Source organism: beta proteobacterium MWH-UniP1 (assembly GCA_036362785.1).
Lineage (GTDB): Bacteria > Pseudomonadota > Gammaproteobacteria > Burkholderiales > Burkholderiaceae_A > Lacustribacter.
On the sequence record CP143625.1, the window covers coordinates 574,028 to 630,822 of the forward strand.

The window sequence follows — 56,795 nt, forward strand, 5'->3', positions numbered from 1 at the left end:
CCCATGGATGCCGGTCACCTGGCCATTTAAGTTGTCAATGCCTTTGATGGGGCTGTTGCTGGCGATACAAGGCGTATCAGAGCTAGCAAAGAGCATATACGCCGCCCGCTATAACCATTGGCCTGACGAGGAGATTCGCCATGAGTCATGAAGTCCTTGGGCTGGTTGGCCTTGCCTTGTTGTTCGTCGTGATCTTTATTGGATTCCCAATAGCGTTCACGCTGGGAGCCTTATCGTTAATCATTGGCTTAATTGCACTTGGGCCGGTGGTACTCGACTTGGCGGTGCTGCAGACATTTTCCGTGATGCAGGATGCGGTACTTGCGTCCATACCATTTTTCCTCTTCATGGGGTTTTTGCTTGAGCAGTCCGGTCTGATGGAACGGCTGTTTACCGGCATTCAGCAGTTGCTTGCTGGTTTGCGGGGCTCTCTGTATCTCGCTGTCTTAATAACAGCAACCATTTTTGCCGCTGCCACGGGCATCGTGGGCTCATCTGTAACCCTGCTGGGCGTGATGGCCGCTCCGTCCATGACTAAGAGTGGTTATGACATTCGTATGTCAGCCGGCGCAATCACAGCGGGGGGAACGCTGGGTATTTTGATTCCACCTTCGGTCATGCTGATTGTGATGGGTCCGGTGGTTGGGGTGCCTGCCACGGATCTTTTTGCAGCGGCGGTTATTCCGGGGCTCATGCTGTCGGGTCTGTTTATTGCCTGGTGTCTGGTACGGTGTTGGATTAACCCGGCGCTGGGTCCTGCACTTCCCATGGAGTTACGACCGAAGTCGAAGTGGCCGGTAATCAAAGATTTGGCCATTGGCGTATTTCCCGTGATCGTGGTGATTCTGTCTACCCTTGGCGTGATTCTCATGGGAATTGCGACTCCGACAGATGCTGGTGCAATTGGCTGTACGGCGACATTTGTACTGACGGTTCTTTCAGGCAAGCTGACCGTTGCAAAGATTCGCGCTTGCATGCGATCTACCTTGGAAATTTCGAGCATGATTTTGTTGCTCGTGGTGGCGTCTAATCTGTTTGGGGCGGTCTTCTCTAGGCTGGGTAGCGCAGACTTTATTGCAAACGCCTTGATGAGTCTGTCCTTGCCGCCTACAGTCATGCTGATTCTGATTTTGTTGTTGATTTTCTTGTTGGGATGGCCATTGGAGTGGGTACCGATCGTGCTGATTGTGTTGCCGATCACATTGCCAATTGTCCAGGCAGCTGGCATTGACCTGATCTGGTTTAGCACCTTGGTGGCAGTAACGCTGCAGACCGCATGGCTTTCGCCGCCTGTCGCTTTGTCGGCGTACTTTTTGCGGGGGGTGGTACCAAGCTGGCGATTGACGGATATCTACGCCGGTATGTTGCAGTTCTTGTTCCTACAAGTCGTTGGGGTCGGGCTCTTGCTGGCATTTCCGAAAATCGCGACTTGGCTACCGACAGTGAGTTAGCGTGGTGATGAATAGGACGGGATTTCCCGAAGCCACAAAGAAACTCGTTTCTGAGATTCTTTGTGGCTAACTATTCAAATAAGGAGACAAGATGTCCAAGCTCAATCGTCGGCAGTTTGTTCAGGGGGCCGTGGCTGCGGCTGCAGTGCCCTCTTTGGTGACCCAGGCCAGTGCCCAGGCGGCCTGGCCGACCAAGCCCATTAAGCTGTTGGTGGGATTTGCACCGGGTGGGGGTACCGATATTGTCGGCCGTGCTTTGGCCCCAAAAATGGGCGAGGTTCTGGGGCAATCTGTCGTGGTTGAGAACAAGGCGGGCGCAGCGGGCACCATCGCCGCCAATGAAATTGCCCGGGCACCTTCTGATGGTTATAGCTTGCTCATGGGCCACTCAAACTCCAATGCGATTGCGCCATTTGTACAAGCCAAGATTCCGTATAACCCCGCAACCGATTTCACTCCCATTACCTATCTTGGCTACGTGCCCAATGTCTTGGTGGTGCATCCGTCCTTGCCGGTGAACTCAGTGGCAGATCTCATTGCCTTGGCAAAGCAAAAGCCCAATCAACTGACCTATGGTTCTTCCGGTGTGGGGAGCACTCAGCATCTTGCAGGCGCACTTTTTTGCAAGATTGCCGGTATTCAGATGATTCACATTCCTTATAAGGGCAGTGGTCAGGCGGTGATCGATTTGGTCGCGGGCCAGATCAATATGAACTTCGACACCATGCCGCCAGTGCTGGAGCACATTCGTAGCGGAAAACTCAAGGCACTCGCCATTTCTACGCCAAAACGTTTGCCCCAACTGGCCAATGTCCCCACCTTTGGCGAAGTGGGCATCAATGGCTTTGACGTGACGAACTGGTATTCGGTGATGGGCCCCAAAAATATGTCGGCAGAAGTGGTCAATAAAATTGATCGTGCGGTGAAGGCGGCCATGGCTGATCCGAAAAACAAGGCATCCCTTGAGGCCCAGGGCCTGCAGACCAGTGGTGCTGCAACACCAGCCGAGTTTGCTGCATTCCTGTCGGCAGAACTTGAAAAGTACGCAAAGCTTGTCAAAGAGCTCAACGTGAAGATTGCCGGTTAAATCACTTTTCACCAAAAACAAAGCCCGCTTCAAGCGGGCTTTGTTTTGTTCGCTTGGCGAAGTTAGCCTTCGAGTCCCCCACCCAGGGCCTTATACAGCCTTGCAACCGCTGAAAGCAGGCTGCGTTGCGTTTGAATCAAGCTCTGTTGCGCAAAGAAAAGATCTCTTTGAGCATCCAGGACTTCAAGATAACTGGCCACGCCATGCTCATAACGGGCCTGAGCCAGGGTAAGACGTTGCTGCTGAGACTTTTCATATTCCTGCAGGGCTTTGCTTTGCTCCAGCAAATTGTCTCGAGCAACAAGGCCGTCTGCTACTTCACGAAAGGCCTGTTGAATGGCTTTTTCGTATTCCGCGACAGCAATGACTTTTCGTGCTTGTGCTAAATCCAGATTGGCCACATTGCGTCCGCCCGCAAAGATGGGCAGCGAAATGCTTGGCGTAAAAGTCCATGCGGTGGTTCCGGCATCAAATAAACCAGATAGCTGCGGGCTGGCACTGCCGTAAGACCCGACCAATGAAATGCGCGGGAAAAAGGCTGCACGGGCTGCACCGATATTGGCATTCGAGGCGATCAGTTTCTGCTCGGCCGACAAAATATCGGGTCGTCTGAGCAGCACTTCCGAAGGCACGTCGGCGGACAGATCCATTTGTAAACCTTGATCCGTCAGGCTCTTGCCTTGCGGCCAGTCGGGCTTTTCCATGCCCACCAAGACGCGTAATAGATTTTCGGCCAGGCCTTTTTGTCGCTGCAAAGCAGCCACGTCAGCCCGAGCGGATTCATAGGCCCCTTTGGCCAGCAGATAATCGTTATCGCTTGCCAGCCCCACATCGCGGCGCTTGGTCAGAAGAAATAAGCTTTCTTCCCGAGCTTTGACGGTGGCTTGGGCCAGGGCCAAACGTTCTTCTGCCTCTTTCAGGGAGAGATAGCCATCGGCGACATCTGCAATCAATGACAGGCGAAACGCGCGCTGGGCTGACTCAGAGGCGAGATAAGATGCCTTTGCGGCACTGCTTAGGCTAGCCACTCGGCCCCAAAAATCGAGCTCAAAAGCCAATAGTCCAAGATTGGCGTCAACACGACGGGTGGTCTGTTGGACATCGGTGGACGATAGGGCTGCTGGAACACGGCTTTCGGTGCCACTCACGCCAATATTGAAATTCGGCAGCTGATCGGCACGTTGCACACCATATAAAGAGCGGGCCTCTTCCACGCGAGCCACCGCAATTCTCATGTCGCGATTGTGTTCCAGAGCAGTTGCGATCATGGCCTGCAACCGTGGATCGGGGAAAAATACACGCCAGTCCTTGGGCGCAGGGACATTGTTCGCAGGCTGGGTTTGCGCACCACTTTGCTGCGGCCAGTTGCTTGGCACTGGGGCTACGGGCCGCTGATAGTCCGGCGCCATGTAGGCACAGCCACTTAATGCAACGGCTGTAACAGCACAGGCAAGCAGCGAGGCCGATGAATGATTAACCATGACTGGACTCCTCGTGATGATGCCGGGCATGACCGGGGAAGATCTTGCGAACGACCACGAAAAACACTGGCACCAAGATGATGGCCAAGAAGGTCGCCGCCAGCATGCCACCGATCACACCTGTTCCAATGGCATGGCGGCTATTGGCACCTGCACCCGTCGAGATCGCGAGTGGCAAGACCCCCAAAATAAATGCCATAGACGTCATGATAATCGGGCGAAAACGCAGTCGACAGGCTTCGAGTGTGGCCTCGTAGAGATCTTTACCTTGCTCTTGGAGTTCGCGGGCGTACTCAATGATCAGAATGGCGTTCTTACTGGACAAGCCAATGATGGCAATCAATCCGACTTTGAAATACACGTCATTGGGTAGCCCACGCAGGGTGACACCCAGCGTGGCGCCAAATATGCCCAGAGGCACCACCAGAATCACGGCAAACGGAATTGACCAACTCTCATAGAGCGCAGCCAGGGCTAAAAACACCACGAGTAATGACACCGCAAACAAAAACGGTGCCTGCGAGCCCGAGAGCTTTTCTTCAAACGACGTGCCGGACCACTCAAAGCCAAACCCTGGCGGCAACTGCTTGGCGATGTCTTCCATGGTCTGCATTGCCTCGCCGGTGCTTCGGCCGGGTGCCGGTCCGCCAGTAATCTTCATTGATGGCAGGCCGTTATAGCGGTCGAGTTTTGGAGCACCCACAATCCAATTGGTGGTCACAAGCTCGGAGAGCGGCACCATGCCACCCCGGTTGTTGCGCACCGACAGTGTCTTTAATTGTTCGGGTGAGGAGCGCAGATCGGCTTCTGCCTGCATCTGTACCCGCAGAATTCGACCCTGACGCTCGAAGTCATTGATATAGGCGACACCGAGCGTGGACTGTAGCGTCTCGTTAAGATCTCCAATGGATACACCAAGGGACTCTGCTTTGCGGCGGTCCACCACTAAGGAAAGCTGCGGTGCTGCTTCCTGGCCTTCGGGACGCACCCCTATGAGTGCTGGATTTTGTCCCCCCAGACCGAGTGCGATGTTGCGGGCTTCCATGAGTTTTTCACGGCCCAATCCTGATCGGTCCTGCAGCCGGAAATCAAAGCCCCCGGTTGCGGCGAGTTCTGGAATAGGCGGTGGGTTGACCGCAAAGATCATGGCCTGTTTGATTTGGAAAAATGCCATATTGGCGCGACGAATCAGCGCTGTGGCAGATTGATTCGCATCGGGCCGCTCATCCCATTCTTTCAGGCGCACAAACGTGAGCGCACCGTTTTGACCACGGCCAGCAAAGGAAAACCCCACTACGCCGATGACCTTGGCGACTTCGGGCTGACTCAGGTAATACTGCTCGACCTGCTCTAAGACTTCCACCGTGCGCTCTTGCGATGCACCGGGGGGCAGTTGAATCATGGAGATAAAGTATCCCTGATCCTCTTCAGGCAGAAAGCTTCCAGGCAGATTGATAAATAGCCATCCGGCTGCGCCAATAATCGCTGCATACAGAGCCAAATAACGGCCCGTTTTTTTGATGGCCTTCGCTACCCAACTCTCATAGCGGCGTGTCGAGCGATCAAAGACGCGATTAAACCAGCCCAAAATTCCTTTGGTCGGCAGGTGTTCCTGGCCAGGCGAATGTTTCAATAACGTGGCGCATAGCGCGGGGGTGAGGGTGAGCGCCATCAAGGCCGAAAACAGCATGGTCAGGATGAGTGTGACCGCAAACTGTCTGTAAATGACGCCCACGGAACCGCCAAAAAAGACCATTGGCGCAAACACAGCCGTTAACACGAGCGTCATGCCGACAATGGCGTTAAAAATCTGATCCATGGCCTTGCGGGTGGCATCCCGTGGCGATAGCCCCTCGGTGGTCATGATGCGTTCTGTCGCCTCAACCACCACAATGGCATCGTCCACCACGATACCAATGGCCAGCACCATGGCAAACAGCGTGAGCACGTTGATGGAATAACCCAAGAGATAAAGCCCAACGACTGCACCAGTCAGTGCCACTGGCACCACAATGGTGGGGATCACGGTGGCCCGGATGTTCCCCAAAAAGAGATACATGACCAGAAACACCAAGACCACTGCTTCGGCTAGCGTCTTGAGCACTTCATTAATCGAGATATCAACAAAGCGGGATGTGTCATAGGGCACGTCCCAGGAAATGCCTTCAGGGAAGTACTGGGAAAGCTCCGCCATGCGGGCGCGCACGGCCTTGACGACATCGAGCGCATTGCCGTCGGGTGAGACACGAACCGCGATTGCCGCGTTGGGTTGGCCGTTTAATCGGGCGTAAATGTTGTAGTCCTGGGAACCCAGTTCCACGCGCGCGACATCTTTCACACGGACCGCAGCGCCGTTGGGCAGTGTGCGAACCAAAATGTTGCCGAATTCTTCGGGTGTCTGCAGTCGGCTGCGGGTCACAATCACCGCATTCAGTTGCTGCCCCTTGGCGGCCGGTGCCTGTCCGATCTCTCCGGTGGCCAGCTCCACGTTTTGTGCGCGGACCGCGCGTGTGACATCAGCAGGCGATAAGGAATATGCATGGAGCTTTTCGGGCTTGAGCCACAGCCGCATGGAGTATTCGGTGCCGAATAAAATGGCTTCGCCAACCCCTTTAACGCGACGGATGGGGTCTAAGACGTTTGCGGCCGCATAACTTCCCAAGTCGACCGAAGACTTGCTTTTATCGGGCGAATACAAACTGACAAACATCACGTAGTTACGCGATGGTTTTGTGACTGGCACACCAAGCCGGCGCACATCATCGGGCAGACGGGCTTCAATCCGTTTGAATCGGTTTTGGGCCTCGACCGATGCCACGTCAATATTAGTGCCGGGGCGAAAGGTCAGTGTGACGGTGCCTGAACTCTGCTCTGATGCGGATTCCATATAGAGCAGGTTTTCAATACCGTTCATTTCCTGCTCAATGAGCGAGGTCACGGTGTCTTCAATGACTTTGGCAGATGCACCAGGGTAGGTGATATTGAATGCAATCGCGGGTGGTGCGACTGCAGGATATTGCGACAGTGGCAGGCCGCGCAGGGCCAAGACGCCCGCTAGCATGATCACCAGCGCAATCACCCAGGCAAAGACAGGGCGATCAATAAAGAATTTGGCAAACATGGCGTGGCCTTATTTTTTGTTAGAGGTGTTTTGATCGCCGGGTTTCGCCGGGGCCGGGGCTGCTGCAGAGGGTGCAGGTGCTGCCGAAGGTGCCGTTGATGGTTCGGCTGCTGGCGCTGCAACTGGCTTGCCATCTGGCCCGAGTAGCACCGGTTTGACGGTGGACCCTGGGCGTGCCTTTTGCACACCATTCACAACAATCTTTTCGCCACCCTTAAGCCCGTCAGACACGACAAAATTCGTGCCGCTCATGCCCGTTGTTTTGATCATCTGCGGGGCGACGAGGTTGTTGTCATTGACCACAAGAACAAACTGCCCTTGGGGGCCGGTCTGCACGGCACGTTGTGGCACTAAGATGACTTGGTCTGCAACGGCCTCGGGGAATCGAACGCGGACAAAGCTGCCCGGTAACAAGTCTCGCCGCGGGTTGGGAAACACCGCACGCATGGAAATACTGCCGGTGGTTGGGTCTGTGGCGAGATCAGAGAACAGCAATTTGCCTGTCAGTTTGTAAACGGAGCCGTCTTCCTGGATTAGCTCAATTTTGGTTTTGTCAGCGTTTTTAAGTTTTCCGGCAGCAATAGATTGTTTGAGACGAAGCACGTCTACGCCAGATTGTGTGAAATTGACGTAGATCGGATCAAGCTGCTCAATGATCGTGAGTGGGGTGGCCTCGTTTTTGCCGACGAGTGCGCCTTCGGTCACCAGCTCGCGGCCAATGCGGCCCGTGATCGGGGCGGGAACGGTGGTGTTTTCAAGATCAACGCGGGCGCGGGTTAAGGCCGCTTCAGCTTGCTTAAGCTTGGCTTCTGCGAGATCAAACTCTTGTTGGCTAATGGCTCTGATTTGCAAGAGTGGCCGATACCGATCTACCGTGATTTTGGCAACAGACACATCTGCTTTGGCAGAGTCGTATGCGGCCTGGTAGTTGCGCGGATCAATCCGAAAAAGTGGGGTGCCCTCTTTGACATCACTGCCCTCGGTGAAGAACCGTTTTTCGACAATGCCTTCAACTCGCGCACGAACCTGTGCTGTGCGGTAGGCTTGTAAACGTCCAGGCAGTTCCTGCGTGATGGTGGCAACGCCAGTGCTTGCCGTCATCACTTCGACTTCTGCTGGCGGCATGCCGGCCGAAGGCCCTCCTGGGCCCTTTCCGGGGGCGCCACCGGGCGATTGCGATCCGCCCTGACCACAGGCCGTTAGTAATGAAACGGCACAGGCCGTAATGAACAAAGCGGTGGGGTGCTTCATGGGGTTTCCTTCTCGGGGGCAAAGAGGCGCAAAAATCGATCGATGATCTGTGCAGTGTTTTCGGGACTGAGGGTTACGGGGTTTAGGGTGAACAAGGCCTGAATTCGCTCATACTCGACGAGCATGGCGATTAGGGTCTGGGCGGCAAAATCCGGGTCTTCTTGGCGCAAGAGATTCGATTGCATTGCTTGCGCCAGATAAGTCGACAAGCGATTGCGGGTGGACAGCGGGCCAATTTGAAACACCTGCTGCGATAGGTCTGGAAAATGTGGGGCTTCCGACACGATGGTCCGAAATATCGCGAGCCCATCAGGACTTAAGACCTTTTCACGGTAGGCCTGACCAAAGTCAATCAACGCGGTTCGCAGATCTCGCCCGGTATCCAGGGTGACAAGAATCGATCGGCTGGCCTGGCGAATCACTTCGGCAAATAGCGCATCTTTGCTGCCGAAATGGTTGTAGATGGTTTGTCGGGCGACCTGGGCGCGGGCTGCGATACGGTCAATGCTGGCCCGATAGCCCTCTTCGACAAAGGTCGCCAAAGCGGCATCGACAAGCCGGCCGCGAACATCAGGGCGGGGGTCTTGCGCGATCTTGTCTGGGCTAAGGAGGGTCTCAACCATGGTCTGGCCTTTGAATTAGACTGGCCAGTCTACTTGCTGGTGTTGGCCTTCGCAAGGGGTTTTAGGCTATTCCCTTATATGAAAGCGGGGGTAATCGGCGGGTGTGAAGCTGATAAAGTGGGACATATGTCGCGCACACTCGCACCACTACTTCCGTCGACAGAGGCGGCACTCAGCCTGCTTGAGACGCTGTTGAACCACAGCTATGACGCTGTGCTGGTGACGGACAGTTCAGCCGACCCCAAGATCATTTACGCCAACGCTGCGTTTGAAAAGTTGACTGGTTACGCGGCGGACGAGATCTTGGGCCAATCGCCCAGAGTGTTGCAGGGCCCTAGTACCGATCGCGATGAAACAGCCCGATTGGGCCGCTTGCTCAGAGAGGGAAAAGGGTTTGAGGGTCAGGCGGTGAACTACCGAAAGGATGGCCTGCCGTTCATGATGTCCTGGCGGGTTGAGCCTGTGAGCGTGAACCAGCAAATTGTGGCTTGGCTCGCCATTCAGCGGGAAGTTGTGATGCAGTGGCGGCCGGAGTGATTGGGGGGGGGTTGGAGCCGCCATTTAACAAAACGTGTATTGCGGGCTGGCGCGATGGTTGCCAACTCACAATCCGATCTCCGCTTTTGAATATGTACGCTTGACGGATATATACGCTTCGCGTTAATATTCAGCTTGTGTCAATAAAAACTTTTAAATGTGCCGATACTGAAAAGTTGTTTTCGGGCTATTCGGTTAAGCGCTGGGTGGCGTTCGAGCGCCAGGCGCTCAGAAAGCTTGAGCAACTCGAGTGGTCTGAAAGGCTTGAGGATTTGAAGGTACCGCCGGGCAATCGCCTTGAGGCACTAAAAGGCAAAAGAAAAGGCCAATACAGTATTCGAATCAATGATCAGTGGCGTTTGTGTTTTCGATGGACAACTGATGGTGCTTATGATGTTGAGATCGTGGACTATCACTGAAAGGAAAATGAATATGAGGCGAATTGATCCTATCCCCCCGGGCGAAATGCTGGAGGAAGAGTTTTTAAAGCCGCTCGGCATTACCAAGTATCGGCTAGCAAAAGATATCGGTGTTCCGGCGGGGCGCATCAGCGAGATCGTGGCCGGCCGTCGTGCAATTACAGCGGACACAGACCTGCGTCTTTGCAAGTATTTCGGCTTGAGCGAAGGTTGGTGGTTACGCGGGCAAGTCCGCTTTGATACCGAGGTGGCGAAACGAACCCTTCAAAAGGAACTCGCTCGAATCAAGCAGTGTTCATTAATTGCGGCCTAGAGATATAACAAAAAGTTCTTTCGGCCATTTAAAATTGGTGGCGATTCAGGGATTCGAACCCCGGACCTGCGGATTATGATGAAAATCGCTCCAATTTTCATCAATAGAATCAATGGGTTACAAGGCCAAAACCCCGCCGTGTAATAAAACGTGTAACGCAGGTTCGGTGCTCTTGGTGGGGACGGAACCGTTACTACAAGTAACGCTTTTTCCTTTAGATGCCCCAGGGCCCGATGGGGCTGCCGTACTACTAACTCTGGCCTCTGAGTCTCATGTCATGGTTATCGAAGCCCCAAGTTTTCCAACGCCCCTACATAACTCATCTGTGAATTGAATTAGAAGGGTAATCCAGACGCCAACATTAACGTTAGCAGGCTAGTCTTTCCGATACTGGTTGTCGACTATAAAATTTTTCACAGCTTCTCGAGCTTCGACCCGAAAATATGTTTCGTGCTCATGACCAGACAAAATTACATCTTTAATTGCGCGACCACCAGACCTTTCAGCGCAACGCATTCCAGAATTTTTTAACCAAGGGTCAGTCTCGTAATTTACAGCTAGTGCCGGGGTTCCATCTTTCCAGTTCGCCCAGTGACAGTTATATCCGGAAATAATTATTCCGCGAAATCCGCCAGCTCCATATTTGGTAACCGCATATCCCCCTTCACTATGCCCCATTAAAAATAAATTGTTTTCGTCTGCCCAAGGCATTTTGGACAACATATGTCTAGCCCAGATAATCTCTTCTTGACGCAGAATATGCGCCAGCGGGTAGTAACCAGTACTAAAATCACGGCCGTTACAATTAGATTGCCTACCCTTTCTCGCAAAGCTATCGGGCATGACGACTATAAAGCCCTGATCAGCTAAAAATCGCGCCCAGGGCCGATCATTAAAAGTCGTTATCCCTCCACATCCATGTAGATAAACAACGACCGTATGCGGTATGGTCACATCAACATTGCTTGGAGAAGTTGGCCATCGCTTATTTGGCAGATAAACCGATGCTCGATCCCAGCTTCTGCGAACGTCCGGATTTAGACGTTCATGCATTGGGCGTGGCATTTCGAGTTGTGAAGTGTTGTCGTCGCCCTCGAGTTCGCCTTCATTTAACATGGACTCTTCAGAAGAACTGAGCTCTTGTCTTTGTTCCTCTAAAATCTTGAACATAAGTTCGGTCTGTTTTTCGTCTGCGAAGACGATCCCCGAGAGAAAACTTAACAAACAAGCCAAAAAGGTTTTGGTATCAATTCCAATGTGTTTGACCATTCTACACAGCCTCTGTGCTATCTAAACTTCGACTCTAAATACCCATTATTGTTTGTTCTTTAATTGCTAAGCCTAACAATTTTGTTTCCGTTTTCTCTGTATAGAAAAATGTGATGTTCGGGGTATTCGGTCTGGATATCGCCAACAAAGAATCGCTCTCTTGCAGCCTTGAAGTGAGCTTGATTTAAAAGCTGCCATGGATGAGGTTTGCTGTTTATTTCAAGCCCATAATCCATCGAAATACCGCAATAATTTCCAAGTAGGTATCGATGGTGCAGGCGATCAGTCTGGTCATTGACAGCTATAAAACGAAATGTTCCGCTATAGCTGGAGGCCAGCAGAAATTTCTCTAATTCCTTGGTTTCTTCGCTCCAGCGTGAACTAAAAGGTCTTGGCTCATATTGGCTATCTAGCGATGAACGAATCACCGTAAAGTCATTTCCCCCTTGAGCCGCCCAATGCTTAAATACTGTTTGAAAAAGGTCACGCTCCTTAGCTGTTGCTTGAAGCCATTGATGGCGATTTACCAAAACTATTTTCTTATGTTTTTTTAGAAATGGATTCAGAAGTGGAATAAAGGAATCGGGAGTTGTTAGCTGAGATACATCTAAAAATCCGACTTTATTCTCTGATTCTTCAATGTATTCATCGATCTCGCTTGATGAGTACAAAGGGTCGTGCTCCACAGGCTCATCGCATATAAGCACATTGAAATGTGTCTTTGAGGTTTCAGCCTTGATAACTTCGACCCACGCCTTTTTCCGATCAAACGGCACATCTTTTGGCAATATTGCGCCGGATAAATCGAGCTGCTGCAAGACGCCTTTTAACCTTTTTTTTAAGATTTCATCTTCAATTTTGTTGATCTGCTGCAGAGCGAAATTATGCCAGTCTCTTGGAAGTCCAGCGATGATGCGTCCGTTCATCAGACCAAATTTATATTTTAACGTAAGGCAAACAAGCTGATCTCTCGTGAGCGCGGGATCAATTGCTACCGTATCAAAAAGTTGCGTTTGGGGCATCGTTAATTCCAAAGATCTTCGTCTCGTTCATCAAAAAAGCCCTCGGGCCAGCCGTCGATAAACTCTCCGGCCGAATTGACACGAACTAGAAATACTTGACTTCTGTCGCCCATCGGTCTTATATAAATCAGCGACAACTCATCGGGATAGAGGGTTAATGAGGTATGCAGTAACTCGTCTTTGTGGGAGTTTCGAATTCGCCTCAGCAGTCGGAGAATCAAGTGCTCGCTATGTGTTTCGATTATGATATTCCCAGAGTATTTAGATTTTCGGTCATTAGCTACACAATTGACGATACAGTCGGCTACCCTGGATTGCAGCTTTGGATGCAGATGGACTTCCGGTTGACGAATCACATAGTTGTTGGAGATTCCCAGAAACGTCAGAATTGGGAGAATTTGTGAAAAGCCTGTACCGACCTCTGAGAATCTTAGCTCTCGACCACTTAAATCAACGAGAAATATTCGGGCGAGGAATTCAACGTTTTTCTTGAGTTGGACTATATCCAACTGCTGATGTTCCTCGTTAGATACTTTGTTTTCCCGAATCTCAAACACATCCTTTATGTCAATCAAGCCGGAGTTTTTTAGCGTTGTATCTGTAAAAGGAATACAGGTTTTAAGATCGACTTTGATTTGATACCCAGAATCAAGAAAGGCTTTTCCACCGAGCCATTCGTTGATTTGTGTGAGCACACGAGATTTCGGGCGACTGGGGTCGCTCAATCGAGCAACATTTTGAAAAATAGCTTCTCGTGCAAGCACGTGTTTTCCTGAAGTGCCAGTTTGCTGATTGGGATCTGCAAACTGGTGCGTGGCTAGTTTTTCTGAGTCAGGGTGTGGGTTCAATTTGCAAAAGAACCAGTCAGAGTTGAGATCGCGCACTGGGTCTGAGTTGAAAGTCCATGCATATCGCTGTATGAGTGTCGCAAGAGGGTAGTGAAATATTGCCGTAATGAGCGCAAATGCCTCATCTGCGAGTCTTGGGTCGTTCGACTCGTAAGGGGTGAGCTGAAACATGAAATTCGCAACAGACCCGAAAGATGGCCAAGCCGGGCCAATTTCTGGAGCTTGACTCGACCAATCGCTGTAGTAAAAGTTGTATTGGAAATCTGCGTGTTCATCGAATAGATTTTTGAGTTCTACCGACTCAGGCATAAACAAAGAGAGTGCAAAGGATTTGACATTGATATGCTGATGTCCATCCTCCGCCGTCCAGGTTGCAGCGAGATTTCCATCTAGATACACACTTAGAGAAAGTGTCGAATAGCCGATGTTTTCAAATACTGCAGTGAAAACAGTGTCCGAGATGTGCGCTTGAAATTCTTTGCTTCGAAAAAAGTTGCCAAACACAGGGAATTCGCCTTTGACAGCAAGGTCTGCCAATAGGCTTTTCTCGCCGGAGGCGGTATGTATCCTTCGATCTAGTCGCTCTTCGGCAAAGCTCAGGTATTCCCAAAGATTCCCAAGGTCCGTTGGGTATTTGGCGGAGATGCCGTAAGCGGGAGCGATTTCCTGTGATCTAGCGGAATCTTTTATGGTCGCGAGTTCGGTAGAACCGCGTGACTGGGCGCGAGTCAAGAAAGACAATATTTCAAAAGCTTCGTAAATGCTGCTCTTGCCCGCGGAGTTAGGTCCTAAGATTGTTGTAATTTTGGACAGCGGAATTAGATTCCAATCCGCAAGAGATCGATGGTTGCCAATCAAGATGGCCACATCAAAAAAGGGCTCTAGGTAGGCTTTTTGTATTGCTAAATTTTTTGTAGGAAACGTCAGTAGCATATCGGCGATCGAGTTTTATATTTTTTAATTTAGCTTCAAAAGGGTCTTGCCCTGGTCATCAATATTTGATTGGTGTCAGGACTGAGACCGCCCGTAGCTCACTGCTTTAGCCCGATTCTCTGGATCATGACTGTTTAAAACTTTAGCTAAAGCAGTTTGCCATTTATATTACAGCCATATCTATCTTGCAGCGGAAAAACGATCCCCGCTGTGCAGTAATTCGCATATCTTGGGTCCGGCGCTCGAGGCTTGTATCAAACCGTTACTACGAGTCACGCTTTTCGCCGTGTTTGACCGCTGGCTATCGTTAGGTATGACGCACATTTGGTGCGCGCTCATATCGACTATACAAGGAGGACCATATGCCGCTTCCGCTAACTCGAGAGCAGCTCTATGACCTAGTCTGGGCCAAGCCAATGACCAAGGTCTCCGAGGAGCTGGGCATTTCAGACGTCATGCTTGCCAAAATTTGCAGACAAAAAGATGTGCCCAGGCCACCACGCGGCTATTGGGCCAGCCTGGGTTCGAGCAAGAAACGACGCAAGTATGTGAAACCCCCTTTGCCCGAGCTGCTCTCCGGTGTGTCGGACTTCAATCGGCTCGTCATCACGGAGTATGAGCAGCGGGAGGCTGCGAGAACGGATCGATTTGACTGGGAAAACTTAGCCGAGCCCATTCCAGATCCGCCTAAGCCGCCTGAGGAGTCGGTGGAGGAGTTTGTCGCAAGGCTAGCTGAGAAGCTTCCCGAGATCCCTGAGCCGGGCAGCTACAAGAAACTGCACCCGATTGCTCAAAAGATCTATGACCAGGACTGCCAAAAAGCCCGTTTAAGGGGCTATTCGATATTCGATCGACCCAGGTATCAAGACGGGGACGGAAAGAGACTTTTAGAGGCGTTTAATGGGGTGTTATGGGCCTTCCACAGGTTGGGATTTAAGCCTCGCGTTACTGGTAGGGTGCATTTTAAGACGCATATCACCTTTGCCGAGCGCCACAAAAGTTTTGCTCTGTTTTTATCAGAGGCCAGTGAGCGACGCAGCGGAAAAAACGCAGAGACTGTTGCAGCGCCACAAATCTGCTTTGCCTGGGAATCCGAAGAATGGGATGCTAGACGAGGGGGGAATTACCAGTGTTATCGCCATTTCACCTCAGGCGACATCCGAACGCTAGTGCTTGGGCTGCTGGCAAAAAAAGAAAGCGACTATCGAGACTGGCTGACAAGCGGTTACGAGTGGGACGTCTCCCGCCGCCAAGAGCTCATCGAAAAGAATGAAGAAAAGCGCCAGCGGGCTTTAAGGCGTGAGCGGGCCCGTATTGCTACGCTCCTAAATCGACGATTGGAGTTACTCGCAGATGCCGGTAAGCGAATCGAGGACTCTGATCGTATCCGTGAGCTCGTGACAGTGTTTGACGCAAAAGCGAGAGCCGCAGGTAAAGAGATAGTAGGATTTAACAAGTGGTCACGCTGGGCGCTACAGCGCGCAGATGACATTGACCCTCGACATATGAGCATTAAGCACTTTGAGAAATGGATTGCGGGTTTTGCCCTAGGCGTTCGCCAAAACACGCCGAGGAAAAAGACCGCTAGCCAAGAGCGACAAATAGGCAAACACTCCACTTGCTAGGCTTAAAATTGACAGATGAGAAAAACATCTGATTTTCGCTGGATTGCAGCGAGAGAATTTATGAAAGCGCAAGAACAAGAGTTCACTCTTGGAAAACTTGATCGCCTAAGCCGTGAGTTTCTAGATTGGATAGTCTTGCGCTGCCAATCAAATGAGCCGTTACACATCCAAGAGATCGTCATGGGCAGTGCAATTGCCTCACCGGCCACAGTCCATAAGTGCGTTGATACGCTTTACCATGAAAAGCTGATTGACCTCACCATCGACAAGTCTGATCACAGGCGACGCATTGTGCGCCCAACAGCCTTAGCCCTAAGAGAGCTCACAGCGCTGGATGCGGCATTTCAAGGGTGGCTCAAGAAGCAGGACTAACACGAGCTGGTCTATCGCGAGACTAATCCGAGTAGACGACGATTTCGATTGAAAACTTCTCGCCGATAGGCCGCAGCTCCGCATCATCTTCGGTGCAAACCGCAACGCTTTTTATCGAGCGGGGACTAAATCGCTTCATTAACTCAATCGACAAGATTGCTTGTCCTAGAAGGCTCATGCTAAGCCGAGTTGCTTTGGTCTGAATGACAACAATATCTTTGTCGGTAATTTTTTGACTTTTATCTTTCGATATTTCCGCTGGGCCGCCAAGGATGATGACTCCGTCAATCAAGCGTTGGGCATGATGTGGGCCTTTTGCGACTGCCTGAAACTCTTCAATGAGTGTGCCGCCTACTGACTCCCAATATCGTCGGGTTAAGGGTGTTTCACGCTTACTCAACAATCTCTCCACGAAAACCCACGTGAAGGCATAAACAGGGGGGTGGTGGCGGGTTTACTGTAAATCCGAACGAATTACCGTAAGGAATGTTTTCGATGCTCTGGTGCACGCCAATCATTTCTCCGTCTCCAAGATTATTTTTTACCGCATATTCCTTTAAATCTGGAGCTATGTATTCAAAACCATCATCGGTAGCGATGTAGAGTGTGTGCGCGCAAGGGTTGGTGTCGGGCGCCTTGTCTTCATCGACGACCTCTTCTCCGCAAAAAGGGCAGTGTAGTCGAGATGCGTATTGCTGGGACAGGTCGATAAGTTTCATTTCAAATCGCTGGATCGTAAAAGAATACTGGGCGTAGCCGGAGCCGCTCTTTATCTTCATCGGAAAGTTTTGGGTAAAACTCTTGCCAAAGGGCAATGAATCGATCGAGGTCAACTAACTCGACATGGACATGTGAGTTTCGGGCCTGGATTTTGGCATCGCTTGTGAATCCACCTGTGGAGACAAACATCCCTACATCCCCGTCTTTGCTAAGCAGTCCGATTAACTCTCGTATCTCTTGGACGCTTGCGCTACTGTCACGATGCTTGATCTGCACTTTGATGCGGGGGCTAACTGCGCCTAGGGGATCTTGATAGGCGATGATATCCACCCCACCATCTTTGCCTCTTGGGGCAATAAACGGCGTGTAGTATTTCATCCCGCGGAGGAGCGCTGCAACGAGGTCCTGGAACTCATAAGCATTAATACTATCGATACGCTGTCGTATGCCATCAGCAGCACGCTGTTCAACCTCTTGTAAGGTCGCCTCTTGCCCTTGCTCTCCTTGACTAACATCGACTTCTTCCAAGTCTTCATCAGATGACTTCTCGCGCTTTTCTCTTGGGTTCTCTTCGCGCCACTCTTTGTACTTTGCGAGTGCCGATTGCAGCATTCCAATCTCGCCGAGATCAAGCGCTGCAACACCTTCTTTTGTCAGGTACCAGACGCCTTTTCGTTTAAGCATGTACCCTGCTTTAATCATGTCAATACTGTAAAAATGCAGGATGCTGATCCAACGTGTATAGCCAGACTTTTCGTACGTGGAGCGAGCCCAATCATCAAGATCAAGCGTTTGTTCGATAGCGCTGATAACTTCGCGACCAGGAAGCTCGCCGCCTCGGTCTCTTAAAATTTGCATCGCAGCGAAAATTACCTTTGCACCTAGTGCTTTAGATCTAGAAAGTGGTTTACTCAAGTGGAATACCTCGCTGGCAGTGCACGACCGAAAATGGCTTTTAGCTTCAACGACTAAGTATAAAGACAACAATCAACGCGGTCCACCGCCAAAAGGCAATGACGCCGGTGTTCGGCTTATCTGTATGAGTAAAGAGAGGGGCAGCGTTCAGTGGCAATTAGTTCAGACTATCGGGGCGTGATTTTTCCGGGCGGTCCTTGCCCGCTCGATTTCCGCGATGACAATTGGCTCGCACTGGCAACATTTATTACAGATGCGCTCTTTGGCTCTCAACTCTTCAATAGACTCGCTAGGATATCGGGTTAGATCGTCTCGAAGATCTTCGTCCCAGACCCCATTACACACACAGACAATGTCAGCCATACGCCGCATTTTTACCCACATCACTCTGCTTTTGGCGCTAGCCAGTATTTCTTTGGGCCTTGCGGCCAAGGACATCACGGGCCGAGTGGTCACCGCCACAGGCGTGATCTTGATTGACAGTGGCGCAAGTTCTCATAGTGCAGCCATGCTTGAACAGGCGGTCAAAGCTGTGACAAGTAAACCCATTAAATGGGTGTTGAATACAGGCTCACAAGATCATCGCTGGCTCGGTAACGGTTACTTTGCAAAGCAGGGCGCAGAAATCCACGCTATGGCCGGCACGGTCAAGACTCAGCAGGCATCGGCTCAACAGCAGTTGAACAATTTAAAGCGGTTTGTCGGCGGGCAGCTGGCGGGTACTACGCCGTTTTATGCAACGAAAACACATCAGCTGCCAGAGCAGGTAGTCACAATTGATGGCGTTCGCATGCAGTGGATAGAGACCAATGCGCACTATCCCGGCGACACGATGATTTACTTTCCTGAAGCCTCTGTCGTATTCACAGGTGACCTGGTGTATGTTGATCGAATCTTGGGTGTGCTGCCCCAATCAAATGTTCGCAAAGCCCAAGCCGCCTTTCAGCGGCTGATGGCGTTAAACCCGAGACACCTTGTTCCCGGGCATGGTCGAGTTACTGACCTAGCCCAGGCGAAACGGGAGACGGGTGATTACTACGATTTCTTGATTGCCAATGTGGGCGCTGCCGCGCGCAATATGGATCCGATTGGCGAAACCTTGGATAAGTTCGCCAAGCCAGCTCAGTTCATGCACCTTGAAAACTTTGCGGAGCTGCACCGGGCAAATATGAACCGGGTGTTCGTGGATTTTGAGGCAAATCCCTAGAGTAACGATAATTTCACCCTGAATTTGCCATGGCATCCCAAGCGGCAAGAGCCTCGGCCGCGTACATGAGCGATGGGCCACCGCCCATGTATACACAAACTGCTAGCATTTCTTCAAGTTCGGCCCGTGTTGCGCCAAGTTTGATCAGTGCTTTGACATGGAATGCAATACAGCCGGAGCAGCGCTGGCTGATACCAATGCCCAGAGCAATAAGCTCTTTGTGCTTGGCGCTAATGGCGCCTTCAGCCATGGCGCCTTGCGCAAGCTTTGAAAATCCTTGCATGGGCTCGGCTTGTGATTTGCGAAAAGGACCCAGCGTGTCATTGATGCTTTTCATCAGTCCAGCGTGATCAAAACTGCTCATATAAATCTCCTTTTTTAACGCCATTGAAGGCCAAGTTGAATATAACCCGCGGATAAGCCGATCATGTGTAACGCAACCGCAACAAACGCAGCCCTTGGTTTCCAAAAGGCCAGTGCGGAAATCGGCAGCGACGCCATGCCCCACCACAGGTTTGCTGGCGCAATAAGAAAAAGAATCGATGCGGCAAGACTTGTATAGGCACTTGCTGACAGCACAAAAAGCAATTTTCGGGTTTTTGAAACCGCTGTTGCTGCGCCAAGCAAGGCCGGGCTTATTGCTACCACGGCTGGAATTAAAAACAACTCGCCACGTTGTACGAGATCAGCAAGATTGAAGATTAAATACAGCGTTGCCGCAAGCCAAATGGCACTGAGCCGCGGGCGAGCTTTATTTACAAGTGGCAAGGAATAGATCTGTGCCACCCCTAATCCGGAAAATGAGATCAGGAATACAGCTAGCCCATGCAGCCACTCAAAGCCGCAGCCGCACGAGGCGGCCGAGGCGGTACCCAGAACAGTTGCCAGGGCAAAGAGAACGATTACTTCTTGCAGGTGTTGATCCCGAGCAGCGAGTAAGCCGGGCAGTTGGCCATTAAGCCCGTAAGAATCGGCACCACGCCAATGTAGGCCCAGGCTCCGAGAGAGCCTGCCGCCGCCGCTGCAACCAGGCCAATGCCGACAATTACGCGAATACCACGATCAATTGTTCCCATATTTTTTTTAAACATTTGTAGGTCCTTCGAGGAGTTGAGAAAGAGGGAGTGAAATCAATATTTTCAAAAACATTCTATTATTTTATATACTGTAAGCGCCCGAGCAAGAGCAACTTCTTGATCTAAATCAGTTAGTCTTCAAGAAGGCTTCGCAACATCCAGGCGTTTTTCTCGTGAACGTCCAGCCGCTGGGTGAGCAGGTCGGCCGTCGGCTGGTCTTCTGCCCGGCTGACAAGGGTAAACAGCTTGCGCGCAGTGCGCGCAGTAGTCTCTTGGGCGACCACCAAATGACGAATCATGTCAGTAGCCTTAGGCACACCTTCAACCTGCTTTACGCTAGCAAGCCTGGCAAACTCGGCATAGGTGCCGGGGGCGGGGTGGCCAAGGGCACGAATTCGCTCTGCAATTTGGTCGAGTGCGCCCCACTGTTCGGTGTACTGACCCATGAACATCTGGTGCAGACTGTTAAATTGGGGCCCAGTAACGTTCCAGTGGAAATTGTGAGTCATCAAATACAAGGCGTAGCTGTCGGCCAAAAATGCCGAAAGCCCTTTGGCAATCTTTGCGCGATCCGTTGCGCTAATGCCGATATCTATCATTGGTGTCTTCGTCTTTTTCGTGGCCATATCAACTCTCCCTTACGCTAATGCAGTGTCGAGTACCATCATGACAGCAAACCCGCTCATCAAGCCCATGGTCGCTGCTGTTTGATGCCCGTTGCGATGAGTCTCGGGAATCACTTCATGCGACACCACAAAAATCATAGCCCCGGCTGCAAGCCCCATTGCCAACGGATAAGCAAACGCCATTCCGCTTGCAAGTGTCACGCCGAGCAATGCGCCCAACGGCTCCAAGGCGCCACTCACCCCGGCGACCATGACGGCCTTCATTGGAGACAGTCCGATTGCTCGCAAGGCGAGCGCTACTGCCAAGCCCTCGGGTATGTCTTGCAGGGCAATTGCGGTTGCCATTGGAATTCCCACCGAAAAATCAGCCTGTCCAAACGCAACACCAACAGCCATGCCTTCGGGCAGGTTATGAATGGCCATCGCCATTACAAAAAGCCACATTCGAGAGCAACACTCCGGTGCGGGGCCACACGGACCGGTGCTGTCATGTTCATGGGGTGCGAAGGCATCTAACCCGAGCATGAGCAAGACACCGAGCGCCATTCCGCCGACTACCAAGAAGGCACCCGAAAAACGCCCACCGGTAAGTTCGACCCCAGCCTCCAGGCCTGGAAGAATTAGTGAAAATGCTGCCGCGGCAAGCATCATTCCTGCAGCTAACCCGAGCAAGCTGTCTTCCAGTTTTTGTGGGATTTTTCGAATGCTAAGCGCTACGCTTGCACCAAGCGTAGTGGTGGCAAAGCCCGCCAGGCCGCCATAGACCGCGTACGCCAAACCCTCCGGAATTGCGCCACTGGCAATAACCGACAGACTCTGCCCTAAGAGCACGGCAACGGAGACTAGTCCCAAGCCAAGCCCGAAAGAGGCCCACCGATGCTCACGCGCATAAGTAAAAGCACTTGATAGATAAGTAACCGAGGCAATAACGGCGGTATTCATAAAAGCTAGTGTCGCCCGCGCTCTTCGTTTAGTCCAATTGATTGTCCTAAAGGCGACAATTAAAAAAAACGATAAGCCTGTCGTTTGGGCACAGCCGTTTTAGTTAGCCCAAGGCTTATTCCTCAAAACGCTCTGAATCTTGTGAAAGTCTTTGTCTTCCATCACGCCTGCGGCAGCCTGAAGCCGAGCCCAGCTTCGGGCGTGATTTGCCTGCTCAAGGATCAGCTGTTTTTCCGCATCGACAACCGCGGCTTCTGCGGCAAGCAGCTCAAGCGTTGATCGTGCGCCGTTGGCGTGGGCCTTTCGGGTTTCCAAAAGCCGCTGCCGAGCGCTCGTCAGTGCAGATTCAAGAGCGCTTATGCTGGCGGGAAAGCTGTTGAGCATCTGCCAGGCCGCACGTGCCTGTTGTTCAAGCGCAAGTGCCGCAAGTGCGCGGTCCGCCAAGGCTTTTTCTGCGATCGCCAACGCCTCTCGTTGTTTTGCAACATTCAACCCGCCAGTGGAAAGCGGCATTGTGATTTGAACTCCGACACGCTGATCCGCTCCAAGACGTCCGGCCGAGGAGCCATAGTCGCCGGGGCCACTTAAGACGTCCGCGGAAGCCTGGGCAATGAAGTCCACCTTTGCAGAACGGGTGCCTAAATAAAACTTCTGTGCTTCATATTGTGCGATCTGGTGTTGTAGGTCATAGGCTCTAAGCTCCGGGTGACCGAGCGCGAGATTGGCAACAATTTTTTGCAAGTTCAGGGGCGAAAGGACAGAAGCTGAACGCTGCATTCGGGGCGGAAGGCTGTCCACTCCAGAGAGGTCTTTTAACGCAAGGCGAGCAATTTCCAGTTCCGTTTGCAGGCGCACCTAGCCTCGCTCAGGTCAACAGGTTTTGAGCAGAAAGCGGTTTGAGCAGGGTTTTGGGGTTGTTTTCAGCCAGGCAAGGTCAACAGCCCAAAGCAAAAAGCCCGGCGTGGTGCGGGGCTCCGGGCATGCTCATGTGGCCATGAGCAAGTTAGTACAGGTAATTTTGGCGGAGTATTGGGGAGTCGAACACTCTCTATACATTGTATGAAATATTTTGGAATTTAGTGGTGATGATTTAGGCATTTGATATTCTGGCCAGTAAACTAGCGGAACGTTCTCACTCTAATCTTGTTTTAATTTAACTTCTTTGCCTTTTTCGTCTTGAAGCGTAATCGTCACTTGATAGCCCCCTTTATTAAAAGTCCACCAATCTTCCTTTTCGTCTTCATACTCCGAATTACTTACCCAGCTGAGTAGGTCGAACCAGATATCTACGTTCTTCGGCGCTTTTTTGGGAAACTCGTCGATTCGGTCGCCTAAATTGTACTGCGCAAGTTCTCTAAATTTTTCCCAGGCGTTCTGATCAGATGTGTCAAACGTTTGGCTTCGAATAATATCGACTTTGTGGTGCTCAATTTTACTAATTACATACTTTGCCACTATGACCACTCCTCGCCTGAAAGTATTAAGCTGTAAAAATATCGATACTCAATAGGTTTCGTGTTGACACTTTGTTATGCCAATTCGATAGTCGAACGGTCAATCATGGGTAGGTAGTTGTAGACAATCAACCCTGATAATTCTTTGTGAAGACTCTATACAGACGTTTCAATTGCATGCGTAGCAGCGAGCGGCGATCCCTTTTGGGTATGCACCTTTTAGATTTGAATAGCAATTCATGATTGATACAGCAGCGTAGATGTTACCAACCTTCCAAACTGCAAGCCGAAGCATCGCTCTTGAGCGCACATCGCAATGCAATGTAAGTACTGAGAGATAGTTTACAGGTCATACCGGAGACATTGTTTACATTTTTGGCACAGGGAGGGAACTCGCTATGCCATGGAAGGAATGTAACAAGATGGACGAGAAGCTTCGGTTTGTGGCCCGGTACTTAGACGGGGAGAAGATTGCGGGGTTGTGCCGGGAGTTCGGGATTTCTCGGGTTACGGGCCATAAGATCATTGATCGGTACAAAGACTGCGGGATGCAAGCATTTACTGACCGCAGCAAGCGTCCGTTTCGGCTGGCCAATCAGCTACCGTTTCAGATCGAGAACGTGATTTTGCAGGTCAAAAAGGAGTTCCCGCACTGGGGTGCCCCAAAGATCCGAGAGCGGCTGATGACGCACTTCCCGGACATCACTGCTCCGGCTAAAAGTACGGTGCATGCCGTTTTGGATCGACATGGACTTGTGCGTAAAAAGCGTAGACGGCACCCCAGGTTAAACGGCACTGCGCTATCGAACGTCACCGACCCCAATTACCTTTGGTGCACAGACTACAAGGGCGAGTTCATGCTGGGCAATAAGCGGTACTGCTATCCCTTGACCGTGACGGACTACAGCACCCGATACTTGATCTGTTGCGAGGGCTTAGAGAGCACTCAGGAGGCCATGGCATTTACTGTGTTTGAGCGGTTATTTAAGGAGTACGGTCTCCCCGTTGGGATACGGTCCGATAACGGCGTACCGTTTGCCAGCCCCATGGCCATTTACGGTTTAAGCAGACTGGCCGTATGGTGGCTGCGTCTTGGCATCCATATCGAGCGCATACAGCCGGGTAACCCTCAACAAAACGGCCGACATGAGCGCATGCACTTAACGCTGAAGCAGGCCACCACTAAACCGCCAGCACGCACCTTCTTGCAGCAGCAAGATAAGTTCGAGGACTTCATCTACGAGTACAACTACGAGCGTCCGCATCAGGCTTTAGACATGAAGCGCCCCGGCGACCTCTATCGGCCCTCTACCCGCCAGTATCAAGGACTACCGGACGTGGAGTATCCCTTCCACGATAGGACAATCACCGTGACAGCCTGTGGCCGCATCTGCATTGACACCAAAAAGATCCACCTGAGCACCGTCTTTGCCGGTCAAAATGTGGGGGTACGCCAGGTCGAAGACCGCGTCTGGTTGGTCAGTTTTATGGATTACGATTTGGGATACTTCGATTTAGATAGCTGCAAAGTTGAACCACTTGAGAACCCCTTTGGGCCAAAAGTGTTAACTATGTGATCGGTACGTTCTGTAAACCATCTATCCAGTACATACCCAAAGCATTATGGTGGCGATTCAGGGATTCGAACCCCGGACCTGCGGATTATGATTCCGTCGCTCTAACCGACTGAGCTAAATCGCCGAGAGCCGCAATTGTAGGGTATTCCGGGGCTATACTCAACTGGTTCCGCCCACAGGCTCCCGGGCTCTAAGCCCCGAGTGGACGCCGTTTAAGGGCTACAAATGACTTATCAGGACCCCATGGCTTCTTCCCATTTCGGCAGCATCACCCGCTGGCTCTCTGACTACCGGGTACTGACCCGATATAGTCGGCAGTGGCTCCTGGCCATTCTATTTTTATTGCTGGCAGCAGGCGCAACGCTGGCTGTACCCCTGGCCTTTCGCGATCTGGTGGATACGGGCCTGACCAGCGGAGCAATCAATCAGAAGTTTTTAAATCTCCTGGCCTTGGCCGTGGTGTTGGCCATCGTGACCGCCAGCCGGTTTTATCTCATGTCTTGGTTGGGCGAGCGGGTGGTGGCCGATATCCGGTCGCAGGTCTTTGGCAATGTGCTTCGCCAGAGCCCAAGTTACTTTGAAACATTGCAAACCGGCGAGGTCCTATCACGCCTGACCAGTGACACCACCCTGATTCAGGCCTTAGTGGGAACGAGCATCTCCATTGCGTTGCGAAGTGCCGTCATGTTTATTGGCGGCTTGATCATGATGCTGGCGACCAGTGCCTGGCTTGCGGGTGTGATGGTGGTGCTCTTGATGATTGTGGTGCTGCCGCTGTGGGCGCTGGGTCGAACGGTGAGAAAGATGTCACGCACGAGCCAAGATAAAGTCGCCGATACCAGTGCGATGGCAGGAGAAGTATTAAATGCCATGCCCACTGTGCAAGCATTTGTTCGCGAACCTTACGAGCGCGAGCGATTTGATCGGGCGGTCGAGAGCACGTTTTCCCAAGCCAAGAGGCGGATTCGGCTACGCTCCACACTGACTGCGGTCGCGATCATGCTGGCCTTTGCGGTGATTGTGTTTGTGCTGTGGATTGGTGCCCGGCAGGTCAGCTCGGGTGAGATGTCACTGGGTGAACTGACACAGTTTGTGATGTATGCCGTATTGATTGCCGGATCGATTGGTGCATTGTCTGAAGTCTGGGGTGATCTACAGCGGGCAGCCGGTGCCACGGAGCGGCTGGTGGAGCTGATGCAGGCCGAGCCCGCGATTGCGGCCGCATCGGGGGCGGGTGTTCAGTCAACGACTCAGCCGTTCGCCCAGTCGGAACATTGCGCATCGGTTCCTGCAATCCAATTTAAATCCTTGAATTTTTCTTATCCGTCTCGTCCGGATACGCGCGCACTTGCGGACTTTGATCTGAAAATTGCGCAGGGAGCAAGAGTCGCGCTGGTCGGGCCCTCTGGCGCGGGCAAGACGACCTTGTTTTCTTTGCTGCTGCGTTTTTACGAGTCCTCGGGCGGAGAATTAATGATTTTTGGTCGCGATATTCGTGATTGGCCGCTGGATCAGTTGCGCTCGCAGATGGGCATTGTTCCGCAAGACCCAGTGATTTTTGCAGCGAGCGCGATGGACAACATTCGTTATGGCCGACTGGATGCTACCGATGAAGAGGTAATCGCCGCAGCCAAGACGGCCCATGCGGATGGGTTTATTTCATCTTTACCAGATGGCTATCGGAGTTTCCTGGGGGAGCGTGGCGTGCGGCTCTCGGGTGGACAGAAACAGCGGATTTCAATTGCACGCGCTATTTTGAAAAACCCGCCTATTCTGTTGTTGGACGAAGCAACATCGGCTTTAGATGCCGAATCCGAACGGGAGGTTCAGCGTGCGCTGGATGAGGTGTTGCCGGGGCGAACCTCGCTCACGATCGCACACCGTCTGGCAACCGTATTGCGGGCCGATCAGATTGTGGTCATGGATGCTGGCCGCGTGGTGGAGCAGGGCACCCACACGGAATTGCTTGCCAAGCAGGGCCTCTATGCACGACTGGCCAAGCTTCAATTTGCTTAGACCAATGAGTATTGATCTTAAGTGTGATCGACGCCGAGGGCGGTGAGTAATTAAATAAACCCTCTTTCAAGAGGGTTGCATGCCACCAAAAATTAGTGAATTAATCCGGCGCTTAGAAGGCGTCGGCTATAAAAATCGGGGTGGAAAAGGAAGCCATCGAAATTTTTTGCACCCATCCGCTTCCAAACCGATTACGATTTCCGGTAAGTTGAGCGACGATGCTAAGCCTTACCAAATAAAAGCCGTTCAAGAGGCTATTCATGAGGTCACAAAATGAGCCCTGCAGCCCGTTATCCGAAAGTTGTCGAGTGGTCTGAAGCGGACCGCTGCTTCGTTGGAAGCGCCCCTGGTTTATTGCTTGGGGGTTGCCATGGTGACGACGAACAAAAAGTTTTTGCTGAACTTTGCCAAATTGTCGAGGAGACGGTTGATCTTTATTTGAAAGAGGGCCGCTCGTTACCTGATCCCGCATTCAGCGCATTGACCGCTTAGATTATTTTTGATTATTTTCGGTTTAGCCGCGAAGCTTCCAGCCAGACGCGATCAATTTCAGTGTGAGCAGGGTCAGCGCACCGGCGGCAGACGCAGAAATGCCAAGGCTGACCCAGGGTGACACATCGGCCACGCCATGAATGCCGAATCGAAAGCCATCAATCAGATAGAAAAACGGGTTCAGGTGGCTAATCGCCTGCCAGATGGGCGGTAGTTGGTTGACCGAATAAAACACACCGGCCAGCATGGTGAGTGGGTTGATTACGAAGTTCTGAAAGACCGAGACATGATCCCATTTCTCGGCCCATAGTCCTGCGATAAAACCGAGCGCTGCAAGAATCACACAGGCGAGCACTGCGAAGACGAGTGTCCAGATCACGGAGTGCGGCATCTCAGGTGCAACGAACACCCCCACTGCCCAGACACCAGCACCGCAAGCAAGCCCCCGCATGACGGCGCCGCCGATATAGCCGACAAACCACTCCCATGGCCGCATGGGAGACAGCAAGAGAAACACCAGGTTTCCGGTCATTTTGCTTTGCGTAAGACTGGAGCTGGTGTTCGCAAACGCGTTTTGCTGCAGGGTCATCATGACCAAGCCAGGCAGCAAAAATGCGGTGTAGCTAATGCCGGGGTGGGGCTCCACGCGGCCATTTAACAAATAGCCAAAAATGAGCAAGAACAATAGGCTTGAGACGACCGGTGCAAGAATGGTTTGTGCCGACACCTTTACAAACCGCATGGTTTCTTTGTGCAGCAGGGCCATGGCCCCAGAGCCGCTGGGCAAACGCGGCTGGGGCGCTGCCACAGTTCCGGTCTTAGAAAGCGGCATTGATGTCATCTTTGGTTTGGCGTGCGGCCTGGGCAGCAGCGTCTTGCCAGTGATCGTTGTGGCCTGCGTAAATGATTGCTCGGGAAGAATTGATCAGCATGCCGCCATTGGCGGTTTTGCCAGCATGCACCGTGGCGACTAAATCGCCACCCTGGGCACCGATGCCGGGAATGAGTAACGGCAATGTCTTGGCCATATACCGCACAGCCTCGATCTCTTTTGGATAGGTTGCACCCACCACCAGCCCAACCTGTTGATGTTGATTCCAACGCTCGGAGGCCTGTTTCGCTACTTCCATATACAGCGGGTGGTGGTTGGTGGACAGCATCTGAAAATCATCGCCACCTGCATTGGATGTTCGGCACAGCACAAAGATGCCCCGGCTCTCATACTGCAGATAGGGCATGAGACTGTCCGTGCCCATATAGGGGTTCACGGTGACGGCATCGGCCTGATAGCGGATATAGGCCTCTTTGGCGTAATGTTCAGCGGTGCTGCCAATGTCGCCGCGTTTGGCATCTAGGAGCCAAATATGGTGGGGATAGTGATCGCGCACAAAAACGGATAAACGTTCTAAGGCGGCCTCTGCGCGGCTAGACGCAAAGTAGGCGATTTGTGGTTTGAAAGCCGCGCAAAAGGGCGCTGTGGCTTCTATGATTCCCCGACAGAATGCCTCAATGGCCGCCACCGGATCTTGTTCGGCCAGTGCTTTAAGGGGGGGGGGAAACTTGGTGGGGTCGGGGTCAAGGCCCACGCAGAGCATGGACTGTTGGGTGTCCCAGGCGTGTTCAAGGCGCGATAGAAAGTTCATGCATGCATCATAAATAAAAAAGCCCCGCGTTGCCGCGGGGCGAAAGATGCGTGGAGACAACACGTGTGAGACGGGTGGTCCTTTGAAAAGTTCCACCCATACCCACAAGGGACGAGGAATTACATTCCCATGTCTCCCATACCACCCATACCGCCCATGCCACCCATACCGCCGGGCATACCGCCTGCCTTGTCGTCGGCAGGGGCCTCGGCCACCATGCAGTCGGTGGTGAGCATCAGGGCTGCAACGGAGGCAGCGTTTTGCAGGGCAGTGCGGGTCACTTTGGTGGGATCCACTACACCCATGGCCAGCATGTCGCCGTATTCGCCAGTGCCTGCGTTGTAGCCGGTGTTGCCTTTGCCTTCCAGAACCTTGTTGACCACAACACTGGGCTCTTCGCCACAGTTGGCCACGATCTGGCGCAGGGGCTCTTCAACGGCACGCATCACAATCTTGATGCCAGCGTCTTGGTCGGGGTTGCTGCCCTTGACGTTAACGGCAGCGCGGGCGCGCAGCAGAGCTACACCACCACCCGCCACGATGCCTTCTTCAACAGCAGCGCGAGTTGCGTGGAGTGCGTCTTCAACACGGGCCTTTTTCTCTTTCATTTCCACTTCGGTGGCAGCACCTACGCGGATCACGGCAACACCGCCAGCGAGTTTTGCAACACGCTCTTGGAGTTTTTCACGATCGTAGTCGCTGGTGGCTTCTTCGATTTGGATGCGAATCTGCTTGACACGTGCTTCGATGTTTTTGGCATCGCCTGCGCCGTCGATGATGGTGGTGTTTTCTTTACCGATTTCAACGCGCTTGGCACGGCCCAATTCCTGCAGGCCTGCTTTTTCCAGGGTCATGCCGGTCTCTTCCGAGATCACGGTGCCGCCGGTCAGGATGGCCATGTCTTCGAGCATGGCCTTGCGACGATCGCCAAAGCCAGGGGCCTTCACAGCAACGGTCTTCAGAATGCCGCGCATGTTGTTCACCACCAGAGTGGCCAAGGCTTCGCCTTCAACTTCTTCGGCAACGATCAAGAGCGGACGGCCAGCCTTTGCGACTTGCTCGAGCACGGGCAGTAGCTCGCGGATGTTGGAGATCTTCTTGTCATGCAGCAGCACGAACGGATCTTCCAAAACAGCGATCTGCTTTTCGGGGTTGTTGATGAAGTAGGGTGACAGATAACCGCGGTCAAACTGCATACCCTCAACGACGTCAAGCTCGTTGTTCAGCGACTTGCCGTCTTCGACGGTAATCACGCCTTCCTTGCCAACTTTTTCCATGGCTTGCGAAATGATGTCGCCGATTTCTTGATCGGAGTTGGCGGAAATCGCGCCCACCTGGGCGATTTCTTTGGAAGTGGTGCATGGCTTGCTGATTTTCTTGAGTTCTTCGGTGATGGCAGTCACGGCCTTGTCGATGCCGCGCTTCAGGTCCATCGGGTTCATGCCGGCGGCAACGAACTTCATGCCTTCGCGAACGATGGCTTGTGCTAATACGGTTGCGGTTGTGGTGCCGTCACCTGCGGTGTCAGAGGTCTTCGAAGCAACTTCTTTCACCATCTGTGCGCCCATGTTTTCGAACTTGTCTTTCAGTTCGATTTCCTTGGCAACGGACACACCGTCTTTGGTAACGGTGGGCGAGCCAAACGAGCGCTCGAGCACGACGTTACGGCCTTTGGGGCCCAGGGTGACTTTTACTGCGTTTGCCAAAATATTTACACCAGCCACCATCTTGTGGCGGGCATCATCACTAAACATCACTTGTTTAGCAGCCATTGTTTAACTCCGTTTAAAAAATTCGTTAAGAAAAAAATTTGATTCGTGTGGATGTTGGCGATACCGATTAGGCAATCACGGCCATCACATCATCTTCACGCAGCACCAGCAGCTCTTCGCCGTCGACCTTGACGGACTGGCCGGAGTACTTGCCAAAGAGAACCTTGTCGCCGACTTTGACATCAAGTGCGCGGACTTTGCCGTCTTCCAGGATTTTTCCGTTGCCAACGGCCAGCACTTCGCCCTGATCAGGCTTTTCGGCGGCGTTGTCGGGAATCACGATGCCCGAAGAGGTTTTGCGCTCGTTGTCGAGGCGTTTGACCACGAGGCGGTCGTGCAGGGGACGCAATTTCATATTCAAAAGCTCCATTCCAATAAAAGACAGGTTTAAACAGGGGTTTCGAGTGGCGGAGGCGGCCAGGGCAGAAGGGCTCTGGGCAGCTATTAGCACTCGCCACTCTTGAGTGCTAATAATAGGGGCGCAAAGCCCCCTTTTCAAGGCCAAGGCCAGGAAAACTAAGGGTTAACCCCCGAAAAACTTGGTTTTTTGCTCGCGCAGGGACTGGCAGTCGATACAGCGGATCTTCTGAAGCTTGAGCCGGGCGGCAGGGATCTTCTCCCCGCATTCAATGCAATGTTTGCCGTCAAAGTCGGGGCTGGTCTCAGGCGCAGTCTTACGGCGGGCCTCTTCCAGGGCGTCCTCGTTGAACTGAGCCTCGATGGCCGATGCGCGATCGCTGTCGTCGGTCAACTCGAAGTAGTTCTCGTTTTTCTCTAGTGCCATAGCCGGTGTCCCCATAATGCTCGGATTACTTTTCTTGCGTTGCTCGTTGATAATTTGAGGCAACGCTCCGAATTGAATCAGCAAAATATCTCACGAAGTGACAATAAACGCACGTCTTGGCCTTTTGGTGCTCCTGGGCCTTCTGCCCGGCTGGGTCTGGGCCCAGTTTTCCCCGAAGATCCAGCTCGCGCCTTTGCCAGCGGAGATTCGTAAAGAGCTGGCCATGGTGGGGCTGCCAGAGTCTGCATGGAGCGCGGTGGTCTTACCGCTTCCGGCCCGCGTGTTGATTGGGTCAGAGGTGCGCGGCTTCGGGTTAAACGCAGAACTGCCGATGAATCCGGCATCGGTCATGAAGCTGGTGACCACTCGCGCAGCACTTGGTGTATTGGGACCAGGCTTTCGCCACCGCACCCGCATTGCCACCACCGGCCGGCTAGAGGGGCACACCCTGAAGGGGGACTTGTTTTTTCAGGGGGGTGGGGACCCTAAGCTTGTTGTTGAAGATCTTGATGAGATCGTTCAGCGGCTGCGGGCCATTGGGGTGGAAAAAATTGAGGGCCACCTGGTCATTGACGGCACGCGATTTGCAGAGCCCGAGGTGGATCCAGGTGCTTTCGACCGTAAGCCCAACTCGACTTACAACGTTGGGCCGCATGCGGCCATGGTGAACTTCAAGTCGGTCAAGATTTCAGTCTGGCCAGAGTCGAATCTGCGGGTGCGGGTGGTGACCGAGCCCAAAATTCCCGACCCAGAATTAAAGACCAGGGTGCAGCTGGTCGATGGTGACTGTCGGCGGTCTCAGGTCTCTGCCCGCATGGAGGGAGATCAGAAAATTCTGGTCAGTGGGGTGATGGGCCGCCAGTGTCGCGGCCTGGACTTCTATGTCAGTCTGATGGATCACGCCCGGTTTGCTTACACGGCGTTTAAGTCGGCCTGGGAAACGGCTGGGGGCAGCATTAAGGCGGGCCTGCAGGTGGGGGCCACGCCAACGCACGCCAGAACACTGGTGGATTGGGAGTCGCCCAGGCCCTTGATTGAGTTGGTGGCCGACATCAATAAGATGAGCAACAACCCAATGACCCGCCAGCTTTTTCTTAATCTGTCGGCCAATGGGAGCGGCCCCGCCACCCGAGAGGCCTCGGGCCGGGTGGTGCGGCAGTACCTGGCATCCCGTGGCCTTGTTTTTCCAGAGCTGGTCATGGACAACGGGTCTGGGTTGAGTCGTGATGAGCGCATCTCGGCCGAGAGTCTGGCCAGACTTCTGACCGACGCCCTGATGGAGCCCAATGCCTCGGACTGGATTGCAACCCTGCCGATGGTGGGTATTGAGGGCACGGTTAAAAATCGGATGCGCAATAGTCTGTTGGAGGGCAAGGCCTGGGTGAAGACCGGAACTTTGAATAACGTCCGGGCTCTGGCAGGCTATGTCCGGTCGGCCGAGGAGCGATGGGTGATTTTGGTCGTGATGGTGAATCACCCCGAGGCGTCTCGGGCCCGCCCGGCCATGGACTCTTTGATTAAGTGGGCCTACACTTACTATTAAAAATAGTATAACTACTTGATTTAATTAGACTTTTTTCGGATTGCGGGCGGGGGTCTGGTGTGTTCCAATCCCGGAATGACTGATCCTAACCAGACGAGCCCCAGCATGATGCAGGGCTGGGAGTCCTTCAAACAGCGGACCGCAGCCTTTGTGGTGGTTGGGCTGCTTGCACTGTCGACATTGTTGACGCCCGCTGGCCGCGAACGCCTTGGCGCCTGGACGGCCCTGGCCTTAGAGGCCTTATCGCCCACTCAGATGACCTCGGTGTTTTCTGCCTTGCCCACCAATCTGACCGTAGAGCAACGCCGGGTTGCCAGATGGATCGCCAATCATCACCGGGTTTCGATGGACGCTATTGAGCAGTTGGTCGCCCGGAGTTTTGATGTGGCCCATGCCAACCGGCTGGATCCCTACCTTCTGTTAGCCGTGATATCGATCGAGTCAGGCTTTAACCCCTTGGCGGAGAGCCAGGTGGGGGCGGTTGGCCTGATGCAGATCATGCCCAAGGTCCATGCGGACAAGTTCAGGGCCCTGGGGGGCGAGAAGTTGGCCTTGGACCCCTGGATCAATATGCAGGTCGGCGCGCAGATCCTGCGGGAATACATCGATCGTTTTGGCTCAGAGGTCGCAGCCCTGCGGGCTTATGTTGGTGTGGCGCCGGATCAGGCGAGCGAGTACCCCGAGCGTATACAGCGGGTGCGCGACCGTATTTTGGCGGCGGCCCTGGGCCGTGTGCTGGCCTAACGCCAAATCATCAGGCCCGTGTTTTGGGCCTGATCGTCAAGCGTGTGTTAACAGTTCGACCAAGTTAGGCCTGTTGAATGACTTTCTCGGCGATCAGGGTTTGAATCTCATCGTCGCTAAACCCGAATTCCTTTAGAACCTCGCTGGAGTGCTGGCCAAGCTCTGGCGCGGCCTTGGGTTCGGGCCGCGGTAGCCCGCCAAATTTGATCGGGTGGCCCACTCCCTTGACTCGACCGGCAGTCGGGTGGTCAGTCTCGACCACCATCTCACGGGCAATCGCCTGCGGATGCGTAAACGCCTGCTCAATTGAATTGACGGGGCCTGCCGGAACACCTGCTGCATCAAATGCCGCAATCCAATGGTCGGTGGTTTGGTGGGCTAAGACTTTCTCAATCTCAGCTGCCAAGAGTTCATTGTTTTGTAGGCGTAACGAGTTGGTCTCAAAGCGTGGATCGGTTTTCCATTCGGGGTGGCCGAGTGTCTCAGCGATCCGCTCCCAGTTGGGCTGATTGGCGCCACCGATATTCACGTAGCCGTCTTTGGTGCGAAAGGCCTGATAGGGTGCAGTCAGCGGATGGGCTGAGCCCAGCGGTTTGGCGGATAAGCCTGTTGCAAAAAACATGGCGGCCTGCCAGTAGGTCTGCTGCATGGCTGCTTCCATGAGTGAGGTCTCAACGAATTGACCTTCGCCAGTCTTCATCTTGTGAATCAGCGCCGCCAAGATACCCACGCACGTCAGAATGCCGCCGTTGATATCAGCCACCGAGTTACCGGTTTTCGCGGGTGGGCCACCGGGGTGGCCGGTAATGCTCATGAGCCCACTAAAGCCCTGAGCAATCAGATCGAACCCCGGCTTTTCGGCCAAGGGGCCGGTGCGGCCATAGCCAGAGACCGCGGCGTAAATTAAACCGGGATTTATTTTTTTGAGCTCGTCATAGCCCAGGCCAAGTTTTTCCATCGTGCCCATACGATAGTTTTCGGTGAGCACATCGGCCTGTTGCACCATGCGTTTCAGAACATCGCGGCCTTTTGGGTTTTTTAAATCAAGTGCCACACCGCGCTTATTGCGATTCAGCACCAAAAAAGGTGCCGACACACCATTGACGCGGGGCTCGCGATAGCCACGGGAGTCATCCCCTGCTGGAATTTTTTCAACCTTGATGACATCGGCGCCCATGTCGGCAAGCATCATGCCCGCCGTTGGGCCCGCCATGATCTGGGCAAGTTCTAAAACCTTAATACCAGCCAGTGGGCCGGGACCATAGTGGGTGTTGGGTAATGAGTTCATGCAAGGTTATCGGCCAATAAATTCCGGGGGCTGTTTGGCAAGAAAGGCTTTGTAGCCGATTTGAAAATCTTCGGTGTCAAAACAATCGAAGCACTCGTCGCGCTCTGCAGCGGTTAGTGGTTTGGGATCGGCCAAGCGGCGTGCAAACTTTTTGTGCCAGCGGGCAACCAATGGGGCACCAGCGGCAACACGCTCAGCAGTTTCTTTGGCTTCTTTGGCCACATCAGCATCGGGCACCACGCGCGAGACCATGCCGATACGCAGGGCTTCTTGCGCATCAAAGATTCGGCCTTCCAACAAAATTTCCAGAGCCTTGGATGTGCCAAGAAGATCTGCAATCGGGGCCATCTCGCTATAGGCCATCACCAGCCCGAGATTTTTAATCGGCGCGCCGAAACGGCTGGATTCGCCGCAGATGCGAATGTCGGCAAGTGAAGCAATCTCCATGCCCCCACCCACGCAGATGCCATGAATCTGGGCAATGATGGGGTGGCGGCAGTTTTGAATGGCATGCACCGTGCGGTGCATGATCTCGCCGTAGGCGATGGCCTGTTGTTTGTTGGCGCGTTCGTTTTCAAATTCGCTTATGTCATTGCCGGGTGAGAAGGATTTTTCTCCGGCACCACGCACAATAATGCAGCGAACATGGTCATCGGCGGAAAGTTCGGTAAACGCATCACCAAGGGCCTGCCAAAGCGGCTTGGTCATGGCGTTGAGTTTTTCTGGCCGATTGATCGTGAGGGTCACGACATGACCCTCACGGGATTGCAACAGAATATTAGACATGCCTTAGGCCTTGGCCAAATAATCAATCGCTGCCTGCACCCCCCCTTTTTGATGGGGAATGCCAGCAGCGGCCAGGCCCATTTCAACACCGCCCAAAGTACCCAGCAACGTTAAATCGTTGAAGTCCCCCAAGTGACCAATACGGAACACCCAGCCCTGCAGCTTGGCCAATCCCGTGCCCAACGACATGTTGAATTTCTCAAGAACGAGTCGACGGAAATCATCGGCGTTGTAGTGGGTGCCATCTGGTTTTTTGGGCATGACCACGGCGGTCAGCACGGGGCTGTATTCCGCAGGGTTTTCACAAAGAATCTCTAAGCCCCATGCTTTGACTGCACGGCGAGTGGCCTCGGCATGGCGTTTGTGACGGGCATAGATATTGTCTAAGCCTTCTTCATAAAACATGTCGAGTGCCTCGGCCAGGCCATACAAAATGTTGGTGGCCGGAGTCGTTGGCCAATAGCCAGTTTTATTGGACACAAGAATTTCATCCCATGCCCAATAGGCCTTGGGCAGTGTTGATTTCTTGCTGGCTTCAATGGCTTTGTCGCTGATGGCATTAAACGAAATGCCTGGCGGCAGCATCATGCCTTTTTGTGAGCCGGCAATGGTCACGTCGACACCCCATTCGTCATGACGGAATTCCACACTGCCCATGGATGAGATGGTGTCGACCAATAGGAGTGCAGGGTGTTTTGCGGCATCCATTGCACGACGGACGGCGGCAATGTCAGAAGTCACACCAGTAGACGTTTCGTTGTGAACGACGCAGACTGCCTTGATGCTGTGACTGCTGTCTTCTTTTAGCCGTTTTTCAATGACGGTTGCGTCAACACCACGGCGCCAATTGCCGGGAATGAACTCGGGCTTTAGGCCCAGCTTTTCGGCCAGCTTTTTCCACAGGCTGGCGAATTGGCCGGTCTCGACCATGAGCACATGGTCCCCTGCAGATAGGGTGTTGACCAAGGCCGCTTCCCAGGCGCCGGTGCCAGAGCCCGGGTAGATGATCACGGGGTTCTTGGTGCCAAAGACGGGTTTGATGGCTTCCAGAATACGCAGCCCAAGCTTGCCGAACTCCGGCCCCCGGTGGTCAATGGTCGGGAAGTCGATGGCCCGTAGCACGCGATCCGGCACATTGGTGGGGCCTGGAATCTGCAGGAAATGGCGGCCCTGCCCAATGCGGTTGAGTGATGAACGGGGGTTGATGGCGGGCATGGTGGCGTGGGACGGGTCGCGTTGCATGGTGTTGGGCTCCTTAGGGTTTACACCTTTTTGTATACAAAATAATTTAATACAATTGTGCCCATGTTATTGCCCATGTCAACCGAAAAAACCCTAATCCCACGGCAGGGTCTCCACGATGCCGTGGCAGATCGGCTTCGGCAGTACGTGGTCGAGGGAAAGCTGTTGCCCGGCCAGCGGCTCAATGAGCGGGTGCTGTGCGAACAAATGGGTGTCTCGCGCACGCCCATGCGCGAGGCCATTAAAAAATTGGCCGGCGAGGGGTTGGTGCGGCTTGAGCCCAATCGCGGCGCTGTGGTCCATCGGCTCACGCCTGATGAAGTCGCCGCCGCCTTTGAGGTCGTGGCCAGCATGGAGGCGCTCTCTGGCGAACTTGCCGCCCAGCGGGCCACGCCAGAGCAAATTCAGCATGTCTTGGATTTGCAGGGTCAAATGGAGCTTGCCCATCGCAACAATGATTTGCCAAGCTATTACCGGATCAATTCAGAAATTCATGCAGCGATCAACGAGGCTGCTGGCAATCCTGTACTGACCGAGATGTTTCGGTCGATCAATCTGCGGCTGCAAAGCCTGCGTTTTCGATCCAACCTGGATCAAAAAAAATGGGACGCCGCGGTCAAGGAACACAAAGACATTGCCAATGCCCTGGCCAGTCGCGACCAAGCGGGGTTATCGCTGCTATTGCGGCAACACTTAATGAACAAGCGCGAGATCGTGCTGAAATTATCGGAGCAGGAATCATGAGCAATATGGCCCAGGGCCGTCGCGCCTTTTTGTCGGGTGATTTGAAAAAAGCAACGGGCCGAAGCGCCCTGGCGGCACGTCTGCGCAAAGAGATGCGTGGGGACATTTATTTTGATGTGGCCTCGCGCGGGCGTTACGCCACAGATGCATCGATTTATCAGGTCATGCCAATCGGCGTGGCCGTGCCCAAGACGGATGTGGATGCACGCATTGCATTAGATATCGCACGTGATTTGAAGATCCCTGTGTTGCCCCGTGGTGCGGGTACATCCCAGTGCGGCCAGACCGTTGGCGAAGCCCTGGTGATTGACAACAGCAAACATCTGCGCAACGTGATTGATCTCGATTTGAATGCGATGACGGTCACGGTGCAGCCCGGCATTGTGTTAGATCACCTGAATGCTTATTTAAAACCACACGGTGTCTGGTTTCCGGTGGATGTGTCCACATCAGCACAGTGCACGATTGGCGGCATGACCGGGAATAACTCTTGTGGGTCGCGCTCGCTGTACTACGGCAACATGGTCCACAACGTAGAGGGTGTTCGCGCAGTGTTGGCCGATGGCACCCGCGCTTATTTTGGCCGTTTTGGTGATGGCGGCGACATGACGTTGTCATCGGCCCGACTCAATGGTCTGATCCCCCAGTTATTTCAGATTGCCGATTCAGTAAAAGAGGAGATTGCCAATGTTTGGCCCAAGGTCATGCGCCGCGTGGGGGGCTACAACCTGGATGTGTTTTATCCCCAGAGTGAGCGGCCCTATTTGGTGGGGGCCGCACCGGGTGTTGTGAACTTCGGTCAACTCTTGGTGGGCTCCGAGGGAACACTGGGTTACTTTGAGTCGATCAAGCTCAAACTCTCGCCGCTGCCCAAGACCAAGGTCTTGGGTGTGGTGAACTTCCCCACTTTTCATCAGGCCATGGCCCTGACGCAGCACATTGTGAAGCTCAATCCCGTTGCGGTGGAGTTGGTGGACCGCACCATGATTGAACTCTCACGTGCCAATCCGATGTTCGCATCGGTCATTGAAACGGCAATCACACGCGTGGATGGCAAAGAAACCGATGCGTTGTTGCTCGTAGAGTTCGCAGGTGAAGACAGCGCAGTGCTCGCCAGCAAGTTGCAGGATCTCGACACGCTGATGGCCGATCTTGGGTTGCCCGGTTCGGTGGTGAAGATGGCGGATGCCAAAGCCCAGTCTGCATTATGGGAGGTGCGCAAGGCGGGCCTAAACATCATGATGTCGCTGAAAGGCGATGGAAAGCCCGTGTCCTTTATTGAAGACTGTGCCGTGCCTTTGGAACACTTGGCTGATTACACCGCCCAGCTGACCGAGGTCTTTGCACGCCACGGCACCCAGGGCACCTGGTATGCCCATGCTTCCGTGGGCACACTTCATGTGCGGCCCATTTTGGATATGCGCCGTGATGGTGCTGAAAAAATGCGGGCCATTGCCGAGGAAGCCGGCCAACTGGTGCGCCGTTACAAGGGGGCCTTTTCTGGCGAGCATGGCGATGGGCTGGTGCGTAGTGAGTGGGTGGAGTGGCAATTTGGTGAGCGCATCACCCGCGCATTTGAGCAAGTCAAAGATGCGTTTGACCCCGACAACCTAATGAACCCTGGGAAGATCGTGCGTTGTACCAAGATGGACGATCGTGCGCTCTTTCGGTTCAAACCCAATTATCAAGCGCAGGTCATCACCACCGGCCTGGATTGGTCGGCCTGGAATGTGCAAAACGACCCGTCGCAAAAAGGGGGCCCTGGCACCTTTGGTATTGCCGTGACTGCTGCTGGAAGCGGCGGTGATCCCGCGATGGGTTTTGCGAAAGCCATTGAGATGTGTAACAACAATGGCCACTGCCGAAAATTCGATGCGGGCACCATGTGCCCAAGTTATCGGGTCACACGAGACGAACAACATTCGGTGCGCGGCCGGGCGAATACTCTGCGGCTTGCGGTGAGTGGTCAGCTGGGTGGTGATGCATGGGAATCGGATGCGGTGCGCGAAGCACTTGATCTGTGTGTGGGCTGCAAGGGCTGTAAACGTGAGTGCCCCACCGGGGTCGACATGGCCCGCATGAAGATCGAAGCCCAATATCAATACGGCAAACGCCACGGCTTTTCTCGCAAAGACCGTCTGTTGGCGGGCCTGCCAGAGATGGCCCGGCGTGTGGCCCGAATTCCGGGCTTGGCCTGGCTGATGAATCTGCGCAATCACAGCGGTGTCTTGCGTGCCTTAAACGAAAAGTGGCTGGGCATTGCTGCCGAACGCACGCTACCCAAGTGGCGATCTGACACCTTTGATCGTCGTGTGTTGCGCAACGATCAAGTCACGGTGGAGAACTGTGATGTGGTGCTGTGGGCCGATACCTTTAATAACGCTTACGAACCGGAGCATCTGCGCGCAGCCTTGGCAGTCATGCAGCACATGGGCGTGAAGGTGTTGATCTCGGGCGCTGCATCCCAAGAGCCGCTGTGTTGTGGCCGCACATCACTGTCGGTCGGCATGATCGATCAGGCCAAGGCCCATGCCCGCAAAACGCTAGATGCCTTGGCGCCCGCGATTGCCCGCGGTGTGCCGGTGGTGGGCCTAGAGCCATCATGCCTGTTGAGCATGCGCGATGAATGGCTTGGCATGGGCCTGGGGGATTCCGCAGTCGCGTTATCGAAGCTGGCCATGCTCTTTGAGGAGTGGTGGCTTGCGCAGATCAAAGACAAAACGGTCAACACTGTGGCCAGTCTTCCGCCGGTAATGGTGCATGGCCACTGCCACCAGAAGGCCCTGGGGGCCATGACCCCCACACTGGAAGCCCTGCGTTCCATTGGTGTGGACCCGCAATTGATCGAGACCAGCTGCTGCGGCATGGCCGGAAGCTTTGGCTATGATGCATCGCACCTACATGCATCGCTTGCGATGGCTGAAGCGAAGCTGCTGCCCGCGGTTCGGCAGGCTCCGGCAGGTGCCCTGATTGTTGCCGATGGCTTTTCTTGCCGCCATCAGATCCAAGACGGTGCGAAACGTGGGGCTATTCACGTGTCCCAAGTGATTGCGCGCGCCTTGGGCGTGGGATAATTCGCCCCTTCTTTTCACTCGTCGCATTTTTGTTCACTCGTCCGACACAACAGGCCACTCCATGGATCCGCAATTCAGAAAACAGGCGCTCGAATATCACCAAAAAGGCACCCCGGGAAAAATTTCGGTCACCGCCACCAAGCAGCTCACCAACCAACGGGACCTGGCCTTGGCTTATTCTCCGGGTGTGGCGGCGGCCTGTGAAGAGATCGTTGCGGATCCTGCCAATGCCTTTCGCTACACCGCCCGTGGCAATCTGGTGGCTGTGATCACCAACGGCACTGCGGTGCTGGGTCTGGGCAATATCGGACCACTGGCGTCTAAACCGGTGATGGAAGGTAAGGCAGTTTTATTTAAAAAATTTGCTGGCATTGATGTCTTCGACTTGGAAGTCAATGAACTGGATGTTGATCGCATCGTGGATGTGATCGCAGCCCTGGAGCCCACCTTTGGTGGTGTGAATCTGGAAGACATCAAGGCGCCCGATTGTTTCTACATCGAGCGCAAGCTGCGCGAGCGGATGAAGATCCCTGTCTTTCACGATGATCAGCACGGTACGGCGATCGTGGTGGGCGCGGCCTTTGTTAATGGCCTGCATGTGGTGGGCAAAGACATCAAGAAGATCAAACTCGTGGTCTCGGGTGCGGGTGCGGCTGCATTGGCCTGTTTGGATCTGCTTTTGGATCTGGGCGTGCCCAAAGAAAATATCTGGGTCACTGATTTGGCGGGCGTGGTTTACGAGGGCCGCAAGGAATTGATGGACCCTGAAAAAGAGCGTTTTGCGCAAAAGACCGACGCCAGAACACTGGCCGATGTGATTGGCGATGCAGATGTGTTTCTTGGTCTTTCCGCCGGGGGCGTCTTAAAGCAAGACATGGTCAAGAAGATGGCCGCCAATCCGCTGATCTTCGCTTTGGCCAACCCGAATCCGGAAATCCTGCCTGAAGACGTGAAGGCCGTGCGCAGTGATGCAATTGTGGCGACAGGCCGCACGGATTATCCGAACCAGGTCAATAACGTCTTGTGCTTCCCCTTTATTTTCCGGGGCGCACTTGATTCTGGTGCCACCACGATCACCCGTGAGATGGAATTGGCCGCAGTCCAGGCGGTGGCGGAGCTTGCCCGCGCCGAACAAAGCGAGGTGGTTTCGGCAGCGTATGGCTCAGGCAGCATTTCCTTTGGCCCGGAATACTTAATTCCCAAGCCGTTTGACCCACGTTTGATTACCAAGATCGCACCTGCAGTGGCCAAGGCCGCAGCCGAAAGCGGTGTGGCCTCTCGTCCGATTCAGGACTTTGACGCCTATGTGGATCGTCTGCGCGAGTTTGTCTATCACTCGGGCAACTTTATGAAGCCTGTCTTTGCGGCAGCAAAGCGTGCCACCCGTAAGCGAGTTGTGTACGCCGAGGGCGAAGAAGAACGTGTGCTGCGTGCTGTTCAGGAAATCGTCGATGAGAAGCTGGCAACGCCAATCCTGATTGGCCGGCCAACCGTGTTGGAAAAACGGATCGAGCGCTTTGGTCTGCGTCTGCGGCCCGGGGTGGATTTCGAGGTGGTGAACCCCGAGTCTGACCCACGCTACCGCGAGTATTGGGAAACCTATCACCGCATGACCGAGCGCAAAGGCGTGACCCAGCAGTATGCCAAGTTAGAAATGCGTCGCCGTCATACCCTGATTGGTTCCATGATGATTCATCGCGGTGAGGCTGACGGCATGATCTGCGGCACCTTTGGCAGTCACGCATTGCACCTGCATTACGTGGACCAGGTCTTGGGCCATCGGCCAGGTGAAAAAACCTATGCGGCAATGAATTTGTTGATCATGCCGAACCGCGCTCTGGCCATGGTCGATACCCATGTCAATGTCGACCCAACGGCAGAACAGATTGTTGAAATCACGTTGATGGCCGCCGATGAGATGCAGCGCATTGGCATTGAGCCACGTGTGGCCTTGCTGTCTCACTCAAACTTTGGCGGCAGCAGTCAGCCATCGGCAGTGAAGATGCGTCAGGCCTTGGATCTGGTGCGTGCCCGGCGGCCAGACTTAAATATTGACGGCGAGATGCATGGCGATGTGGCCCTAGATCCTGAGTTGCGCAAAACCATCATGCCGAATTCGACGCTGCAGGGCGAGGCGAATTTGTTAGTGTTGCCCACCATTGATGCCGCCAACATTGCTTACAACCTGTTGAAGGTTGCTGCGGGTAACGGTATTGCGATTGGCCCGATTCTGTTGGGCTGTAACGCACCGGTCAACATCATGACATCGTCAGCCACCGTGCGGCGCATTGTGAACATGACAGCCCTGACCATCTTGGAAGCTAATAGTCGGAATTGATGTCTGCGCCTCGGTCCAACGCGGACCTATTCTGGACATTCACCAAGATGGCCCTGCAGGGCTTTGGTGGCGTTTTGCCCGTTGCCGAACGCGTGATTGTTCACGAGCGCCGCTGGATGTCGGCAAAAGAATTCGTGGAGTCGCTCGCGGTCGCGCAGGCTCTGCCCGGCCCCAATGTGGTCAACCTCTGTCTAATGGTGGGCGATCGGTTTAGCGGTGTGCGGGGCGCACTGTCGGCCCTGGCTGGCATGATGTTGTTTCCTGTGCTGATTGTGCTGGCGCTGGCATCGGTTTATCAGTTTTATTCCCACTTGGAGATCACCCGCAACATTTTGTTGGGCATGGCGGCGGTCTCTGTCGGTTTGATTGCGGGCATGGGCCTGCGGCTGGCCAAAACCCAGGGCCACTATCGGGTGGGTTGGTTGGCGGGGCTGGCAACGTTTCTATTGATTGCAGTTGTGCATGCGCGACTCGGCTTTGTGATTTTGGCCGTTGGTATTCCGTCGTTCTTATTTCGTTGGTGGCAGTTGGTGCGCGCACGAAACGGTGCGGGTGGGGTGCAGTAATGGATTGGCTGATGCCTGCGTTGCCACCTTCCGTGCTCTTTGAGGTCTTTCAACATTTTTTGTTGATGTCGCTCTTAGCGACGGGCGGTGCGATCACCTTGGCCCCAGAGATGCACCGTTTTATGGTGGGTGAGACGGGCTTACTGACCGATGTGCAGTTCACCTCATCGATTGCGATTGCCCAGGCAGCGCCCGGCCCGAATCTGTTGTTTGTCACGGTCATGGGCTGGCAGGCGGCGGGTGCGTGGGGTGCTTTGGCCACCACGATCGGTGTGTTGACGCCTTCGGCAATTCTGGTGATTCTGGTCCATCGGTTTAGTCATTCGCGCGCTGACTCGGTCTGGGTGCAGGCCATGAAAGAGGGCCTGGCACCGGTGGTGATTGCATTGATGCTGGCCACTGCCTGGATTTTGGCGGAGCCATGGTTTGACAACACGCGTGTGCTGCTCTTGTTGGTGACAGCGACAGCGTTGACGACACTCACCCGGATCGCGCCTGTGATCTTAATCGCGGGGGGTGCGCTGGTCGGCGGCCTGGGCCTGTTGCAATAGCCGCTTAGAACTCGCCGATTCGCACGGCAAGGGCGGCCAGCACAGCGGCTGCGGCCGTTTCTGTGCGCAGAATTCTTGGGCCAGACTGCACACCGATAAAGCCGGCGTTGCGTGCCAGCGTTTCTTCTTCGTCGGTCCAGCCGGCCTCGGGGCCAATCAAGAGCGTGATGGCTCCCTGCAAGGCCACGGTGGAGAGTTTGGTCGCCGCAAATGGATCCAGAATCAGGCCGGTTTTTGGCCCAGGTCTCGCGCCCCAGTCGGCCAGAAACTCGGCCAGCCGCATCACCGGGGAGATCGTGGGCACGATCGTGCGGCCTGACTGGGCTGCGGCCGCGGCTGCGATCGCCATCCAATGATCTCGTCGTTTTTCGGCACGCTGTGGTTCCAGCTTTAAGACACTTCTGGACGCCGCAAGTGGCACAACCTGTCTTGCGCCGAGCTCGGTGGACTTTTGCACCACCCAATCCATCTTGTCGCCCGTGCACAGGGACTGCACCACGCAGATATCGGCGGGCGACTCACGGTTGATGGATTCGATGCGTTCGATTTCAACGCAGACCTGTTGGCGGTCTGCCCGGGTCACCCTGGCCTGCGCTTCCTGGCCGTGGCCATCAAACAGTGTGACTGCTGCGCCGGGCATGACCCGCAAAACGCCTGCCAAGTGATGGCTTGTCTGGGCGTCCAGCGTGAGCGGGCCTAATTTCAGGTGCTGGAAAAGGACTCGTGGCTGCATGATTGGGGGCCGTTTGAGGGGTAAAATTCAGAGTTTCGATGAATTCTATGGGTGAGCCGTCTGCCGCGGGTTGGCAGGGTAGAACAGGTCCGATTTCCCTCGATATTCACCCAAAAAGTAAGACCGACTTAAGTATTCATTCAAGATTAGTGACTTTAACTTAACAATTAAAAATCCTAGAGTTTGTGGGTGAATTAGCCCTCAACCATCTTTTCACCCACTCATCGGATCTCTCGCCATGCAATTTCCCGCCCAAGACCTCCCCACCTCTGTCATTCCCATGGCCAATGCCATCCGTGCCCTGTCGATGGACGCGGTCCAAAAAGCCAACTCGGGTCACCCCGGCATGCCGATGGGCATGGCAGACATGGCGGTGGCGCTCTGGGCCTGCCACCTAAAGCACAACCCAGCAAACCCCTGTTGGCCTGACCGCGACCGGTTTGTGGTGTCCAACGGCCATGGTTCGATGTTGCTCTACAGCCTGCTGCATCTTGCGGGCTATGACTTGCCGATGGAAGAGCTGAAAAACTTCCGACAGTTGCACTCCAAAACGCCGGGCCACCCCGAGTACGGCATGACGCCAGGCGTGGAGACCACCACTGGCCCGCTGGGCCAGGGTATCTCCAATGCGGTGGGTTTGGCGCTGGCCGAGCGACTGATGGCGGCGCAGTTCAATAAGCCCGGCATGGAAATTGTTGATCACAACACCTATGTGTTTTTGGGTGATGGCTGTCTGATGGAAGGTGTCTCGCATGAGGCCTGCTCGTTAGCGGGGGTGTGGGGCCTCTCTAAGTTGATTGCACTGTATGACGACAACGGCATTTCGATTGATGGCCAGGTTGATGCATGGTTTCGTGATGACACGCGCAAACGTTTTGAAGCCTATGGCTGGCATGTGATTGGCCCGGTGGATGGCCACGATGCCAAGGCCGTGAGCAAGGCGATTGCCCAGGCACGTGAGTGGTCGGTCAAAGGCCACAACGGTCGCCTCGCACCCACCATGATTATTTGTAAGACCCAGATCGGCAAGGGCTCGCCCAACCGGGTGGGCACGGCCAAGGCCCACGGTGAGGCGCTGGGTCCTGATGAAATTGAGCTCACACGTCAGGCCATTGACTGGCCGTATGCACCCTTTGAAATTCCTGCAGATCTGCAATCCGCATGGGACGCCCGTGCAACAGGTGCAGAGCGCGAGGCCAAGTGGAATGCCCTCTTTGAGCGTTATGCCCAGGCCCACCCACACGAGGCCGCCGAATTTACCCGCCGCATGAAGGGCGATCTGCCCAAAGACTTTGCGCAAAAGACACAGGCCCTGATTACCAAACTCACCACTGAGAGTCTGACTGTTGCCAGCCGCAAGGCCTCGCAGATGGTGTTGGACGATCTTGGCCCCCGCACCCCTGGATTGCTTGGGGGTTCTGCCGACTTAACCGGCTCTAACTTGACCAACTGGAAGGGCGTCGCCGCAGTTCGCGTTGATGCCAAGGGTGGGCTGACGGCCGGTGAGCACATCAATTACGGTGTTCGTGAATTCGGCATGGCGGCAGTCATGAATGGCATTGCTTTGCATGGCGGCTTTATTCCCTATGGCGGCACCTTCTTAACGTTTTCTGATTACAGCCGCAATGCCATTCGCATGGCTGCGCTGATGAAGATTCGTGTCATCCATGTTTTCACCCATGATTCGATTGGCCTTGGCGAAGACGGCCCAACCCATCAGCCCGTCGAGCATCCCGCATCACTGCGGCTGATTCCGAATCTGCATGTCTGGCGCCCCGCAGACGCTGTCGAAACAGCTGTGGCCTGGAAGGCTGCCGTGACCCGCCGCGATGGCCCAACAGCCTTGTTGTTGTCGCGTCAGAATCTGCCCCCGCAGATCTGCCAAGACAAGATGGCCGAGCAAGTCGAAAAAGGGGGTTACGTTTTATCGAGCGATCCCAAACCGCAGGTGGTGCTCATGGCAACAGGCTCGGAGGTGTCTTTGGCCATGCAGGCGGCCGGCCAGCTGAAGTCCGAGGGGCTGCGTGTGCGTGTGGTGTCGATGCCATCGACCACGGTCTTTGATCAGCAGACCGTGGCCTACAAACAATCCGTGTTGCCCGATGGTGTGCCCCGTGTCGCAGTTGAAGCCGGTGTGACTGATTTCTGGTGGAAGTATCAGCCCGACGCCGTCTTGGGCTTGGACCGCTACGGTGAGTCGGCCCCAGCCGGTGAGCTCTTCAAATATTTCGGCATCACGGTAGACAACCTGGTGGCCACTGCAAAGGCAGTTGCCAACTAAACGTTTAATTTTTTAATTCAGGAGAGGAATGCAATGACCATCAAAGTCGCAATCAACGGGTACGGACGTATTGGCCGCAATGTGCTGCGGGCCCACTACGAAGGTGGCAAGAAACATGACATTCAAATCGTGGCCATCAATGACCTTGGCGACCCCAAAACCAATGCCCACCTGACCCAATACGACACGGCCCATGGCAAGTTTCCTGGCACCGTTTCGGTCGATGGTGATTGCATGGTGGTCAATGGCGATCGCATTCGTGTTCTGGCCAATCGCAATCCTGCTGAACTGCCCTGGGGTGAGTTGGGTGTGGATGTGGTGCTGGAGTGCACCGGATTTTTCACCAGCAAAGAAAAGGCTTCTGCCCACTTAAAGGGCGGCGCGAAAAAAGTTGTGATCTCTGCCCCTGGCGGTAAAGATGTCGACGCTACCGTTGTCTATGGTGTGAACCAAGGCGTGCTTAAGGCCTCCCACACCGTGATTTCGAATGCATCGTGCACCACCAACTGTCTGGCTCCCGTTGCAAAAGTGCTCAACGACAAGCTTGGCATTGAAAGCGGTTTGATGACCACGATTCATGCTTACACCAACGACCAGGTGTTGACTGACGTGTATCACGAAGATCTGCGCCGTGCCCGTTCGGCCACCATGTCCATGATTCCTACCAAAACCGGTGCTGCTGCCGCAGTCGGCCTGGTGCTGCCCGAACTCAATGGCAAGTTGGATGGCTTTGCCATGCGTGTGCCCACCATCAACGTGTCGGTGGTTGACCTAAGCTTTGTGTCGAAAAAAGCCACCACCGTGGAAGAAGTCAACGCCATGATGAAGGCCGCCAGCGAAGGCGAGCTAAAGGGTATTTTGGGATATAACACTGCCCCGCTGGTGTCGATCGACTTTAATCACGATGCCCGTTCCAGCGTGTTTGATTCCACCCAGACCCGCGTGTCGCACGACGGCAAGCTGGTGAAAATCCTGTCGTGGTACGACAACGAGTGGGGCTTTTCTAACCGCATGTTGGACACCACGGTTGCACTGATGTCCGCGAAGTAATCCGCGGCGCATCAACGGCAAGACTTAAATGCCTGATCAACTCGCAGTGGCCCTGCCGCGTGCAACGAAGATTGTTGCGACGCTGGGCCCTGCGACTTCTTCTTCCGAGATGATCGAGCGGCTTATTGCCGCCGGGGTCAATGTGGTGCGCCTGAATTTTTCGCACGGCTCAGCCCAGGATCATTTGCAGCGTGCAGCGATCGTGCGTGCCGCAGCAGAAAAGCTGGGCCGAGATGTGGGCATTCTGGTGGACCTTCAGGGCCCAAAGATTCGTGTGGGCAAATTCTCCGAAGGCCGTGTGAACCTGGCGGCGGGCGACACCTTTACCTTTGACACCGCCTGCACCCTGGGGGATCAGCATCGCGTTGGGCTGGACTACCCCGAGCTTGTGAACGACGTGGCGCCTGGTGATACCTTGCTGCTCAATGACGGGCAGATCTCCATGCGGGTCAATGAAGTGACCGCAAGCACCATTGTCTGCACCGTGCTCGAGGGCGGCGTGCTGTCTGATCGCAAGGGCATCAATCGCCAGGGTGGTGGCTTGTCTGCACCAGCATTGACCGATAAAGACATTGAGGACATCCAAACAGCCGCTGCAATGGAGGCTGATTTTCTGGCCGTGTCTTTTCCCAAGGGGGCTGCCGATATGCTGCAGGCCCGATCAATTCTAAAAAAAGCTGGTGGCCGCGCAGCCCTAGTGGCAAAGATTGAGCGTGTCGAAGCCATCGACAATCTGCAAGAAATTATTGATGCCTCCGACGTCATCATGGTGGCCCGCGGTGATCTAGCAGTGGAGGTGGGGGATGCAGCCGTGCCCGCCTTGCAAAAACGGATGATCCGCATGGCCCGTGAATCCAATCGGGTCACGATCACGGCCACCCAGATGATGGAGTCCATGATCTCATCGCCTGTGCCCACCCGTGCCGAAGTCTCCGATGTGGCCAATGCGGTGTTGGACGGTTCCGATGCCGTCATGCTCTCGGCAGAAACAGCGGCGGGCAGTTACCCCGTGCAGACGGTGCAGGCCATGGCCCGCGTTTGTCTTGAAGCAGAAAAGTCGGCCCAGATCGCGCTGGAATCAGATTTTCTAAACCGCACCTTTGACCGTGTCGATCAGTCGATTGCCATGGCATCCCTTTTTACCGCGCGGCACTTACAGGTGAAAGCCATTGCCGCGCTCACCGAGTCGGGCTCGACGGCCTTGTGGCTGTCCCGCCTGAATTCTGGTGTGCCGATTTATGCATTGACGCCCGCAAAGGCCAGCCGCCAGAAGATGGCGCTCTATCGCGACGTCACGCCCGTGTTTTTTGATTACAACTCCCGAGAGCGTGAAGAAGTGCTTCGCGAAGCCGAGCAGCGCTTGGTCGATGAGGGGATTTTGAGTGCCGGCGATCTTTTGGTGATCACGATTGGCGAGCCCATTGGTCAGTCGGGCGGCACGAACACCATGAAGATTGTTCGGGTGACGGCATCCCCACGATCCGGCAGCAAAGCGATTTCAAATCTCAATTTAGATTTACAACCTCCCATTCAACCCCGATAAATTTAGTGAATTAAAAAAGGAGACGGTCATGCCCTTGGTATCCATGCGACAACTCTTAGACCATGCTGCAGAAAATGGTTATGGAATCCCAGCGTTTAACGTGAACAATCTGGAGCAGGTGCAGGCCATCATGGCAGCCGCAGCAGAATGCGATGCGCCGGTCATCATGCAGGCATCCGCTGGTGCCCGTAAATACGCAGGCGAAGCCTTTTTGAAGCATTTGATTCAGGCGGCCGTAGAAACTTATCCATCGATTCCTATCGTGATGCACCAGGACCACGGCCAAAGCCCCGATGTCTGTCAGGGCGCGATCGCCTTGGGTTTTTCCAGTGTGATGATGGATGGTTCGCTTGAAGCGGACGGCAAGACTATTGCCAGCTATGACTACAACGTTGATGTCACCAAAAAGGTTGTCGAGATGGCCCATGCCACGGGCGTGTCCGTCGAAGGCGAACTGGGCTGCCTGGGTTCTTTGGAAACCATGAAGGGCGATAAAGAAGATGGCCACGGCACCGATTCCACCATGACCCATGATCAGCTTCTGACCGACCCGGAACAGGCGGCTGATTTTGTGAAGCGCACCCAGCTAGATGCCTTGGCGATTGCGATTGGCACGAGCCATGGCGCTTATAAATTCACCCGCAAGCCCACCGGTGACATCCTGGCCATTGATCGCATCAAAGAGATCAACAAGCGCATCCCGAACACCCACCTGGTGATGCACGGGTCCTCTTCTGTGCCCCAGGAATTGCTGGCTGAGATCCGTCAGTTTGGCGGCGACATGAAAGAGACCTATGGTGTGCCGGTGGAAGAGATCCAAGAGGCGATCAAGCACGGCGTTCGTAAAGTCAACATCGATACCGATATCCGCTTGGCCATGACGGCAGCGGTGCGTCGTTACTTGTTTGAAAACCCGTCGAAGTTTGATCCACGCGATTTTCTAAAACCAGCCCGTGAGGCAGCCAAGAAGATCTGTATGGATCGCTATCGTCAATTCAACACCGCTGGCCAGGCCAGCAAAATCAAGCCGGTTCCGCTTTCTGAAATTGCGAACCGTTATAAGTCGGGCGCTCTTGCCCAGATGGTCAAGTGATTGGTTAACGCATGTCTGCTTTGCTTCAGTCTTCTATCCGCTCTTTGCCACTGATTTCTCGTGGCAAAGTCCGTGACATCTATGCCGTCGGTGACGATAAGTTGCTGATGATCACCACGGACCGTCTCTCGGCATTTGATGTCATCATGAGCCGGCCGATCCCTGAAAAGGGGGTGGTGCTCAATCGCATGACGGACTTCTGGTTTTCGCGTCTGGGCCATATCGTGCCCAACCACTTAACGGGTATTGCACCAGAGTCGGTGGTGGATGAATCTGAAGTTGATCAGGTCCGCGGCCGCGCCGTGGTGGCCAAGCGACTCAAGCCCGTTCCGGTGGAGGCAGTCGTTCGCGGTTACATCATTGGTTCCGGCTGGAAGGACTACCAGGCCACCGGCAGCGTCTGCGGCATTGCGCTACCAGCTGGCTTAAAGCAGGCAGCGAAACTGCCAAGCCCCATTTTTACGCCAGCGCACAAGGCCGAGATGGGCCTGCACGATGAAAACATCACGTTTGAGCAGATGTGTGCGCAGGTGGGCAAGGATCTTGCTGAAAAGATTCGCGACATCAGCTTAAAGCTCTATCAAGAGGCCAGTAGCTACGCCCTTGAGCAAGGCATCATCATTGCGGATACCAAGTTTGAATTTGGGCTAGACGATGCTGGCACGCTGCATCTGATGGATGAAGTGCTTACGGCGGACTCGTCACGTTTTTGGCCTGCGGATGAATATCGTGAGGGCATCAGCCCCCCAAGTTTTGATAAGCAGTTTGTCCGTGATTATTTAGAAACGTTGGATTGGGGCAAAACACCGCCACCACCACCTCTGCCGGATCATGTGGTGGAGCGCACGGCGGCGAAATATCGCGAGGCCCTGTTTCGAATTGCTGGTGTGCGACTGCCTGTGGTGGGCGTGGTCATGGGGTCCCAGTCGGACTGGGACGTGATGAAACACGCAGTGGCGATATTGGATCAGTTCGGCATTCCGCACGAGGCCCGTGTGGTCTCAGCCCATCGCATGCCGGATACGCTGTATGCCTACGCCGAAGCGGCACAGGCCCGGGGCCTGCGCGGCATTATTGCCGGCGCTGGCGGTGCCGCGCACCTGCCTGGCATGCTGGCTGCGAAAACCACAGTGCCTGTCTTTGGGGTGCCGGTGCCGTCGAAATATCTGCGCGGGGAGGATTCCTTGTATTCGATTGTTCAGATGCCCAAAGGCATTCCCGTGGCGACATTTGCGATTGGTGAGGCGGGTGCTGCCAATGCGGCCTTGCACTTGATTGCAACATTGGCTTGTGAAGATGAGGTGCTGCGGGATCGGCTGGCGGCTTTCCGCGCTCAGCAGACCCAGGATGCACAGTCCATGAACGCAACCCTTGGTCACGCATGATTGGTCTGATGGGGGGCGGCCAGCTTGGCCGCATGATGATTCAGGCTGCCCATCGTCTGGGCCAGCAGGTCATCGTTCTTGATCCCGATGCAAACGGACCAGCCGCCCAAATTGCTGATCAGGTGGTTGCGGCGGATTACACGGACTTCCAAGCCCTGGCAACGCTGGCTGAAAAAGCGAAGGTATTCACCACCGAGTTTGAAAATGTTCCGGCGGAGTCGCTTCGGTTTTTGGCCAAGTACGGCAAGACCATGCCAGACGCCAATAGTGTTGGTATTGCCCAAGACCGTATTGATGAGAAGCGGTTTATTGCATCAACGGGTGTCGATGTCGCACCCTACGCGGTGATCACACGCGCCGAAGATTTTGATGATCTTCCTGAAGGCCTATTCCCCGGTATTTTGAAATCTGCACGGCTGGGCTATGACGGCAAGGGTCAACACAAGGTTCACACCGCTGCCGAAGCACGCAGCGCCTGGCAGTCCATGGGCAATGTTCCTTGTGTGTTGGAAAAGATGTTGCCACTCGAGCGCGAGATCTCGGTGATCTGTGCCCGCGATCGCGACGGAAATATTCAGGTCTTTCCGGTGGGCGAAAACACCCATCGCCACGGCATCTTGGCGGTAACCCGGGTGCCCGCAAGAATTTCTCAAGGTTTAGAAGAGCGCGCCCGTGCGGCAGCCCATTCGATTATTGGTGCGCTGGGGTATGTGGGCGTCTTGTGTGTGGAATTCTTTGTGTTGTCGGGCAATCGCTTGGTCGCCAACGAGATGGCTCCACGGCCACACAACAGTGGCCATTACACCATTGAGGCTTGCACGACCAGTCAGTTTGAAGAGCAGGTCAGAATCTGCGCGGGCTTACCTTTGGGGGCTACCGATCTGAAGTCGCCAGCCGTCATGCTCAATGTGCTGGGTGACAGTTGGTTCAAATCATCCAGCGAACCCATTGAACCCGATTGGGAAGCGGTCCGTGCGCAGCGCGGTGTCTATCTGCATCTCTACGGCAAGGCTGAGCCGCGTCGTGGCCGCAAGATGGCCCATGTCACGTGCTTGGGTGAGTCGATTGAGCAGGCCTGTCAGCGGGCCCGAGTCGTGGCTGACATTCTGGGTTTGGATGTTGGCAACGCGCTCATCTGAGTTGCATCAAGTCGCCCAATCCAGAGCCACTTAAAGCAACCAAAGCAATCGCCTGATATGGCCAAACCACAATCGGTCAACCCCTGTCTGCTATCAACCGCAGCTGAGCTGCTGGCCCTTGGCCATTTGGTGGCCTTTCCGACCGAGACCGTTTATGGCCTGGGGGCAGATGGATTAAATCCAAAGGCTGTGGCGAAGATTTTCCAAGCCAAGGGCCGGCCTGCAGATCACCCCGTGATTTTGCATGTAGCCGATGTCACCAAGGCCAAGAGCCTGGCGCTAAATTGGCCTGCCGTTGCTGATCAGTTGGCCCAGGCCTTTTGGCCGGGACCAATGACATTAATTTTGAAGCGGGCCGCCCATGTGCCCGATGCCGTGACGGGTGGGCAGGAGTCGGTCGGGGTTCGCATTCCTTCCCATCCGGTGGCACTCACACTGTTGCGTGAGTTTTCAGGAATCGGTAGCGGTGTGATTGCGGCCCCATCGGCCAATCGATTTGGTGCGATTAGTCCGACACGTGCCATTGATGTGGCCAACAGCATCGGTGATCGTCTTGGGCCCCATGATTTGATTTTGGATGGTGGTGATTGTCAGGTGGGCGTGGAATCCACAATCGTTGATCTGAGTGGTGATGCCCCAAGAATTCTTCGGCCCGGTGGTATTGGCCGCCAGGCGATTGAAGACGTGATTGGCCAGATGACATCGGCCACTGGCAATGCGCCGCGTGTTTCGGGTGCCTTGGCCTCGCACTACGCACCGCAAGCCAAGACTATGTTGATCGACGCGGCACGGGTGGTGGAGACAATCAACAAGCACCACCTTGAGCAGCCCACGTTAAAAATTGGCGGCCTGCTGATTCGCGCAACATTGCCGCAAGAAATAGCAGGCAATCTCCAGCTTCATATCAAAGCCATGCCGGCCGATCCTGCCGCCTATGCCCATGATCTTTATGCCGCACTCAACGATTTGGATCGCCAGGGTTTAGATCTGATTGTGATCGAGGCCCCCGCCCACACGCCCGAGTGGGAAGCAGTCTTGGATCGATTAAAGCGCGCGACGTACTCAACGTCGAAGTAAACGCGAGCTCAGGCTTTAATAGATCGTCTTTGGGCAGAGTGCTGGTAGTTCTGCAAAGAGCGCGTCGGCCGCTTGCTGGCGCTGGGCTAGAACATCTGCCGCAGGGGATGCGTTGGTGGGAGCAGTCCAGATGCTATTGGGAAAGCAGGGGTCGTCTTTCCAGCGCGGAATAATATGCCAGTGCTGGTGGGGCACCTGGTTGCCAAGACTGGCGATGTTGATTTTGTCTGGGTTGATCAACTCACGCATGCGGGTCTCAATGGCGACCAATAGCTTAAAGAGTTGCTGCTGCTCTGGCGCAGCCAATTCGCTGAACTCGGCCACATGCCGATTCACAATCAGTCGCAGATAGCCGGGGTAGTTGGGATCATCTACCGAGACCACACGCCAGAAGGCACCGCGCCAGATCAGCCGGTCACCATCGGTGGTGCACAAGGAGCAATCCGGCTGCGGCATGGAGGAGCGCTCATTGGCCGGCGATTTCATCAAGACATCTAAGATCGACATTTATCTTCCTGAACAGTGGCCACCGGTGGATGCTTCACCGCTGCCCAGCGCAAATGGTGGGGGTTCGACACGTGGATGGCCGCTTGCAGCGTAATCCAGCGTGAGCAGCCCGACAAATATTACCCAAAATACGATGACGCCGCGGGTCATGCGATCCCCGCTTTCTGGCGTGCTTTCACGCCAAAGATGGATCCGATAAAGGCAAAGCCAAACCATACCCAGCCGTGCAGACTGGCGGAAGCCACACCGCCCAAATAGGCGCCTACGTTACAGCCATAGGCCAGGCGCGAGCTATAGCCCATGAGCAGGCCCGCGATAATGCTAATGATGAGCTGTGGTGCATTGGGCCACTGCTTTAAATGAAAACCTTTGTTGTTCCAGCGGCTGGCCATCAGTGCGCCATACAGCAGGCCAATATTGGTGACCGATGTCACGTCCCACAAGACCGGCTCAGCAATGCGCTGGGCATGTGGGGCAACGCCCCAGAAGCTGTCATTAGACAAATCTACACCCACTGCACTGACTGCTTTTGCACCCCACAAGCCCAGGCCATAAACAATGCCCCAGGGCTGACCCGCCACGATCAAATGCATCGCATAAAGAATGGCGATCACCAAGGCGCCCCACAACCAACGTTGTGGGACTGCCGGTAGAGATTTGCCACGTTTGCGTGAGGCACGGTTGGCATAGATCAGGCTTACTGCAGTCACAAGAGCGCAACCGATAAGCGTGATGATCAAAGCGTTTTGAACACCATAGAGTTCAATGAAGTCGACGGCAGCAGCTTCCTCTTGTAATCCTGCGAACTCCAGTGGGCCGCCGAGTGATGCCCAGCCGGCCTGGTGGGATGCGCCGACAAAACTGCCAATGATGAACGCGGGCAGCACCACCCAAGACGTTGGCGAAGATGCCCCTGCTTTATACAAGGTGCCAGACCCGCAGCCATCGGCCAGCTGCATGGCAAATCCAAAGAGCAGGGCACCGATCAGCAGACTCCAGGTAATGGGGGCCACTGCGCCGACAATTTCCGATGAGTAGCTATTCAGTAACGGAAAGGCCAAAAGCGCACAGAGCACCATCATGACCATCTGGCCAATCATGCCCCAGGGGTCTTTGTTGACCATGAGATTGCGCCAGCCGGTTGTGAAACCAAAGCGTGAAGCGCTGAGTGCCGCGCCAAAGCCCAGCCCTAGAATGAGCAGAAAGCCGGCCCGCAGGCCAGCAATCCAAGTCACAGCGAGCCAGCCCAGAATGGCTGGGCTGATCAGGGTCAGGCGATACATTTATTTCTTCAGGTTGGAGACAGCATCTTTAAGCTGATTCATTAGGACTTTGCCGCGTGCCGGTTCGTTGTCCATTGGATTGCGTGATTTAGACCAACCAATTGTGGATTCCGGGTACATGCGGACATTGGGCTGGCCGAGTATTTCGGACAGAACAAACCAAGTGGTAGCACTCCAATGGCCGGTGTTGCAAAAACTAATGACTTCATCACTGGTGATCAGCCCCGCACTTTTGGCCAGCGACTCGAGTTG

Annotated in this window: 57 protein-coding genes, 1 tRNA gene and 1 pseudogene (2 of these 59 running past the window's edge); 28 read left to right on the top strand and 31 right to left on the bottom strand. The window is 54.2% G+C overall.

What is annotated here, in order from left to right:
* From AOB54_02790 to AOB54_02800, 3 genes are all read left to right on the top strand, one after another.
* Positions 1–151, top strand: the 3' end of a protein-coding gene (locus AOB54_02790) for a TRAP transporter small permease subunit (GenBank protein ID WVN42321.1). 395 nt of this gene lie to the left of the window's left edge; 151 of the gene's 546 nt are visible here — the last part of the coding sequence; its start codon lies off the left edge, out of view; it ends in the stop codon at positions 149–151.
* Positions 141–1,451: a TRAP transporter large permease subunit gene (locus tag AOB54_02795; protein WVN42322.1), complete on the top strand. Its 1,311-nt coding sequence runs from the start codon at positions 141–143 to the stop codon at positions 1,449–1,451. The genes AOB54_02790 and AOB54_02795 overlap by 11 nt, the downstream gene beginning before the upstream one ends.
* Before the next feature lie 91 nt (positions 1,452–1,542).
* A complete protein-coding gene (locus tag AOB54_02800; protein WVN42323.1) occupies positions 1,543–2,538 on the top strand; it encodes a tripartite tricarboxylate transporter substrate binding protein in 996 nt (331 codons plus the stop codon).
* 62 nt (positions 2,539–2,600) lie between these two features.
* Here the strand turns inward: AOB54_02800 and AOB54_02805 are convergent, their stop codons facing one another.
* The 4 genes from AOB54_02805 to AOB54_02820 are packed head-to-tail and all read right to left on the bottom strand — an operon-like array spanning position 2,601 to position 9,014.
* A complete protein-coding gene (locus AOB54_02805; protein WVN42324.1) occupies positions 2,601–4,019 on the bottom strand; it encodes an efflux transporter outer membrane subunit in 1,419 nt (472 codons plus the stop codon).
* Entirely contained in the window at positions 4,012–7,140 is a 3,129-nt protein-coding gene (locus AOB54_02810; protein WVN42325.1) for an efflux RND transporter permease subunit, read from the bottom strand. The genes AOB54_02805 and AOB54_02810 overlap by 8 nt, the downstream gene beginning before the upstream one ends.
* 9 nt (positions 7,141–7,149) lie before the next feature.
* Complete coding sequence (locus AOB54_02815) at positions 7,150–8,391, bottom strand: efflux RND transporter periplasmic adaptor subunit (GenBank protein ID WVN42326.1); 1,242 nt, start codon at positions 8,389–8,391, stop codon at positions 7,150–7,152.
* The gene (locus tag AOB54_02820) at positions 8,388–9,014 is read right to left on the bottom strand and encodes a TetR/AcrR family transcriptional regulator (GenBank protein ID WVN42327.1); all 627 of its coding nucleotides are present in this window, start codon (positions 9,012–9,014) and stop codon (positions 8,388–8,390) included. The genes AOB54_02815 and AOB54_02820 overlap by 4 nt, the downstream gene beginning before the upstream one ends.
* A gap of 126 nt (positions 9,015–9,140) precedes the next feature.
* Between AOB54_02820 and AOB54_02825 the strand changes: the two genes are divergently transcribed.
* From AOB54_02825 to AOB54_02835, 3 genes are all read left to right on the top strand, one after another.
* A complete protein-coding gene (locus AOB54_02825) occupies positions 9,141–9,551 on the top strand; it encodes a PAS domain S-box protein (protein ID WVN42328.1) in 411 nt (136 codons plus the stop codon).
* 137 nt (positions 9,552–9,688) lie between these two features.
* A complete protein-coding gene (locus AOB54_02830) occupies positions 9,689–9,970 on the top strand; it encodes a type II toxin-antitoxin system RelE/ParE family toxin (protein ID WVN42329.1) in 282 nt (93 codons plus the stop codon).
* A gap of 13 nt (positions 9,971–9,983) precedes the next feature.
* Entirely contained in the window at positions 9,984–10,283 is a 300-nt protein-coding gene (locus tag AOB54_02835; protein ID WVN42330.1) for a HigA family addiction module antitoxin, read from the top strand.
* Positions 10,284–10,658: 375 nt separating this feature from the next.
* On the opposite strand, the gene AOB54_02840 is transcribed toward AOB54_02835, so the two are convergent.
* Genes AOB54_02840 through AOB54_02850 form a run of 3 tightly spaced genes read right to left on the bottom strand, consistent with a single transcriptional unit; the run spans position 10,659 to position 14,355 of the window.
* A complete protein-coding gene (locus AOB54_02840; GenBank protein ID WVN42331.1) occupies positions 10,659–11,552 on the bottom strand; it encodes a prolyl oligopeptidase family serine peptidase in 894 nt (297 codons plus the stop codon).
* 59 nt (positions 11,553–11,611) lie between these two features.
* Positions 11,612–12,574 (bottom strand): hypothetical protein, encoded by a 963-nt coding sequence (locus AOB54_02845; GenBank protein ID WVN42332.1) that lies wholly within the window; start codon positions 12,572–12,574, stop codon positions 11,612–11,614.
* Positions 12,575–12,576: 2 nt separating this feature from the next.
* Positions 12,577–14,355 carry an AAA family ATPase gene (locus tag AOB54_02850; GenBank protein ID WVN42333.1) on the bottom strand — a complete coding sequence of 593 codons (1,779 nt, stop codon included), beginning with the start codon at positions 14,353–14,355 and terminating at the stop codon, positions 12,577–12,579.
* A 416-nt stretch (positions 14,356–14,771) separates the two neighbouring features.
* On the opposite strand from AOB54_02850, the gene AOB54_02855 reads away from it, so the two are divergent.
* Positions 14,772–15,980, top strand: a complete 1,209-nt coding sequence (locus AOB54_02855) for a hypothetical protein (GenBank protein ID WVN42334.1) — start codon at positions 14,772–14,774, stop codon at positions 15,978–15,980.
* Between the two features lie 15 nt (positions 15,981–15,995).
* Positions 15,996–16,352, top strand: coding sequence for a hypothetical protein (locus tag AOB54_02860; protein ID WVN42335.1), 357 nt, complete (start codon positions 15,996–15,998; stop codon positions 16,350–16,352).
* Between the two features lie 22 nt (positions 16,353–16,374).
* On the opposite strand, the gene AOB54_02865 is transcribed toward AOB54_02860, so the two are convergent.
* The 3 genes from AOB54_02865 to AOB54_02875 are packed head-to-tail and all read right to left on the bottom strand — an operon-like array spanning position 16,375 to position 17,987.
* The gene (locus AOB54_02865; GenBank protein ID WVN42336.1) at positions 16,375–16,752 is read right to left on the bottom strand and encodes a hypothetical protein; all 378 of its coding nucleotides are present in this window, start codon (positions 16,750–16,752) and stop codon (positions 16,375–16,377) included.
* Positions 16,745–17,071 carry a hypothetical protein gene (locus AOB54_02870; protein WVN42337.1) on the bottom strand — a complete coding sequence of 109 codons (327 nt, stop codon included), beginning with the start codon at positions 17,069–17,071 and terminating at the stop codon, positions 16,745–16,747. The genes AOB54_02865 and AOB54_02870 overlap by 8 nt, the downstream gene beginning before the upstream one ends.
* Position 17,072: 1 nt before the next feature.
* Complete coding sequence (locus AOB54_02875) at positions 17,073–17,987, bottom strand: restriction endonuclease (protein ID WVN42338.1); 915 nt, start codon at positions 17,985–17,987, stop codon at positions 17,073–17,075.
* A gap of 352 nt (positions 17,988–18,339) precedes the next feature.
* Here AOB54_02875 and AOB54_02880 point away from each other — a divergent pair, with 352 nt between their 5' ends.
* Complete coding sequence (locus tag AOB54_02880; protein ID WVN42339.1) at positions 18,340–19,194, top strand: MBL fold metallo-hydrolase; 855 nt, start codon at positions 18,340–18,342, stop codon at positions 19,192–19,194.
* A 13-nt stretch (positions 19,195–19,207) separates the two neighbouring features.
* On the opposite strand, the gene AOB54_02885 is transcribed toward AOB54_02880, so the two are convergent.
* From AOB54_02885 to AOB54_02915, 7 genes are all read right to left on the bottom strand, one after another.
* Positions 19,208–19,558, bottom strand: a complete 351-nt coding sequence (locus AOB54_02885) for a carboxymuconolactone decarboxylase family protein (GenBank protein ID WVN42340.1) — start codon at positions 19,556–19,558, stop codon at positions 19,208–19,210.
* Positions 19,559–19,572: 14 nt separating this feature from the next.
* Positions 19,573–19,962 (bottom strand): hypothetical protein, encoded by a 390-nt coding sequence (locus AOB54_02890; GenBank protein ID WVN42341.1) that lies wholly within the window; start codon positions 19,960–19,962, stop codon positions 19,573–19,575.
* A 134-nt stretch (positions 19,963–20,096) separates the two neighbouring features.
* Positions 20,097–20,285 carry a DUF2892 domain-containing protein gene (locus AOB54_02895; GenBank protein WVN42342.1) on the bottom strand — a complete coding sequence of 63 codons (189 nt, stop codon included), beginning with the start codon at positions 20,283–20,285 and terminating at the stop codon, positions 20,097–20,099.
* A 116-nt stretch (positions 20,286–20,401) separates the two neighbouring features.
* Complete coding sequence (locus AOB54_02900; protein WVN42343.1) at positions 20,402–20,896, bottom strand: Dps family protein; 495 nt, start codon at positions 20,894–20,896, stop codon at positions 20,402–20,404.
* Positions 20,897–20,908: 12 nt separating this feature from the next.
* Entirely contained in the window at positions 20,909–21,838 is a 930-nt protein-coding gene (locus AOB54_02905; GenBank protein WVN42344.1) for a ZIP family metal transporter, read from the bottom strand.
* Between the two features lie 99 nt (positions 21,839–21,937).
* Positions 21,938–22,579, bottom strand: a complete 642-nt coding sequence (locus AOB54_02910) for a TolC family protein (protein WVN42345.1) — start codon at positions 22,577–22,579, stop codon at positions 21,938–21,940.
* Between the two features lie 396 nt (positions 22,580–22,975).
* The gene (locus tag AOB54_02915) at positions 22,976–23,293 is read right to left on the bottom strand and encodes a hypothetical protein (GenBank protein WVN42346.1); all 318 of its coding nucleotides are present in this window, start codon (positions 23,291–23,293) and stop codon (positions 22,976–22,978) included.
* A gap of 397 nt (positions 23,294–23,690) precedes the next feature.
* Here AOB54_02915 and AOB54_02920 point away from each other — a divergent pair, with 397 nt between their 5' ends.
* Complete coding sequence (locus AOB54_02920; GenBank protein ID WVN42347.1) at positions 23,691–24,869, top strand: IS481 family transposase; 1,179 nt, start codon at positions 23,691–23,693, stop codon at positions 24,867–24,869.
* Positions 24,870–24,916: 47 nt separating this feature from the next.
* Here AOB54_02920 and AOB54_02925 read toward each other — a convergent pair.
* Positions 24,917–24,993 (bottom strand) — tRNA-Met (locus AOB54_02925).
* Positions 24,994–25,094: 101 nt separating this feature from the next.
* Between AOB54_02925 and AOB54_02930 the strand changes: the two genes are divergently transcribed.
* From AOB54_02930 to AOB54_02940, 3 genes are all read left to right on the top strand, one after another.
* Positions 25,095–26,885 carry an ABC transporter transmembrane domain-containing protein gene (locus tag AOB54_02930; protein WVN42348.1) on the top strand — a complete coding sequence of 597 codons (1,791 nt, stop codon included), beginning with the start codon at positions 25,095–25,097 and terminating at the stop codon, positions 26,883–26,885.
* A gap of 79 nt (positions 26,886–26,964) precedes the next feature.
* Positions 26,965–27,162: a type II toxin-antitoxin system HicA family toxin gene (locus tag AOB54_02935; protein ID WVN42349.1), complete on the top strand. Its 198-nt coding sequence runs from the start codon at positions 26,965–26,967 to the stop codon at positions 27,160–27,162.
* Positions 27,159–27,377, top strand: coding sequence for a hypothetical protein (locus tag AOB54_02940; protein WVN42350.1), 219 nt, complete (start codon positions 27,159–27,161; stop codon positions 27,375–27,377). The genes AOB54_02935 and AOB54_02940 overlap by 4 nt, the downstream gene beginning before the upstream one ends.
* 22 nt (positions 27,378–27,399) lie before the next feature.
* Here AOB54_02940 and AOB54_02945 read toward each other — a convergent pair whose 3' ends face one another.
* The 5 genes from AOB54_02945 to AOB54_02965 all read right to left on the bottom strand — a co-directional run bounded on the left by AOB54_02945 (position 27,400) and on the right by AOB54_02965 (position 31,576).
* On the bottom strand, positions 27,400–28,209 hold the full coding sequence (locus AOB54_02945; GenBank protein ID WVN42351.1) for an ABC transporter permease: 810 nt from the start codon (positions 28,207–28,209) through the stop codon (positions 27,400–27,402).
* Entirely contained in the window at positions 28,196–29,020 is an 825-nt protein-coding gene (gene pyrF, locus AOB54_02950) for an orotidine-5'-phosphate decarboxylase (protein WVN42352.1), read from the bottom strand. Before pyrF ends, AOB54_02945 begins: the two co-directional genes overlap by 14 nt.
* Positions 29,021–29,139: 119 nt before the next feature.
* Positions 29,140–30,792: a chaperonin GroEL gene (gene groL / locus AOB54_02955; GenBank protein WVN42353.1), complete on the bottom strand. Its 1,653-nt coding sequence runs from the start codon at positions 30,790–30,792 to the stop codon at positions 29,140–29,142.
* Between the two features lie 67 nt (positions 30,793–30,859).
* On the bottom strand, positions 30,860–31,147 hold the full coding sequence (groES, locus tag AOB54_02960; protein ID WVN42354.1) for a co-chaperone GroES: 288 nt from the start codon (positions 31,145–31,147) through the stop codon (positions 30,860–30,862).
* 168 nt (positions 31,148–31,315) lie between these two features.
* Positions 31,316–31,576 carry a TraR/DksA C4-type zinc finger protein gene (locus tag AOB54_02965; protein ID WVN42355.1) on the bottom strand — a complete coding sequence of 87 codons (261 nt, stop codon included), beginning with the start codon at positions 31,574–31,576 and terminating at the stop codon, positions 31,316–31,318.
* 97 nt (positions 31,577–31,673) lie between these two features.
* Between AOB54_02965 and dacB the strand changes: the two genes are divergently transcribed.
* Both dacB and AOB54_02975 read left to right on the top strand, forming a co-directional pair.
* On the top strand, positions 31,674–33,119 hold the full coding sequence (gene dacB / locus AOB54_02970) for a D-alanyl-D-alanine carboxypeptidase/D-alanyl-D-alanine-endopeptidase (protein ID WVN42356.1): 1,446 nt from the start codon (positions 31,674–31,676) through the stop codon (positions 33,117–33,119).
* Positions 33,120–33,194: 75 nt separating this feature from the next.
* The gene (locus AOB54_02975) at positions 33,195–33,863 is read left to right on the top strand and encodes a transglycosylase SLT domain-containing protein (GenBank protein WVN42357.1); all 669 of its coding nucleotides are present in this window, start codon (positions 33,195–33,197) and stop codon (positions 33,861–33,863) included.
* A gap of 64 nt (positions 33,864–33,927) precedes the next feature.
* Here AOB54_02975 and AOB54_02980 read toward each other — a convergent pair whose 3' ends face one another.
* Genes AOB54_02980 through AOB54_02990 form a run of 3 tightly spaced genes read right to left on the bottom strand, consistent with a single transcriptional unit; the run spans position 33,928 to position 37,152 of the window.
* Positions 33,928–35,151, bottom strand: coding sequence for a CoA transferase (locus AOB54_02980; protein ID WVN42358.1), 1,224 nt, complete (start codon positions 35,149–35,151; stop codon positions 33,928–33,930).
* A gap of 6 nt (positions 35,152–35,157) precedes the next feature.
* Positions 35,158–35,937: an enoyl-CoA hydratase-related protein gene (locus AOB54_02985; GenBank protein WVN42359.1), complete on the bottom strand. Its 780-nt coding sequence runs from the start codon at positions 35,935–35,937 to the stop codon at positions 35,158–35,160.
* Between the two features lie 3 nt (positions 35,938–35,940).
* Positions 35,941–37,152 carry an aminotransferase class V-fold PLP-dependent enzyme gene (locus tag AOB54_02990; protein ID WVN42747.1) on the bottom strand — a complete coding sequence of 404 codons (1,212 nt, stop codon included), beginning with the start codon at positions 37,150–37,152 and terminating at the stop codon, positions 35,941–35,943.
* Between the two features lie 102 nt (positions 37,153–37,254).
* Between AOB54_02990 and AOB54_02995 the strand changes: the two genes are divergently transcribed.
* From AOB54_02995 to AOB54_03015, 5 genes are all read left to right on the top strand, one after another.
* The gene (locus AOB54_02995) at positions 37,255–37,923 is read left to right on the top strand and encodes a GntR family transcriptional regulator (protein WVN42360.1); all 669 of its coding nucleotides are present in this window, start codon (positions 37,255–37,257) and stop codon (positions 37,921–37,923) included.
* A 92-nt stretch (positions 37,924–38,015) separates the two neighbouring features.
* A complete protein-coding gene (locus tag AOB54_03000; GenBank protein WVN42748.1) occupies positions 38,016–40,997 on the top strand; it encodes an FAD-linked oxidase C-terminal domain-containing protein in 2,982 nt (993 codons plus the stop codon).
* Between the two features lie 61 nt (positions 40,998–41,058).
* Positions 41,059–43,335, top strand: coding sequence for an NADP-dependent malic enzyme (locus AOB54_03005; GenBank protein WVN42361.1), 2,277 nt, complete (start codon positions 41,059–41,061; stop codon positions 43,333–43,335).
* The gene (locus tag AOB54_03010) at positions 43,335–43,901 is read left to right on the top strand and encodes a chromate transporter (GenBank protein ID WVN42362.1); all 567 of its coding nucleotides are present in this window, start codon (positions 43,335–43,337) and stop codon (positions 43,899–43,901) included. The genes AOB54_03005 and AOB54_03010 overlap by 1 nt, the downstream gene beginning before the upstream one ends.
* A gap of 11 nt (positions 43,902–43,912) precedes the next feature.
* A complete protein-coding gene (locus AOB54_03015; protein ID WVN42363.1) occupies positions 43,913–44,452 on the top strand; it encodes a chromate transporter in 540 nt (179 codons plus the stop codon).
* Positions 44,453–44,456: 4 nt separating this feature from the next.
* Here AOB54_03015 and AOB54_03020 read toward each other — a convergent pair whose 3' ends face one another.
* Positions 44,457–45,185 carry a 16S rRNA (uracil(1498)-N(3))-methyltransferase gene (locus AOB54_03020; protein WVN42364.1) on the bottom strand — a complete coding sequence of 243 codons (729 nt, stop codon included), beginning with the start codon at positions 45,183–45,185 and terminating at the stop codon, positions 44,457–44,459.
* Between the two features lie 238 nt (positions 45,186–45,423).
* Here AOB54_03020 and tkt point away from each other — a divergent pair, with 238 nt between their 5' ends.
* The 8 genes and pseudogenes from tkt (at position 45,424) to AOB54_03060 (ending at position 54,753) form a co-directional block, all read left to right on the top strand.
* Positions 45,424–47,466 carry a transketolase gene (tkt, locus tag AOB54_03025; GenBank protein ID WVN42365.1) on the top strand — a complete coding sequence of 681 codons (2,043 nt, stop codon included), beginning with the start codon at positions 45,424–45,426 and terminating at the stop codon, positions 47,464–47,466.
* Between the two features lie 33 nt (positions 47,467–47,499).
* Positions 47,500–48,516, top strand: a complete 1,017-nt coding sequence (gene gap, locus AOB54_03030; GenBank protein WVN42366.1) for a type I glyceraldehyde-3-phosphate dehydrogenase — start codon at positions 47,500–47,502, stop codon at positions 48,514–48,516.
* Positions 48,517–48,544: 28 nt separating this feature from the next.
* The gene (pyk, locus tag AOB54_03035; GenBank protein ID WVN42367.1) at positions 48,545–50,059 is read left to right on the top strand and encodes a pyruvate kinase; all 1,515 of its coding nucleotides are present in this window, start codon (positions 48,545–48,547) and stop codon (positions 50,057–50,059) included.
* A gap of 28 nt (positions 50,060–50,087) precedes the next feature.
* Positions 50,088–51,152, top strand: coding sequence for a class II fructose-bisphosphate aldolase (fba, locus tag AOB54_03040; GenBank protein WVN42368.1), 1,065 nt, complete (start codon positions 50,088–50,090; stop codon positions 51,150–51,152).
* Positions 51,153–51,163: 11 nt separating this feature from the next.
* A pseudogene (locus AOB54_03045) lies at positions 51,164–52,048 on the top strand (phosphoribosylaminoimidazolesuccinocarboxamide synthase).
* Positions 52,049–52,066: 18 nt separating this feature from the next.
* A complete protein-coding gene (gene purE, locus AOB54_03050; GenBank protein WVN42749.1) occupies positions 52,067–52,537 on the top strand; it encodes a 5-(carboxyamino)imidazole ribonucleotide mutase in 471 nt (156 codons plus the stop codon).
* A complete protein-coding gene (locus AOB54_03055) occupies positions 52,534–53,676 on the top strand; it encodes a 5-(carboxyamino)imidazole ribonucleotide synthase (protein WVN42369.1) in 1,143 nt (380 codons plus the stop codon). Before purE ends, AOB54_03055 begins: the two co-directional genes overlap by 4 nt.
* 57 nt (positions 53,677–53,733) lie before the next feature.
* Positions 53,734–54,753, top strand: a complete 1,020-nt coding sequence (locus AOB54_03060) for an L-threonylcarbamoyladenylate synthase (GenBank protein ID WVN42370.1) — start codon at positions 53,734–53,736, stop codon at positions 54,751–54,753.
* Between the two features lie 15 nt (positions 54,754–54,768).
* On the opposite strand, the gene AOB54_03065 is transcribed toward AOB54_03060, so the two are convergent.
* The 4 genes in view from AOB54_03065 to AOB54_03080 are tightly spaced (each overlapping or abutting the next) and all read right to left on the bottom strand, a layout consistent with a single transcriptional unit that may run on beyond the window.
* Positions 54,769–55,260 (bottom strand): HIT family protein, encoded by a 492-nt coding sequence (locus AOB54_03065; protein ID WVN42371.1) that lies wholly within the window; start codon positions 55,258–55,260, stop codon positions 54,769–54,771.
* Positions 55,261–55,410 carry a hypothetical protein gene (locus AOB54_03070; protein WVN42372.1) on the bottom strand — a complete coding sequence of 50 codons (150 nt, stop codon included), beginning with the start codon at positions 55,408–55,410 and terminating at the stop codon, positions 55,261–55,263.
* Entirely contained in the window at positions 55,407–56,543 is a 1,137-nt protein-coding gene (locus AOB54_03075; GenBank protein ID WVN42373.1) for a YeeE/YedE family protein, read from the bottom strand. The genes AOB54_03070 and AOB54_03075 overlap by 4 nt, the downstream gene beginning before the upstream one ends.
* Positions 56,544–56,795: the end of a sulfurtransferase gene (locus AOB54_03080; protein ID WVN42374.1), read on the bottom strand. 744 nt of this gene lie beyond the right edge of the window; the window shows 252 of its 996 coding nt (coding positions 745–996); its start codon lies beyond the right edge, outside the window; the stop codon is at positions 56,544–56,546. It lies immediately after the preceding gene.

Excerpts from the sequence above, each read along its gene's own strand:
- AOB54_02825 (WVN42328.1), top strand. The coding sequence starts at position 9,141 with ATGTCGCGCACACTCGCACCACTACTTCCGTCGACAGAGGCGGCACTC.
- AOB54_02880 (WVN42339.1), top strand. The coding sequence starts at position 18,340 with ATGTCAGCCATACGCCGCATTTTTACCCACATCACTCTGCTTTTGGCG.
- AOB54_02940 (WVN42350.1), top strand. The coding sequence starts at position 27,159 with ATGAGCCCTGCAGCCCGTTATCCGAAAGTTGTCGAGTGGTCTGAAGCG.
- AOB54_02815 (WVN42326.1), bottom strand. The coding sequence starts at position 8,391 with ATGAAGCACCCCACCGCTTTGTTCATTACGGCCTGTGCCGTTTCATTA.
- AOB54_02835 (WVN42330.1), top strand. The coding sequence starts at position 9,984 with ATGAGGCGAATTGATCCTATCCCCCCGGGCGAAATGCTGGAGGAAGAG.
- AOB54_02895 (WVN42342.1), bottom strand. The coding sequence starts at position 20,285 with ATGTTTAAAAAAAATATGGGAACAATTGATCGTGGTATTCGCGTAATT.
- AOB54_03070 (WVN42372.1), bottom strand. The coding sequence starts at position 55,410 with ATGACCCGCGGCGTCATCGTATTTTGGGTAATATTTGTCGGGCTGCTC.
- AOB54_02810 (WVN42325.1), bottom strand. The coding sequence starts at position 7,140 with ATGTTTGCCAAATTCTTTATTGATCGCCCTGTCTTTGCCTGGGTGATT.
- AOB54_02800 (WVN42323.1), top strand. The coding sequence starts at position 1,543 with ATGTCCAAGCTCAATCGTCGGCAGTTTGTTCAGGGGGCCGTGGCTGCG.
- AOB54_02870 (WVN42337.1), bottom strand. The coding sequence starts at position 17,071 with ATGAAACTTATCGACCTGTCCCAGCAATACGCATCTCGACTACACTGC.
- AOB54_02840 (WVN42331.1), bottom strand. The coding sequence starts at position 11,552 with ATGGTCAAACACATTGGAATTGATACCAAAACCTTTTTGGCTTGTTTG.
- AOB54_02855 (WVN42334.1), top strand. The coding sequence starts at position 14,772 with ATGACCAAGGTCTCCGAGGAGCTGGGCATTTCAGACGTCATGCTTGCC.
- tkt (WVN42365.1), top strand. The coding sequence starts at position 45,424 with ATGCAATTTCCCGCCCAAGACCTCCCCACCTCTGTCATTCCCATGGCC.
- groL (WVN42353.1), bottom strand. The coding sequence starts at position 30,792 with ATGGCTGCTAAACAAGTGATGTTTAGTGATGATGCCCGCCACAAGATG.
- AOB54_02795 (WVN42322.1), top strand. The coding sequence starts at position 141 with ATGAGTCATGAAGTCCTTGGGCTGGTTGGCCTTGCCTTGTTGTTCGTC.
- AOB54_03055 (WVN42369.1), top strand. The coding sequence starts at position 52,534 with ATGATTGGTCTGATGGGGGGCGGCCAGCTTGGCCGCATGATGATTCAG.
- AOB54_02900 (WVN42343.1), bottom strand. The coding sequence starts at position 20,896 with ATGGCCACGAAAAAGACGAAGACACCAATGATAGATATCGGCATTAGC.
- AOB54_02860 (WVN42335.1), top strand. The coding sequence starts at position 15,996 with ATGAGAAAAACATCTGATTTTCGCTGGATTGCAGCGAGAGAATTTATG.
- AOB54_02885 (WVN42340.1), bottom strand. The coding sequence starts at position 19,558 with ATGAGCAGTTTTGATCACGCTGGACTGATGAAAAGCATCAATGACACG.
- AOB54_02845 (WVN42332.1), bottom strand. The coding sequence starts at position 12,574 with ATGCCCCAAACGCAACTTTTTGATACGGTAGCAATTGATCCCGCGCTC.
- AOB54_02930 (WVN42348.1), top strand. The coding sequence starts at position 25,095 with ATGACTTATCAGGACCCCATGGCTTCTTCCCATTTCGGCAGCATCACC.
- AOB54_02935 (WVN42349.1), top strand. The coding sequence starts at position 26,965 with ATGCCACCAAAAATTAGTGAATTAATCCGGCGCTTAGAAGGCGTCGGC.
- pyk (WVN42367.1), top strand. The coding sequence starts at position 48,545 with ATGCCTGATCAACTCGCAGTGGCCCTGCCGCGTGCAACGAAGATTGTT.
- gap (WVN42366.1), top strand. The coding sequence starts at position 47,500 with ATGACCATCAAAGTCGCAATCAACGGGTACGGACGTATTGGCCGCAAT.
- AOB54_03060 (WVN42370.1), top strand. The coding sequence starts at position 53,734 with ATGGCCAAACCACAATCGGTCAACCCCTGTCTGCTATCAACCGCAGCT.
- AOB54_02980 (WVN42358.1), bottom strand. The coding sequence starts at position 35,151 with ATGAACTCATTACCCAACACCCACTATGGTCCCGGCCCACTGGCTGGT.
- AOB54_03075 (WVN42373.1), bottom strand. The coding sequence starts at position 56,543 with ATGTATCGCCTGACCCTGATCAGCCCAGCCATTCTGGGCTGGCTCGCT.
- AOB54_02945 (WVN42351.1), bottom strand. The coding sequence starts at position 28,209 with ATGCCGCTTTCTAAGACCGGAACTGTGGCAGCGCCCCAGCCGCGTTTG.
- groES (WVN42354.1), bottom strand. The coding sequence starts at position 31,147 with ATGAAATTGCGTCCCCTGCACGACCGCCTCGTGGTCAAACGCCTCGAC.
- AOB54_03015 (WVN42363.1), top strand. The coding sequence starts at position 43,913 with ATGCCTGCGTTGCCACCTTCCGTGCTCTTTGAGGTCTTTCAACATTTT.
- AOB54_02850 (WVN42333.1), bottom strand. The coding sequence starts at position 14,355 with ATGCTACTGACGTTTCCTACAAAAAATTTAGCAATACAAAAAGCCTAC.
- AOB54_03065 (WVN42371.1), bottom strand. The coding sequence starts at position 55,260 with ATGTCGATCTTAGATGTCTTGATGAAATCGCCGGCCAATGAGCGCTCC.
- fba (WVN42368.1), top strand. The coding sequence starts at position 50,088 with ATGCCCTTGGTATCCATGCGACAACTCTTAGACCATGCTGCAGAAAAT.
- AOB54_02965 (WVN42355.1), bottom strand. The coding sequence starts at position 31,576 with ATGGCACTAGAGAAAAACGAGAACTACTTCGAGTTGACCGACGACAGC.
- AOB54_02975 (WVN42357.1), top strand. The coding sequence starts at position 33,195 with ATGACTGATCCTAACCAGACGAGCCCCAGCATGATGCAGGGCTGGGAG.
- AOB54_02805 (WVN42324.1), bottom strand. The coding sequence starts at position 4,019 with ATGGTTAATCATTCATCGGCCTCGCTGCTTGCCTGTGCTGTTACAGCC.
- purE (WVN42749.1), top strand. The coding sequence starts at position 52,067 with ATGGGGTCCCAGTCGGACTGGGACGTGATGAAACACGCAGTGGCGATA.
- AOB54_03020 (WVN42364.1), bottom strand. The coding sequence starts at position 45,185 with ATGCAGCCACGAGTCCTTTTCCAGCACCTGAAATTAGGCCCGCTCACG.
- AOB54_03000 (WVN42748.1), top strand. The coding sequence starts at position 38,016 with ATGCGTGGGGACATTTATTTTGATGTGGCCTCGCGCGGGCGTTACGCC.
- AOB54_03005 (WVN42361.1), top strand. The coding sequence starts at position 41,059 with ATGGATCCGCAATTCAGAAAACAGGCGCTCGAATATCACCAAAAAGGC.
- AOB54_02990 (WVN42747.1), bottom strand. The coding sequence starts at position 37,152 with ATGCCCGCCATCAACCCCCGTTCATCACTCAACCGCATTGGGCAGGGC.
- AOB54_02820 (WVN42327.1), bottom strand. The coding sequence starts at position 9,014 with ATGGTTGAGACCCTCCTTAGCCCAGACAAGATCGCGCAAGACCCCCGC.
- AOB54_02985 (WVN42359.1), bottom strand. The coding sequence starts at position 35,937 with ATGTCTAATATTCTGTTGCAATCCCGTGAGGGTCATGTCGTGACCCTC.
- AOB54_02995 (WVN42360.1), top strand. The coding sequence starts at position 37,255 with ATGTCAACCGAAAAAACCCTAATCCCACGGCAGGGTCTCCACGATGCC.
- AOB54_02905 (WVN42344.1), bottom strand. The coding sequence starts at position 21,838 with ATGAATACCGCCGTTATTGCCTCGGTTACTTATCTATCAAGTGCTTTT.
- AOB54_03010 (WVN42362.1), top strand. The coding sequence starts at position 43,335 with ATGTCTGCGCCTCGGTCCAACGCGGACCTATTCTGGACATTCACCAAG.
- AOB54_02920 (WVN42347.1), top strand. The coding sequence starts at position 23,691 with ATGCCATGGAAGGAATGTAACAAGATGGACGAGAAGCTTCGGTTTGTG.
- pyrF (WVN42352.1), bottom strand. The coding sequence starts at position 29,020 with ATGAACTTTCTATCGCGCCTTGAACACGCCTGGGACACCCAACAGTCC.